This is a genomic window from Acinetobacter sp. ANC 3882 (assembly GCF_022549545.1).
GTDB lineage: Bacteria > Pseudomonadota > Gammaproteobacteria > Pseudomonadales > Moraxellaceae > Acinetobacter.
This window is the reverse complement of the sequence record NZ_JAKZGB010000003.1, coordinates 288,358-346,028: the sequence shown is the minus strand read 5'-3', so window position 1 is coordinate 346,028 and position 57,671 is coordinate 288,358. Positions and strand designations below refer to the sequence as shown.

51 protein-coding genes and 1 pseudogene (2 of these 52 only partly in view) are annotated in these 57,671 nt (G+C 42.3%); 14 read left to right on the top strand and 38 right to left on the bottom strand.

Annotated elements, in window-relative coordinates:
• The 12 genes in view from MMO42_RS09135 to MMO42_RS09080 are tightly spaced (at most 40 nt apart) and all read right to left on the bottom strand, a layout consistent with a single transcriptional unit that may run on beyond the window.
• Positions 1-362, bottom strand: the start of a protein-coding gene (locus MMO42_RS09135) for an aldehyde dehydrogenase (protein ID WP_241320229.1). It extends 1,105 nt beyond the left edge of the window; 362 of the gene's 1,467 nt are visible here — the first part of the coding sequence; the start codon lies at positions 360-362; its stop codon lies beyond the left edge, outside the window.
• Between the two features lie 12 nt (positions 363-374).
• On the bottom strand, positions 375-1,166 hold the full coding sequence (locus MMO42_RS09130) for an aspartate dehydrogenase (RefSeq protein ID WP_241320228.1): 792 nt from the start codon (positions 1,164-1,166) through the stop codon (positions 375-377).
• Between the two features lie 9 nt (positions 1,167-1,175).
• Positions 1,176-1,970: an SDR family oxidoreductase gene (locus tag MMO42_RS09125; protein ID WP_005202798.1), complete on the bottom strand. Its 795-nt coding sequence runs from the start codon at positions 1,968-1,970 to the stop codon at positions 1,176-1,178.
• A 22-nt stretch (positions 1,971-1,992) separates the two neighbouring features.
• Positions 1,993-2,808 carry an alpha/beta hydrolase gene (locus tag MMO42_RS09120; protein ID WP_241320226.1) on the bottom strand — a complete coding sequence of 272 codons (816 nt, stop codon included), beginning with the start codon at positions 2,806-2,808 and terminating at the stop codon, positions 1,993-1,995.
• A gap of 33 nt (positions 2,809-2,841) precedes the next feature.
• Positions 2,842-3,363 carry a cupin domain-containing protein gene (locus tag MMO42_RS09115; RefSeq protein ID WP_004652930.1) on the bottom strand — a complete coding sequence of 174 codons (522 nt, stop codon included), beginning with the start codon at positions 3,361-3,363 and terminating at the stop codon, positions 2,842-2,844.
• A gap of 34 nt (positions 3,364-3,397) precedes the next feature.
• Positions 3,398-4,621: an MFS transporter gene (locus tag MMO42_RS09110; protein ID WP_005295303.1), complete on the bottom strand. Its 1,224-nt coding sequence runs from the start codon at positions 4,619-4,621 to the stop codon at positions 3,398-3,400.
• Positions 4,622-4,661: 40 nt separating this feature from the next.
• A complete protein-coding gene (locus MMO42_RS09105) occupies positions 4,662-5,873 on the bottom strand; it encodes an FAD-dependent oxidoreductase (RefSeq protein WP_241320224.1) in 1,212 nt (403 codons plus the stop codon).
• 27 nt (positions 5,874-5,900) lie between these two features.
• On the bottom strand, positions 5,901-6,833 hold the full coding sequence (locus MMO42_RS09100) for a VOC family protein (RefSeq protein ID WP_005295307.1): 933 nt from the start codon (positions 6,831-6,833) through the stop codon (positions 5,901-5,903).
• Between the two features lie 11 nt (positions 6,834-6,844).
• Positions 6,845-7,609, bottom strand: coding sequence for an SDR family oxidoreductase (locus MMO42_RS09095; RefSeq protein WP_241320223.1), 765 nt, complete (start codon positions 7,607-7,609; stop codon positions 6,845-6,847).
• Positions 7,602-8,669, bottom strand: coding sequence for an aromatic ring-hydroxylating dioxygenase subunit alpha (locus MMO42_RS09090; protein WP_005295314.1), 1,068 nt, complete (start codon positions 8,667-8,669; stop codon positions 7,602-7,604). The genes MMO42_RS09095 and MMO42_RS09090 overlap by 8 nt, the downstream gene beginning before the upstream one ends.
• Before the next feature lie 17 nt (positions 8,670-8,686).
• On the bottom strand, positions 8,687-8,986 hold the full coding sequence (locus MMO42_RS09085) for a recombinase-like helix-turn-helix domain-containing protein (RefSeq protein WP_005295316.1): 300 nt from the start codon (positions 8,984-8,986) through the stop codon (positions 8,687-8,689).
• Between the two features lie 25 nt (positions 8,987-9,011).
• Entirely contained in the window at positions 9,012-9,317 is a 306-nt protein-coding gene (locus tag MMO42_RS09080) for a non-heme iron oxygenase ferredoxin subunit (RefSeq protein ID WP_005295318.1), read from the bottom strand.
• A 268-nt stretch (positions 9,318-9,585) separates the two neighbouring features.
• Here MMO42_RS09080 and MMO42_RS09075 point away from each other — a divergent pair, with 268 nt between their 5' ends.
• Positions 9,586-10,398, top strand: a complete 813-nt coding sequence (locus MMO42_RS09075; protein WP_005295320.1) for an IclR family transcriptional regulator — start codon at positions 9,586-9,588, stop codon at positions 10,396-10,398.
• 51 nt (positions 10,399-10,449) lie between these two features.
• Here MMO42_RS09075 and MMO42_RS09070 read toward each other — a convergent pair whose 3' ends face one another.
• From MMO42_RS09070 to MMO42_RS09050, 5 genes are all read right to left on the bottom strand, one after another.
• Positions 10,450-11,259 (bottom strand): SDR family NAD(P)-dependent oxidoreductase, encoded by an 810-nt coding sequence (locus MMO42_RS09070; protein ID WP_241320221.1) that lies wholly within the window; start codon positions 11,257-11,259, stop codon positions 10,450-10,452.
• 112 nt (positions 11,260-11,371) lie between these two features.
• On the bottom strand, positions 11,372-11,827 hold the full coding sequence (locus tag MMO42_RS09065; protein WP_241320218.1) for an SRPBCC family protein: 456 nt from the start codon (positions 11,825-11,827) through the stop codon (positions 11,372-11,374).
• Positions 11,828-12,069: 242 nt separating this feature from the next.
• Positions 12,070-12,342 carry a hypothetical protein gene (locus tag MMO42_RS09060; protein ID WP_241320216.1) on the bottom strand — a complete coding sequence of 91 codons (273 nt, stop codon included), beginning with the start codon at positions 12,340-12,342 and terminating at the stop codon, positions 12,070-12,072.
• Between the two features lie 756 nt (positions 12,343-13,098).
• The gene (locus MMO42_RS09055; protein ID WP_241320215.1) at positions 13,099-14,547 is read right to left on the bottom strand and encodes an NAD-dependent succinate-semialdehyde dehydrogenase; all 1,449 of its coding nucleotides are present in this window, start codon (positions 14,545-14,547) and stop codon (positions 13,099-13,101) included.
• Positions 14,544-15,854 (bottom strand): 4-aminobutyrate--2-oxoglutarate transaminase, encoded by a 1,311-nt coding sequence (locus MMO42_RS09050; RefSeq protein WP_241320214.1) that lies wholly within the window; start codon positions 15,852-15,854, stop codon positions 14,544-14,546. The genes MMO42_RS09055 and MMO42_RS09050 overlap by 4 nt, the downstream gene beginning before the upstream one ends.
• 162 nt (positions 15,855-16,016) lie before the next feature.
• Between MMO42_RS09050 and MMO42_RS09045 the strand changes: the two genes are divergently transcribed.
• Positions 16,017-17,525 carry a PLP-dependent aminotransferase family protein gene (locus MMO42_RS09045; RefSeq protein ID WP_241320212.1) on the top strand — a complete coding sequence of 503 codons (1,509 nt, stop codon included), beginning with the start codon at positions 16,017-16,019 and terminating at the stop codon, positions 17,523-17,525.
• Between the two features lie 70 nt (positions 17,526-17,595).
• On the opposite strand, the gene MMO42_RS09040 is transcribed toward MMO42_RS09045, so the two are convergent.
• Entirely contained in the window at positions 17,596-18,063 is a 468-nt protein-coding gene (locus tag MMO42_RS09040; protein ID WP_241320210.1) for an Lrp/AsnC family transcriptional regulator, read from the bottom strand.
• A 120-nt stretch (positions 18,064-18,183) separates the two neighbouring features.
• Here MMO42_RS09040 and MMO42_RS09035 point away from each other — a divergent pair, with 120 nt between their 5' ends.
• Positions 18,184-19,062 carry an EamA family transporter gene (locus MMO42_RS09035; RefSeq protein ID WP_241320288.1) on the top strand — a complete coding sequence of 293 codons (879 nt, stop codon included), beginning with the start codon at positions 18,184-18,186 and terminating at the stop codon, positions 19,060-19,062.
• Positions 19,063-19,080: 18 nt separating this feature from the next.
• Here MMO42_RS09035 and MMO42_RS09030 read toward each other — a convergent pair whose 3' ends face one another.
• From MMO42_RS09030 to MMO42_RS09020, 3 genes are all read right to left on the bottom strand, one after another.
• On the bottom strand, positions 19,081-20,472 hold the full coding sequence (locus tag MMO42_RS09030; RefSeq protein ID WP_241320209.1) for an amino acid permease: 1,392 nt from the start codon (positions 20,470-20,472) through the stop codon (positions 19,081-19,083).
• A 99-nt stretch (positions 20,473-20,571) separates the two neighbouring features.
• Positions 20,572-22,137, bottom strand: a complete 1,566-nt coding sequence (locus tag MMO42_RS09025) for a CoA-acylating methylmalonate-semialdehyde dehydrogenase (RefSeq protein ID WP_241320208.1) — start codon at positions 22,135-22,137, stop codon at positions 20,572-20,574.
• 59 nt (positions 22,138-22,196) lie between these two features.
• A complete protein-coding gene (locus MMO42_RS09020) occupies positions 22,197-23,579 on the bottom strand; it encodes an aspartate aminotransferase family protein (RefSeq protein WP_241320207.1) in 1,383 nt (460 codons plus the stop codon).
• Positions 23,580-23,675: 96 nt separating this feature from the next.
• Here MMO42_RS09020 and MMO42_RS09015 point away from each other — a divergent pair, with 96 nt between their 5' ends.
• Complete coding sequence (locus MMO42_RS09015; RefSeq protein WP_241320205.1) at positions 23,676-24,605, top strand: LysR family transcriptional regulator; 930 nt, start codon at positions 23,676-23,678, stop codon at positions 24,603-24,605.
• 58 nt (positions 24,606-24,663) lie between these two features.
• Here the strand turns inward: MMO42_RS09015 and MMO42_RS09010 are convergent, their stop codons facing one another.
• The 6 genes from MMO42_RS09010 to MMO42_RS08985 form a co-directional block, all read right to left on the bottom strand.
• Complete coding sequence (locus MMO42_RS09010; RefSeq protein WP_241320204.1) at positions 24,664-26,031, bottom strand: MFS transporter; 1,368 nt, start codon at positions 26,029-26,031, stop codon at positions 24,664-24,666.
• Between the two features lie 84 nt (positions 26,032-26,115).
• Positions 26,116-27,402: a DcaP family trimeric outer membrane transporter gene (locus MMO42_RS09005; protein WP_241320202.1), complete on the bottom strand. Its 1,287-nt coding sequence runs from the start codon at positions 27,400-27,402 to the stop codon at positions 26,116-26,118.
• Positions 27,403-27,650: 248 nt separating this feature from the next.
• Positions 27,651-28,403 carry a class I SAM-dependent methyltransferase gene (locus MMO42_RS09000; RefSeq protein WP_241320200.1) on the bottom strand — a complete coding sequence of 251 codons (753 nt, stop codon included), beginning with the start codon at positions 28,401-28,403 and terminating at the stop codon, positions 27,651-27,653.
• A 24-nt stretch (positions 28,404-28,427) separates the two neighbouring features.
• Entirely contained in the window at positions 28,428-29,420 is a 993-nt protein-coding gene (gene bioB, locus MMO42_RS08995; RefSeq protein ID WP_241320199.1) for a biotin synthase BioB, read from the bottom strand.
• Positions 29,421-29,507: 87 nt separating this feature from the next.
• Positions 29,508-31,202 carry an AMP-binding protein gene (locus MMO42_RS08990; protein WP_241320198.1) on the bottom strand — a complete coding sequence of 565 codons (1,695 nt, stop codon included), beginning with the start codon at positions 31,200-31,202 and terminating at the stop codon, positions 29,508-29,510.
• 113 nt (positions 31,203-31,315) lie between these two features.
• Entirely contained in the window at positions 31,316-31,933 is a 618-nt protein-coding gene (locus tag MMO42_RS08985) for a TetR/AcrR family transcriptional regulator (protein WP_241320196.1), read from the bottom strand.
• 148 nt (positions 31,934-32,081) lie between these two features.
• On the opposite strand from MMO42_RS08985, the gene MMO42_RS08980 reads away from it, so the two are divergent.
• Genes MMO42_RS08980 through MMO42_RS08960 form a run of 5 tightly spaced genes read left to right on the top strand, consistent with a single transcriptional unit; the run spans position 32,082 to position 38,595 of the window.
• Positions 32,082-33,254, top strand: coding sequence for an isovaleryl-CoA dehydrogenase (locus tag MMO42_RS08980; protein ID WP_159724688.1), 1,173 nt, complete (start codon positions 32,082-32,084; stop codon positions 33,252-33,254).
• Between the two features lie 24 nt (positions 33,255-33,278).
• Positions 33,279-34,880, top strand: coding sequence for a carboxyl transferase domain-containing protein (locus MMO42_RS08975; protein ID WP_241320195.1), 1,602 nt, complete (start codon positions 33,279-33,281; stop codon positions 34,878-34,880).
• Positions 34,881-34,889: 9 nt separating this feature from the next.
• Positions 34,890-35,693 (top strand): enoyl-CoA hydratase/isomerase family protein, encoded by an 804-nt coding sequence (locus tag MMO42_RS08970; RefSeq protein ID WP_241320194.1) that lies wholly within the window; start codon positions 34,890-34,892, stop codon positions 35,691-35,693.
• A gap of 11 nt (positions 35,694-35,704) precedes the next feature.
• The gene (locus MMO42_RS08965; protein ID WP_241320192.1) at positions 35,705-37,696 is read left to right on the top strand and encodes an acetyl/propionyl/methylcrotonyl-CoA carboxylase subunit alpha; all 1,992 of its coding nucleotides are present in this window, start codon (positions 35,705-35,707) and stop codon (positions 37,694-37,696) included.
• A complete protein-coding gene (locus MMO42_RS08960; protein WP_241320191.1) occupies positions 37,693-38,595 on the top strand; it encodes a hydroxymethylglutaryl-CoA lyase in 903 nt (300 codons plus the stop codon). Before MMO42_RS08965 ends, MMO42_RS08960 begins: the two co-directional genes overlap by 4 nt.
• Positions 38,596-39,032: 437 nt before the next feature.
• Here the strand turns inward: MMO42_RS08960 and MMO42_RS08955 are convergent, their stop codons facing one another.
• A complete protein-coding gene (locus MMO42_RS08955) occupies positions 39,033-39,971 on the bottom strand; it encodes a LysR family transcriptional regulator (protein ID WP_032863155.1) in 939 nt (312 codons plus the stop codon).
• Between the two features lie 203 nt (positions 39,972-40,174).
• Between MMO42_RS08955 and MMO42_RS08950 the strand changes: the two genes are divergently transcribed.
• Positions 40,175-43,642, top strand: a complete 3,468-nt coding sequence (locus MMO42_RS08950) for an indolepyruvate ferredoxin oxidoreductase family protein (protein WP_241320189.1) — start codon at positions 40,175-40,177, stop codon at positions 43,640-43,642.
• Between the two features lie 119 nt (positions 43,643-43,761).
• Here MMO42_RS08950 and MMO42_RS08945 read toward each other — a convergent pair.
• The 4 genes and pseudogenes from MMO42_RS08945 to MMO42_RS08930 form a co-directional block, all read right to left on the bottom strand.
• Positions 43,762-44,685: pseudogene (locus MMO42_RS08945) on the bottom strand (glyoxylate/hydroxypyruvate reductase A).
• On the bottom strand, positions 44,682-45,437 hold the full coding sequence (locus MMO42_RS08940) for a class II aldolase/adducin family protein (RefSeq protein ID WP_241320188.1): 756 nt from the start codon (positions 45,435-45,437) through the stop codon (positions 44,682-44,684). Before MMO42_RS08940 ends, MMO42_RS08945 begins: the two are co-directional and overlap by 4 nt.
• A gap of 82 nt (positions 45,438-45,519) precedes the next feature.
• Positions 45,520-46,308, bottom strand: coding sequence for a 2-(1,2-epoxy-1,2-dihydrophenyl)acetyl-CoA isomerase PaaG (gene paaG, locus MMO42_RS08935; RefSeq protein ID WP_241320186.1), 789 nt, complete (start codon positions 46,306-46,308; stop codon positions 45,520-45,522).
• Positions 46,309-46,351: 43 nt separating this feature from the next.
• Positions 46,352-48,154 (bottom strand): acyl-CoA dehydrogenase C-terminal domain-containing protein, encoded by a 1,803-nt coding sequence (locus tag MMO42_RS08930; RefSeq protein WP_241320185.1) that lies wholly within the window; start codon positions 48,152-48,154, stop codon positions 46,352-46,354.
• 303 nt (positions 48,155-48,457) lie between these two features.
• Between MMO42_RS08930 and MMO42_RS08925 the strand changes: the two genes are divergently transcribed.
• Positions 48,458-48,910, top strand: coding sequence for a PaaI family thioesterase (locus MMO42_RS08925; protein ID WP_241320285.1), 453 nt, complete (start codon positions 48,458-48,460; stop codon positions 48,908-48,910).
• A 23-nt stretch (positions 48,911-48,933) separates the two neighbouring features.
• Here MMO42_RS08925 and MMO42_RS08920 read toward each other — a convergent pair whose 3' ends face one another.
• From MMO42_RS08920 to MMO42_RS08895, 6 genes are read right to left on the bottom strand one after another with little or no spacing between them, the layout of a single operon-like run.
• On the bottom strand, positions 48,934-50,151 hold the full coding sequence (locus tag MMO42_RS08920) for an MFS transporter (RefSeq protein ID WP_241320183.1): 1,218 nt from the start codon (positions 50,149-50,151) through the stop codon (positions 48,934-48,936).
• A gap of 17 nt (positions 50,152-50,168) precedes the next feature.
• Positions 50,169-51,485 (bottom strand): outer membrane trimeric porin-like protein DcaP, encoded by a 1,317-nt coding sequence (gene dcaP / locus MMO42_RS08915; protein ID WP_241320181.1) that lies wholly within the window; start codon positions 51,483-51,485, stop codon positions 50,169-50,171.
• Between the two features lie 34 nt (positions 51,486-51,519).
• Complete coding sequence (locus MMO42_RS08910; protein ID WP_241320180.1) at positions 51,520-52,179, bottom strand: 3-oxoacid CoA-transferase subunit B; 660 nt, start codon at positions 52,177-52,179, stop codon at positions 51,520-51,522.
• A complete protein-coding gene (locus tag MMO42_RS08905; protein WP_241320177.1) occupies positions 52,179-52,847 on the bottom strand; it encodes a 3-oxoacid CoA-transferase subunit A in 669 nt (222 codons plus the stop codon). Before MMO42_RS08905 ends, MMO42_RS08910 begins: the two co-directional genes overlap by 1 nt.
• A 47-nt stretch (positions 52,848-52,894) precedes the next feature.
• A complete protein-coding gene (locus MMO42_RS08900) occupies positions 52,895-54,178 on the bottom strand; it encodes an MFS transporter (RefSeq protein ID WP_241320283.1) in 1,284 nt (427 codons plus the stop codon).
• A 57-nt stretch (positions 54,179-54,235) separates the two neighbouring features.
• Positions 54,236-55,390, bottom strand: a complete 1,155-nt coding sequence (locus tag MMO42_RS08895) for an acyl-CoA dehydrogenase family protein (protein WP_241320175.1) — start codon at positions 55,388-55,390, stop codon at positions 54,236-54,238.
• Positions 55,391-55,703: 313 nt separating this feature from the next.
• Between MMO42_RS08895 and MMO42_RS08890 the strand changes: the two genes are divergently transcribed.
• From MMO42_RS08890 to MMO42_RS08880, 3 genes are all read left to right on the top strand, one after another.
• Complete coding sequence (locus MMO42_RS08890; RefSeq protein ID WP_241320174.1) at positions 55,704-56,492, top strand: enoyl-CoA hydratase; 789 nt, start codon at positions 55,704-55,706, stop codon at positions 56,490-56,492.
• 29 nt (positions 56,493-56,521) lie between these two features.
• Positions 56,522-57,283 carry an SDR family oxidoreductase gene (locus MMO42_RS08885; protein ID WP_241320172.1) on the top strand — a complete coding sequence of 254 codons (762 nt, stop codon included), beginning with the start codon at positions 56,522-56,524 and terminating at the stop codon, positions 57,281-57,283.
• Positions 57,284-57,344: 61 nt separating this feature from the next.
• Positions 57,345-57,671, top strand: partial view of a 3-hydroxyacyl-CoA dehydrogenase gene (locus MMO42_RS08880; RefSeq protein ID WP_241320170.1) — the 5' portion only. It continues 1,197 nt past the right edge of the window; the window shows 327 of its 1,524 coding nt (coding positions 1-327); it begins with the start codon at positions 57,345-57,347; its stop codon lies off the right edge, out of view.

Here is a 57,671-nt window from a genome sequence, read left to right as displayed (position 1 = left end):
TCGTTCAAGGTTTCGCAGGCTGCTGCCACATAACGCGCAGTTGCTGCCGCACTCATCGTCAAGGCACGGGTTTCAGCCAAGGGCTTGCCATTATCACGGGTTTGCAACTTTGAAAGCTCATCCACACGCGCTTCAATAATGTCGGCCACTTTATATAAAATACGGGCACGTTCATGCGGCATGCTGTTACGCCACTCGGCTTTACGCCAAGCCGCATCTGCCTTTTCAATGGCTTCATTGACATCATCCAAACTCGCCGTTGAGATTTCAGCATTCACCGATTGATCTGCTGGAAATAAACTTTGAATCGTAGCGCCTTTACCTAATCGCCATTCACCAGCGATATAAATTTCCTTTACCATGATCAAATCCTTTTAAATCTGAATTGCTTCAACACTATTGCGGCAAGCGCGAATCACGCTTAATGCAGCCAAGGTTGAGGTTTTTGGATTACTCGCCAATGGCACACCGACCAATTCAATGGTCATTTCACCGAATACACCTTCTGCCACAATGGTGTGCTTGTTTTTGTTGATACTCGGATCAACCGTCAGCTCAACCATGGTCTCATCCATACCCAGTCCTGCCAGTGCAATCGTGGCTGCCACATTGGCATTGGCTGGAAACCTCAAGGCTGCTTCTCTGGCTGTACCACGGAAAAAAACTGTTGCTTCACTGACCTGATCGAGGTCAACCAATTGTTCCGCATAGCTACCACGCCAGCTTTTTGGACTTTTACAGCCCTTATAGGTGACCTTTTCCAAACCACCTTCTTTGGCTGCTGAGATACCATCGATCCCAGCAATGGCACCTGCCAATAAATGTAGGTGCGCATCATGTTGTTCAGCGGTTGTTTTGAGCTGAATTAAAAATTCGTTATCCGCCAAAGTGCCCACTGAAATCAGGCCAATGGTCCAGCCTTTTTCCAAGACTTTTTGCGCGTGTTCTTTCACCGCAGCTTGGCCTGCCACTTCAATCACATAATCAGGTGTCCCCTGACACTGTTCGATTGAGCTAATCACTTGTACTCCAGCAGCAACCTGCGCCTGTACTTTTTCTACACTGCGTGCAGGGACCACAATCCATTTAAGTTGCAGGTCTTGTGGCATGTGGGCATACACTTCTGCCGCCATCGCTCCAAAACCGATCATCATCAACTGTTTCATGTGAACACCTTATAAATGTTTATTAAATCCACCAGAGACATCCAGTGTCGAACCTGTGGTATACGATGCCAAAGGCGATGCTAAAAACACCAAGGCACGTGCTGGCTCTTCTGGCTTGCCTAAACGTTGCATTGGAATGCCACGGTTTTTGGCAATATTGCCTGTCCACTGTTCCCATGTTGCATTTGGGTCTGAACGGGTTTCAAAACGGCGTTTCCACTGTGCTGATTCCACCATGCCCAACAGGATTGAATTGACACGAACACCGTACTGGGTAAATTCATGTGCCAGTGAATGGGTTAGATTCAGCAATGCTGCACGTGCAGATGAAGTCGCAATCATGTGCGGTTCAGGTTGCAGTGCCAGCAAAGAATTCACATTGGTAATCGACCCGCATGCCGAATGTTTTAAATCATTTAAAAAAGCACGTACTGGATGTAATACACTGAAATACTTCAGTTCAATTTCTTTCATCCAGTCTTCGTCTTGGGTATTTTCAAAATTAGATACGCGCCCCTGACCTGCGTTATTGATCAGCATGTCGACATTGCCCAGATTCTGATTGACCTGTTGTGCAAAGCGTTTTACATCTTCTTTATCCAAAACATTGCAAATACTGGTGAAGATGTTGGCATGCGGATATTTTTCTAAAATATACAGTTTTGATGCTGCCAAACGCTGCTCATCTCGACCACACCACGCCACCTTGGCACCTTCAGCAACTAAAATTTCGACTGCAGCCAAACCAATGCCTGACGAGCCACCTGTTACAACTGCTACTTTTCCTTCAACTTGGAAGCTCATATCCATATCTCTCGTTTAAGTCTTAATGTGCCGATAGAACAATGTCGTTAAACTGTTCAGGTTGATCGACATAACTCAGATGACCTGCATCTGTAATGAGATGACATCGGCTCAATTGCATTTCTACAGCAAGTTCCTTGATTGCTTGTGCAGGCGTAATTCCATCCTTGTCGCCCGCAATCACCACACAAGGAACAGTAAGTTTGGTTAAATAATTTCGAATTTCGTCATACGCCAACAAATAGGATGCTCGGGTAAAACCATCTAATGTCAGTTGCCCCATCACCTCACTGACCAAAGCCAGTGCCTGAGGTTCCTGTTTATAGATCAAATGCGGTCCACGACTGGCAGCCATGCCTGCATTGCCCAAGCTTTTCAACATATTCGGGCGTTTTTGATAGACCTGTGCTTTGGTTTCTTCATCGGAACGTTGATAACCTTGTGCTGCATTGGCAATCACTAAAGTCTGTACCCGTTCAGGATGAAGGTGGGCAAAAGCACTGGCCTGTAATGCGCCCAATGAATGACCAATTAAAATAGCTTTTGAAATGTTCAACGCATCCATCAAGCCCAGTACACGTTCCGCATAATCGGTTGCCTTGGGTTGATCTGTGGTTAAGCCATCCGATAAGCCATAACCTGGTGCATCCCAGGCAATGACATGAAAATGTTGACTGAGTGTCTCTAACTGATTGATCCAAGAGGCTGAACCTGAACTAATTCCATGTAGCAAAATCAAGGGCTGACCTTGGCCTGCCTCACGATAGGCTTGCAGGTAACCATTTACAGCAACGGTTTTGACTGGATATTGGGCTAAGGTCTCAATCAGTGTCATCATGTCATTCCTTCAACGTTTATAAGATCAATCGGATTAACGTTTGATTTGAGACAACGGATGCTCAGGTGGATAATTCGGAATGGTTGGTTTACCCGCGCCCAACATCACACACATCAAGGCATCTTCCTGACCAGGATTGAACAGACCACGATAAATACCCGGTGGAATTGAAATCAGGTCACGTTCTTTCAGTCTGGTCTCGAATTTTTCACCGTTATGTTCAATGAACAGGTCAATCTCGCCACGTAACATGAAAAATACTTCTTCAACATCGTGATGAATATGCAAAGGCCCTTCACATTGCGCAGGTAAAACCATGGTTGAGAAGGTAAAGTTTTCAGCTGGAACCGTATTGCCATCATTGACCACACCTGTTGCGCCAGTGCCCATATAGCGCATTTGTGCACGACGATATTTCGGGTCGTAGTCCGCTTGGAACTTCAAAGCATCAAAATCATATTTACGTGTTTCAAAGCGTGCGATACGTGTATTCAACCAATCTTGTAAATTTGTACCTTCAGGTTGTGTCCATGATTCGAATTGTTGAGTAGTCATGTTTTAACTCCTAGGTTTTTGATAAATAGTTGGATTAATAACGTTTCAATAAAGGAAGCAAGAAGAACGATCCGATTACAGCGACGGCTGCCAAGAAGGTTATTCCTAAATTAAAACTGTGTGTTTGCATCACGATATAACCGATCAGAACAGGTGCAATTGCACTGGCAAAATTCCCCATCCCATTGAAAATTCCACCCGCAGTTGCCCCAACATCAGCAGTTGTTACACGGGCAAGTAACGCGAATACTGCTGCGACACCGAAGCCCCAAGCCATTGCACTTAAAGACATCGCTGCGATCACGAGAATCGGATCAGTCATAATGACCATGACATACATGAAGATGCCTGCCACCAATAAACCGCTAAAGACTTGAATGGCACGGCGACCTAACTTGTCCGAAAGGAATGCGCCAATCACTTCACCAATCAACATGGCAATAAATGGAAAGCTTGAATAAACGCCAAACTCTTTTAGGTTAAAACCTTTATCTTGAATCAGATAAGAAGGCACCCAACTGTTTAAGCCCCATAGATAGGTCATCAATGCAATATTGAAGATACAGACCAACCAGAAAGCACGATTCTGTAATAGCACTTTGGTGTTATGAATATGACCTTTGAAATTGACACGTTTGCTGGTCGATTCCAGTTCAATGGTTTTCTTAAGTTGTAAATTGCGCAAGCCAAAAGCAATCGCAAGCAATGCAATTACGGTCAAACCTGCCATTACAAAGAATGTGGTGTGCCAATCATGCTTTGCTAAGACTGCAGCAGTAATTGGAAAACCCAAGAATGCACCAATCGGTGTTCCTAATAAAAACATGGTCGAAGCACGTGCTTGCTGATGATCAGTATAAGTTTGTTTCACGATGGCATAAGCCAATGCAAACAATGGTCCCTCAGCCAAGCCAAGCAAAACTCGCAAGATCAACATGCCTGTATAATTTGTGGTAAATCCCATACAGAACATGAGCAAACCCCATGATGCGACGCTCCAAAACAGCATTTTCTTCGGATTAAAAATATCGCCCAAAAAGCTTAAAAACACCGAGGAGAATCCATAAGCCAACAAGAAGCTGGTCATGAGCCATCCGAGTTTTGCCTTGTCTTCTGCAATTCCCATCGCACCTTGAAAGTGCGGGTCAGCAAATAAAACCGCGATACTAATTTTGTCGAAAAATGCCAGAACGACACATACCATCAGGACAAAAGCAGGAACCCAATGCTTTAATCCACTTTTCTCTTCATTACTCATACTTCATTCCTTCGATTGAGTCATGAACCGGATCTAATGTTTATGGTTTTAATTTCATGACATTAAATTCAGGGTCTGCTAATAATTTTGGGTCTAACTCGGTATTGGACTGCATCCAACGCTTTGCCAGCTTGACCAGTTTAGAATCATTAATCGCAATCATGTTCAGCAAATGGTTTTGATCATCTAAATACAAATAACTGCATTGATCATCTGCGCTTTTGCGAACCACAATCTGCTCGGTTTTTTCCGGTTGATAAGTGCCTAATATCTGAATATTGAAGTGATACTGATCTGACCATAACCATGGAATATCGGTATATTCAGTCTCTATTCCCAGCATTGATTTTGCTGCGGCAATCGCCTGATTCTGTGCATTGGCCCATGACTGGATGCAATAACCCAAACCTGGATGAATGGCAACATCACCGGCAGCATAAATATCTTGGTCAGAGGTTTGACCAAAGCCATTCACCACAATGCCATCTTTTACATCTAGGCCAGCATTGACACCAAGCTCTTTGGCAATATCAGCACCTGCGCCGACAACAACACAATCAAACAACTCGCTCGCATTGGGATGATTCACCACTTCAACTTTTTGCTGACCCGCTTCAATCAAATGCAAATTTTTACTGTCTAAATGAATCTGTGTCCCTTGTTGCTCATGCATGCTTTTTAGAAAAGCAGATACATCAGGGCTAACACTACGAGCACAAAGACGATCGCCATATTCAAAAATATGAACTTCTTTGCCTTGTTTACGCGCTGTCGCTGCAATTTCAAGACCGATCCAGCCACCACCAATCACCGCTAACTTTTGCGAATGCTGCAAGATCTCGGCTAAACGCTCGCAATCTTGAACATTACGTAAAGTCACGACATTGGGAATAAACTGCCAGGTATTCACAGGAACACGGGCACGACTACCTGTTGCGATCAACAATTTGTCGTAAGGTAAAACCTGACCGCTTTCCAGAACCACATGCTTCTGCTGGCGATCAACCTGAGTGGCAACCGCTGGCTTATGCCACTGAATGTTAAAGTCCTGTACCTGCTCTGGAGAAAACAGATGCAAGCTTTCATAAGTGGCTTCTTTTGAAAGCACCTGTTTTGACAATGGTGGGCGTTCGTAAAACACACGGTCTTCATTTGAGACCACATGAATTTCACCTGAATATCCATTTTGACGCAAAGTACTAACTGCCCAACCTGCGGCTTGTCCTGCACCCACGATTACGATTCTTTCCATAGCTTAATCTCCCTGCTAAATCTGTACTTATGCAGGTTTGACTTGACGACGAGTATGATCATCCAAACCGCCTTCAATCGCCCACTCCGTAAAGAGTTCTAGACGATGTTCTTCGATACGTGGCTGCCATTCTTCTGTCAAAAAGTCATCATTGGTATAGTATTCAAATGCGCCACCAAGTGGTGAGTTGACATACCAAAAATAGGCTGAAGAAATTGGATGACGTCCTGGACCAATAAAGGTTGACCAATCAGAACGGTTCATGTGCAATCCACCGCCAATTACTTCATGAATATCACGAACCACGAATGCCACGTGATTGAGACCTGCTGGTTTATTCGGAACAGAAAGTAAGAATAAATCATGGTGGAAACCTTGGCCTCGACAGCGTAAGAATGCACCACGGTTACGATAAGCGTCTGACAGATGAAAACTGAGCTTCTCACGATAGAAATTTTCAGTTGTTTCTAAGTCTGGGGTAAAAAACACCACATGACCAATCGCAACAGGTTGTCCTTTTTCATACACAGGACTTGCTGCATTGACACGTTGCACATTGCCATACTGGTTAATACCTTCTGTTTTTAATGCAGGCAACTCTTGAGTAAAGCTTTTCTGGAAGCGAATGGTCATGCCATTCGGATCTATGCATTGCACCATATCAGCACTGGCTTGATAACCCTCTACATCATTTAAGCGAAGTGCAAGCTGAGCCAAATCATGGGCTGCATCATCCAAACCCCAAGTCACTTCACGTAGGGTTGAACCTGATTCAATTGCTTTAGGTAAGCGAATATCATCACAATCAAATAAATAGATCTTGCTACCATTTTGGGTTTGGTAAAGATCTGCCCCTTCAATATCTGACTGGCTTTGCTTTAGACCGAAATCTGCCAAAAACTTATTCGAAGCAGCTCTGTCCTCAACGCCAAATTTTAAAATCTCAATCCCTGTAATCATGAGATTACTCCTTAATTAAAGACAAAACCGCCATTTACTGGAATATTCTGTCCTGTCACAAATGAGGACAAATCCGACAATAAATAAAGGGCTGTTCCGTTCAAATCCTGTGGTAATTGCTGACGTTGAATCGCACGACCATTGACATATAAATCGTGACGTTCTTGCGGCACATAGGCTGTTGCTTCAACCAGAGTCAACCCTGGTGAAAGCGTATTGATACAGATATTGAATGGTCCAAGTTCTCTTGCCATCGAACGCGTCATTGCAGTCAAGGCACCTTTGCTTGCCACATAGGCCATCAAATTCGGCGCACCCCATAAAGCAGTATCTGATGCCACATTAATGATTTTGCCTGCATGCGACTGTTTAAGGTAAGGCACCGCAGCCTTAGTCACTAGCCAAGTACCTTTCACATTAATATTCATGACACGATCCCAAAGATCCGCGTCATAGTCCATCATGCTCTTACCACCCACATTGGTTGCAAGCGCAGCACAATTGACCAATCCATCAATACCGTCCATGTTTTCAGCTGCTTGCTGTACCGCTTGCTGGATCGAGTCAGAATTTGCCAAGTCAATGCTCACCGCATCAACCTTTAAACCTTGTGTTCGCAAAGCTGTTGCTTCGCTTTGCACAAGATCGGTTAGGATATCAGCCATGACCACATGAGCACCTGCTTCAGCAATGGCCTGAGCAAAGTCCCGTCCTAAGCCTCTCGCTGCACCTGTGACAAAGACTTTCTTGTCCTGCAACAATGCGACGTTAACCATGAACTTCTTCCTGCATTTCAATACGGTTTGACGTATTTAATGCGGCAATTTTCTTTAACTGCTTTTCCGCTTCTTTTTTCATGAGGCGGCGTAAACGAGATAAACCGACATCATGTTGATAGAGAAATTCATGGCGACGTGCATTGGGTGCAAGATTTTCTAAAATAATGCGATCCTGCTCCAATACATCCCAGTGCAATTTTTCTAAATGATTACGGTAAAGGAAACGCCAAACATTACGTTGCCAACCACCGACTTTACGACAGCGCCAGAAGAACACACGGGTATTTTTTTCATCAATTGGTGTTGCATAGCCAACAATCCAAAACTCACCACCTGGCCCAAAATCTTTACGATATGGAATCGAAAGACGTAACCAGCTTGCGCCTGTATTGGCATATTCAACCCAGTCAAAATTCACTCCGACTTGACCTTCTTTTTCAAAAATAAAACCATGTTCAGTCGAACGATGTTTCATTTCCGCAGTACGATCACCCTCAGCCATCGAATGTGAAGTGCAATGCAAGTAGCTGCCATGCATTGGGTCCATCACATTATCAATTGCATATTGATGATTCACTTCCCAATCTGCCTGACATAGGAATGAACTCCATTCCTCACTCGCCAACTGCTCTGGAAAATCCAGTGGCTTCGGCGCTTCTTTGGCATCGATGCCAAACCACATGAAAATTGCACCATGTTGTTCAATCACAGGATAACTTTTTACACAGGTCGTACCTTTCATTGGGCAATCATGTACCGCAGGCACATCCTCTACCACACCATCATGGCGAACTTCGACACCGTGATACCAGCAAGCAACTCGATTACCCAGATTCCAACCTAGAGAAAGACGTGCGCCACGATGCGGGCAGCGATCTTCCAAAGCATGAATTTGACCTTCGGCATCACGCCATACCACGATGTTTTCGCCCAAACGAGTGATCCCGACAGGATTCGCTGCAACTTCCCAACTTGCTAAAACGGGGTGCCACTGATCACGCAAACCCAGATCCAAATACTCTTCTACAGTTGGCGTAACTGATACTGCTGCGTTCATAACTGTTCTTCCTTGAATCAATAACCCAAACGTTGCATTTCTTCTGAAAATGCTTCAGAAGTCCATAGCTCACCAGACTCGCAACGGAAGCCCTGCTGATTTAAAGATTGAACTAAATCACCAAGCTCTGTTACACCTGTCGAAAAGGCCTTGATTAAGTGCTGAACAAAATCCTGTTCGTAGACTGTTGGCTCTTTATAACGCGTCTGCCAAACCAGAAGTTCTGACTGTCCTGGTATTTGAATATTGTTAATCCCTGCTTCGGTCGCTGGCGTGGCATGAATCCAATTCGCTAGCTTCTCATTAAAAGTTTTCATGAGATTCCATCCTTATAAATAAGACTTATAGTTGAATTTGAACGTCCTGCCCTTCAACACGTACGGGATAAGTGCATAAATCACGACATCCCGGACCACTTTTTAGCTCACCCGTTTGAATATCAAAAATTGCCTCATGTAATGGGCATTCCACTGTTTGATCTTCAATAAAACCTTCTGTTAATAAGGCAAAAGCATGTGGGCAAACATTCTCGATGGCAAAATAATGATCATCGATGAAAAAAACGCCTATTTTCTTACCGTCGACTTCAATGGCTTTCGGCTCATCTTCGGTGATGTCGTCTTGCTGACAAACTGAGATCCAACTCATCCTTGCATCCTCATTTGTTTTATATATAAAACAATATTTGATATAACAAACTTTAATAAAGAATACTCCTATGCAGTTTTTCCTGTCAAATTAAATATATCTTTAAAATTCAGCATCTTGATTTTTATTACACATTATTTTACGTTTTACTGAAAAAATTTTGTTTTATATATAAAAATATATTTTATAAATCTATTTGCAGTTACAATACAAACCGAAGAAAACGAAATGTACAAATTTGTGCTTTTTTGATAGGAAAATTAACTCAATGAATTCGAAAGTTGAAACAGACTCCCAAGAATCTGATGCAATAAAAAATGATGAGCGTTATTTAGTCCCTGGCTTAGTTCGTGGCTTGGCAATCCTGCAAGCCTTTAATCAACAAACCCAAGAAATGACCATCACAGAAATTGCCGAGATTTTAGATGTAAACCGTTCTAGTGCATTTCGACTGATCTATACCTTGGAATCTTGTGGTTTTCTGAGAAAGGCATCGCAAAAAACCTATGCACTAGATTCAAAAGTCATGGAGCTTGGCTTTAATAGTCTATCTAGACAGTCCCTATTAGATTTAGCGACACCGCTCATGAAAGAGCTTCGCGATCAAACCCAGCTTGCTGTCCACCTTTCTATATTGGAAGGGACACATATCGTCTTTATTAACAACATTCAATCCAATGGAACATTTACCAGTAATATTGGGTTAGGTACACGTTGGCCTGCCCATGCGACTGTCATTGGGCAAATGCTGTTGGCCGATTTACCTGAAACTGAGATCAGGGATCGTTATAAAGGTTTTAGTCAGTGGGACACTTTTTCTGAACTAACACCTAAAAACCTCAAAGAATTACTACAGCGTCTTAGCTATGTAAAAACACAGCACTCCATGGTGAGTTGGGGTCATTACAACCATGATATGGCAGCCTGTGCTGCACCGATTTATAAACAATCAACCAATAAAATGGCTGCTGTTCTCTCTGTGAGCTGTCCATTAGGCAGTTATGATGAGCATCATTTTAGAAATGAAATTGCTGAGACGGTGATCCAAACGGCAGATAAAATCTCTAAATTCATCTATTAATCTATAAAAAAAGCAGCTTCAGCTGCTTTTTTTAATCGATAAACCAATCAATCATGCTTCATCAGTCTTTAGTTTCTTCTTTAAGCGTTGATCCATTAATTGGAACAGTGGCCGTGAAAGATTCATTGCCCAAGTCGGTGCAGTATTTAGTAAGGCATTTGCAACAAGGCCCGTTTTACTACTGACACGATAAGATTTTTTCTCAATGGCTTTCACAATCCATCCCGCTGCTGCAGGTGTATCCAACATCTTCATATGTTTATATATTGCTGTTTTAGAAGACATTGGTGTTCTGACCATTGGAAAATAAACAATACTGACATCAATTCCTTTTCCTTTTAACTCCATCGAAAGCGAACGAGAAAAAGACTCAAGTGCCGATTTACTGGCCAGATAGGCTGAAAATAAAGGAATTGGAACCTGCGTTGACATGGTTGAAATATTGACGATATGACCCGAAGCATTGGCTAGAAAATGAGGTAATAAATGCAGTGTCATATTCACTGCGGCAAAATAATTGATCTGCATGGTGCGTTCATAATCGTGTAAGCGATCAAGTGATTCCAAGATCGGACGCCTGATAGAGCGCGCTGCATTATTCACTAACACATCAATCTTTTGATGTTCAGACAATATTTTATCTAAACACGCTTTGAGCTGCTCAGCATCAGTGATATCTGCTGGATAAATAGAGACTTGCCCCGCTTGAGCTTGAATCGTAGCCTGAACCTTCAGTAATTCATCAGCACGACGTGCAATCAGACAAACCGTTGCTCCGGCTTGAGCAAGTTGAATCGCTGCCTCTGCGCCAATTCCACTTGAAGCACCTGTAATAATGATCGTCTTTTTGCTTAAATTCATTATGCTTCCTTAAATACAATATTGCTGAAATTTTGATGTAGAACATCTAACAGCAGTGACTGCAGATCAATATTGGTGTCCATTTTTTATTAAAATGCCATGTAGTAAAAAGTTACAGCGCTTTAATCTTAAATTGATTCATTTGAATTGCAATTTTTTTCAAACCATATGTAGCCGAAGACTTAAGCTGCATAAGCGCAATGTTTGTCACCAAAGGAATCTTGCTATCCAACCAAATGCTATAGGTTAAATTTGTACATTCACCAACCTGCTCAAATTCCAATCGGCCTAAATGATAAGAAAACAGACTATTTTTTAACATTTTATATTCAATCAGCTGGTTGGATATGCTTTGGGTAATTTCTTCTTGGATTGGTTTTAACGGGCCGATTCCCATTTTTCGAATTGAACCGATCCCATCAGTATTATGAGCATCATTAGAAGTTTTTATCACTACGGATTGCAGCGGCCACAACACGGTATTGAATGTTCGGTGTTTAGAAAAAAGTAGAAAAATAAAGTCGATAGGTGCATTAAAAGTTTGCTTCATGACTACACATTTAGGCATCGGATCTATTCCTTTTCAAAACATGCTCCATACACGGTTTCTTTAACCATGAAATTGATGTAATGCTCCTTAGTATTGGATAAAACTTATCGATTCAAGTTTAACCATGGATTTTTACATCTAAATTTTGGAACTATTTAGATTTTTAAGTATAAAGCCCTTGCCTGATATAACTTGACACTTTGCTTAATTCTTTGACTTTGCGTGCCATTTTCAATATATAAAATATAAGAAGTTTCGTGTTACTTGGTTGGGCACTTACACGCACCAAACATGTTGTATACAAAATACACAGGAGCATCTTCGGGGTAAACATCAATGTCTTTGACCATACATAAAAGTCCCTCACTGAGGATAATCAAAATATCCTTGTTTCGACTAACAACCACTCCTTTCTTAATTGTTTTATTCATATTATCGACATGATGTATAAAAAAGACCTTTCGACCTGATTTAATATGACTTGGAATAATCTTTTTGTACAAACCACAACTTTTACAAATCCATTTCTTCACTCTTAAATCTCAAAAGACAAAAGAGTCATCATATTAAAAATAAAGAAAGATGAATAAACATTAAAAACACTAAAAATTAACATCAATATCTTTTTTTTGCACTCAAAAAAGCACTAAAACATATAAACACATATGAGTCATAAAACAAAAACAAATTGGGACAAAATTTTGAATAAACAACAACTCTCCCACAAAAAACCATGATCATACAATAAAAAATATAGAGATTAATTTTGTTTCTAAAATTGAGAACATATCTATATTTATGGTAAAACGATTAAAATATCTCTCAGCAAAAAAGATAAACTATCATGAAACAGAGCAATACTTTACCAATGACTTTCATTACATAAGTAAAGATCAAAACATTAGCTCAAATACGATCTATCATTTTTTGTAAAACTTGAATAGTAATGAATGTAGATATGAAGTCCAAAAAATTAAAATATTATCAAAAAACATTTATTTAATTCACTTAAATTGCATTAATAATAGAATAAAAAAAATTTACCACAACACTATTCTTATTCACGGCGTGTCGATTTTAATCATAAAAAGAATTGAGAATCGATATCTTATCTCAGATGCAATTGAATTTAATAATGAGCAAAGTTCTCCAATTTACTCAGTCTTAAAAAAATTCAGTTAAATTTATATCAAGAAAATTCTATTTACCCTTTTCTTAATCAATAGCTTAAATAATAAAAAAGACCTAAAGCGTGGGTCCTACGCATTTAGGTCTTTAACTTTTGTCATTTATGAAATATCAACGCACATATATTTAAGCTCTAAATATTCCTCAATGCCGAATTGAGAGCCTTCACGGCCTAGACCTGATTGCTTGATTCCACCAAAAGGCGCAACTTCATTTGAAATCAATCCCGTGTTCACACCTACCATCCCATATTGCAGGGCTTCACCGACACGCCATTGACGTGCCACATCTTTGGTGAAGATATAACTGGCCAAGCCGAACTCGGTATCATTGGCCATCGCGATGGCTTCAGCTTCTTCATTGAAACGGAATAAAGGAGCCAATGGGCCAAAGGTTTCTTCCTTGGCAACCTTCATCTCCTGTGTCACGTCTCTTAAGATGGTCGGTTCAAAGAACGTTTTACCCAATGCATGTGGTTGACCACCGACAACAATTGAAGCGCCTTTACTGCATGCATCGGCAATATGTGATTGCACTTTTTCGACTGCATCTTGATCAATCAATGGGCCTTGGGTCGTACCATCTTCACGCCCATCACCAACACGGAGTTGCTGCTCAACCGCAACTTTCAAGCGCTCACAAATCGCCTCATAAATCCCTGCTTGAACATAAATACGGTTGGCACAAACACAAGTCTGTCCACTGTTACGGAATTTGCTGACCATAATGCCTTGCACTGCACGCTCGACATCCGCATCATCAAAAATAATCACAGGGGCATTGCCACCCAGTTCTAGTGAAAGTTTTTTAATGGTTGGCGCACATTGTTTCATTAAGATACGACCAACATCGGTAGAGCCTGTAAAACTGAGTTTACGTACCGTATCGCTTGCGCATAGGGTTTGTCCGACTGCTACCGCATCGCCACTAATCAGAATAAATAAATCCGTAGGTAAACCTGCCTGTTCAGCAAGAACAGCTAAAGCATAGGCAGTTAATGGTGTTTGTTCTGCGGGTTTAACCAACATCGAACAACCCGCAGCCAAAGCAGGTGCAATTTTTCGGGTGATCATGGCTGCTGGAAAATTCCACGGGGTAATTGCTGCAGTCACCCCAATCGCTTGCTTAAGTACAATCAAACGCTGTTGAGATTGAACTGGGGTTAACACAGAACCATCAACACGGCGTGCCTGTTCTGCAAACCAGCGAATAAATGAAGCGGCATAACCAATTTCACCACGTGCCTCGGCTAAGGATTTGCCTTGCTCTGCTGTCAGAATCTGCGCCAAAGCTTCACGATGTTGCAAAATCAACTGATACCAAGCCAATAGAATGTCGGCGCGGACCAAAGCAGTTTGCTGCTGCCATTGTGCTTGAGCGATGGCTGAACGAGCAATAGCGGCTTCCACATCAGCTTGTTCAGATCTCTTCACCCAAGCCAAAGCCTGCCCTGTTGCAGCATCATCCACTACAAAGTATTTTTCTGTCGAAGCTGAATCAAAGCGAATATCTGGATGCTTTAATAAAGCCTGTAAACCAAAATCAATCATGCTTCAGCTCCAACAAGCTTTTGCGATGCAGGTTGTTGTGCAGCAATAGCATCTTGAATAATCACCAATGCTTGATTGAACTGAATTTCAGGAATGGTCAATGGATACAAGAAACGAATCACATTGCCATGCTTACCACAGGTTAAAAGCAATAAGCCCTGCTCCATTGCATATTGCTGAATGGCTTTCGCCACTTCTGGTTTCGGTTGGCCCGTTGCATGATCACCAAACTCAACCGCAACCATCGAACCCAAAGCGCGAATATCAATGATATCTTTGGCATGTTTCTGTGCTGCTGTGAGCATCGCCACTAATTCTGAACCTAAAGTATTGGCACGCTGACATAGCTGTTCATCTTCAATCACGTCAATCACGGCATTGGCTGCTGCAATCGCCAGTGGATTACCTGCATAAGTACCGCCTAAACCACCTGGATTTGGTGCATCCATCACTTCGGCACGACCGACAACACCCGACAGTGGAAAACCACCACCTAAGCTTTTTGCCATCGTAATCAAATCAGCTTTGACGGGATAATGTTGCATGGCAAACAATTCACCTGTACGTGCAAAACCCGTTTGGACCTCATCGGCAATTAAAAGAATACCGTGTTCATCACAAATCTTGCGTAATTGCTGCATGAATTCTACAGGTGCGACATTAAAACCACCTTCACCTTGTACAGGTTCGAGCACAATGGCTGCCACATCGTGTGCTGCAATATCCTCACTAAAAATTTCTTCTAAACTAATCAAGGCATCTTTAACCGTAATGCCTTTTGAAGCAACAGGATAGCGTGCATGAAACACTCCAGCCGTCATCACCCCAAAATCACGTTTATAAGGTGCTGTTTTTCCCGTCATGGCCATGGTCATAAAAGTACGACCATGAAAACCACCGCCAAATGTAATAATACCGTGACGACCTGTCGCAGCACGTGCAATTTTCACTGCATTTTCAACCGCTTCTGCACCTGTGGTAAAAAATGCTGTTTTTGCAGGCCCCTCAATAGGCGCTCGTGCATTGATGCGCTCAGCCAGTGCTACATAACTTTCATACGGTACAATCTGGTAAGCCGTATGCGTAAATTTATTCAATTGCTCAGCCACAGCTGCAATCACTTTCGGATGACAATGTCCTGTATTTAAAACTGCAATTCCACCTGCAAAATCGATATATTCATTGCCTTCCATGTCCCATAAAGTCGCATTGCTCGCACGTTCAGCATACCATTGGCACATGACGCCAACACCACGTGGTGTTGCTTGCTGTTTACGAGCATTTATTGCAATATGCTTTGCATCCATTTTTTACCTCTACACGACTAAACAATAATCTTTTGGAGCATTTAAACGGCTTCATCGAAAAAAAACTTGCTGAAACAACGTTAAAATGCGCTATAGGTACCTAATGTGTACCTTTTATAGGGAATAGACGAGAGCCATTTTTGGACTAAAGGAGAGAGCCAATTGCGTACCTTGTTAGGCGACTACCTGTTACAGCACTTACAGCAGATCAGTGAAGGGACCTTACCTGCTCGGGTTTTTCATTGTCTAAGAGAGGCCATTTTAGAAGGGGTTCTTGCACCCAATACTCGTCTGCCCGCTTCCCGTGATTTGGCCAATGAACTACATGTTTCACGTAATACAGTACTCAATGCCTATGAACAGTTACGGGCTGAAGGTTATATTCAGGCACATACAGGTCGAGGCACTTGGGTTTCAGAAAACCTGCCTGAAAGCTATACTCAAGTTGGTACAGCAACCATTCATACTGCAACAACTAAAATCGATCCAAATGGCACACTCTCCAAACGCGGCGCAAGTTTACTTCAACATGCAGCAGCCTCCCCTTATCAATGGGGAGCTTTTGTGCCTGGTGCACCTGATGTCACAGAATTTCCACATGCCGAATTTAATCGAATTAAGTCCCGTCTAAGCCGCCAGCCTGAAATTGCCAATTTGATTTATAGCAATGCTGGAGGATGTACTGAATTACGTCAGGCACTGGCGGACTATCTGCGGATTGCCCGCTCAGTCAATTGTGAAACCGACCAGATCATTATTACTGAAGGCATCCATCAGGCGGTTGATCTGGTATCGCGTGCTTTGTGTGACTTGGATGATCATGTCTGGATTGAAAACCCTGGCTATTGGGGTGCCAAGAATATTCTGCGTATCAATGGCTTAAATATTATTCCTATGCCAGTTGATGCGGAAGGAATTATGCCTGAAGAGCAACCTTCAACCCCGCCTCGTCTAATTTTTGTCACCCCTTCACATCAGTATCCTTTGGGTTCACACCTCAGTTTGCCTAGACGTAGGAAATTGCTTGATCTGGCTAAACAGTGTAACAGTTGGATCATTGAAGATGATTATGATAGTGAATTCCGTTTTTCGGGTCAGCCCTATCCATCTTTACAGGGTTTGGAAGATAATCCACCCGTAATCTATATTGGTACTTTTAGTAAAACGATTTATCCCGCCTTACGTATTGGTTATATGGTTGTTCCCAAACAATTGGTGCAGCCTCTACGTACCATTTCGGCTGAGCTTTATCGTGGCGGCCATCTATTGACTCAACGGGCCTTGGCCGAATTCATTCGTGAAGGACACTATGCAGCACATATCAGACGAATGCGTCTGCTCTACAGCAAAAGACGTAAATTCTTGATTGAATTGATTCACCGCTATCTGGGTGATGTGTTTTTACATGAATTTAATCATGATGCTGGCTTGCATTTAGTGCTGAAGTTACCAGAACATGCCAATGATATTGAAGTCTCGGCACTGGCACTTTCTCGTGGCGTCAATGTTCGTCCACTCTCTCAATATTACTCTGGTACGGATACGCCAGTTCAACCCGGTTTATTGCTTGGATTTGCCTGTGTTCAAGAACAAGATATGACGTTTGCTTTTAGTATCTTGCGTCAATGCTTAATCGAAAATGGCATTGAACTTTTTCCACAGAACCGTTGATCACACAAAATCATGCTGGGTTGAGGAATGATGCCAACTCAACCAAGTGAAGCCTACCCATCAATTCAATTTAAAAGCATAAATCCAAACTGACTTTGACCCGATCTAAAACAATTAAGGTTCGATAGGTCTTGACGTCATTATTGTCTGCAAAATGCCTTCTAACCAAAGTTTCAAAATGCGATAAATTATTGGAGATCATAATGATGATAAAAGAAACACCGCCATTAACGAAATAGCATTGTTGAATTTCATCGACTGCCGCAAAGTACTGCTTTGCCCGATCCATAACCACTGAACGATCTTCAGCGAGACGGACTTCAATAATAGAAGTGACCTTCTCACCAAACTTTTTAGGACTCAATACCGCACAATTTTTTTCGATAATGGATTCTTGTTCCATTCGGACAATACGTCGTTGTACCGATGCTTGGGAAAGACCGATTTGATCTGAAATCTGTCGATGTGAGGTTTTATTATCCTGCTGTAATATTCTCAAAATTGCATAATCGAAATGATCAAGTGAAATCTCAGCCATGAATTAATTCCTCATCTTTTGCTAATAATAGAGTGAATAACTCATTCACTTCAATGAATAAGCAGATTTTAATCACGGGTCTAGAACTAAAATCTCATGATCCATCTCTTAGTCATCGACATGATTTCTTCTGCTCACCCTAAACAAGAACTGGCTTTGGCCGCAGCCTGCTTATCCCTGATCTCTGTTCAGATTGGTGCTGCGATTGCAAAAACGTTGTTTCCAATCTTCGGAGCAGAAGGCGTTGCGGTCATTCGCTTAAGTTTCTCCGCTATTTTGTTATGGATTATATTTAAACCATGGCGTACTTTTCATGCCGACCTGCCTTGGAAAAACCTTTTTATTTATGGACTCGTGCTCAGCTGTATGAATCTTTTAATTTATAGAGCATTTGCCCATTTATCTATTGGTATTGCCATTTCAATTGAAGTTTTAGGCCCTTTAACTGTCGCGATATTCATGTCAAAGCAGAAACAGGATTTAATTTGGGGTGGTCTCTCATTGATCGGCTTAATACTTTTGCCTTTAGGGGGGAGTCATCAAAATTTTAGCTATCTAGGCATGGGGTACGCACTCGCGGCAGCATGCTGTTGGAGACTTTATATTGTCTATGGCGCCAAAGTTGCAAAAGGTGGCGGAAATACCGTCGCAATTGGAATGCTGGTTGCCAGCTTATTTGCACTCCCTTTTGGCATTACCGATATAAGTAATATTCTGCATTCATACTGGATACTATTGCTCTGCATTTTAGTTTCGCTACTTTCCAGCACGATTCCATTCTTATTGGATATTTTTGCAATGAAAAAACTAGAGCCCAAAGTCTTTGGAATATTATTGAGTGCTTCGCCTGCGGTCAGTGCCATTGCGGCTTGGTTAATTCTGGGAGAGCAGCTCAATCTTTATCAGATTCTTGGTATTGCGATTATTATGACTGCTTGTGCAGGTTGCTCATATTTCGCCTATAAAAAATCAGGCCTCAGCATTCAAACAGAGACCTGATGCTTTTTTAAATTTGAACTAATCTACACGTACTGCGACTGGCCTATTACTTTTCTGCTTACGCGTCACAATCAAACCGCAGATCACGACACCTATGGTTACACTCAAGGACAATGTTGTTTCATGACTATATTGCGGTGATAAGAACATATATCCCAACACGCTCATAATCACGATAATTACAAACCATGTCAGCCAAGGAAATAGCCACATTTTAAAAGGAACAGTTGCCCCCTTTTTTTCTAACTTGCTTCTTAAGCGTAACTGAGAAAATGCGATCACCAGATAAACCAATAGTGCAATTGAACCCGTGGTTGAGAGCAAGAAACCAAAGACTTGACCTGGAAACAGATAATTGACAGCGCAACAGATGACACCAACAAAAGTCGATGCAAATACAGCAATGGTGGGTACACCTGCTCCATTGATTTTAGTGACAAGTTTAGGTGCTTCATGACGTGCACCCAACGCAAACAACATTCGGGAGGAGGTATATACAGCTGCATTCATACAACTTGCAACAGCGATAAATACCACGGTGTCCATAATCAGCTTGGTTTGTGGAACATTGAGACTGACCAACACATACTGAAATGTCCCTAATTTCTGTAAGTCTGGCGAACGCCAATCGACCAAGGCAACGGCAAGAAAAATAGACACCACAAAGAATAAAATAATGCGATAAAGCACCAAGTTGGTGGCTCGTTTAATCTTTTCTTCTGGATTTTTAGATTCTGCTGCCGCGATCGACAAAATTTCAATACCAAAAAATGAAAATGCCGAAATTAAGATGGCTGATAAAACCCCACCCATGCCATGTGGCATAAAGCCGCCATTTGAAAATAGATGACCAACACCACTAACATCTTTAGCTAGAGGCCAAAACCCAAAGACTGCCGTGACACCAATCAAAATAAATACAATAATTGCAATCACTTTGATTAAAGCAAACCAGAATTCAAACTCACCAAAACTTTTGGTGCTAAAGAAATTCGCCAAACTCAGCAGAATAATAAACGCGAAAGCATAAATTGCACTGGAAACCTGTGGAAACCAAGCATGTAAAATTTCAGCACCCGCAATCGCTTCGATTGGAATCACTAAAACCCAAAACCACCAATATAACCATCCAATAGTAAAACCAGCCCAAGGGCCAATTGCTTTACGTGCATAGGTGGAAAATGAACCTGTATCTGGTTGTGCAACGGCCATTTCACCGAGCATACGCATGACCAGAAAAACCAGAATACTGGTAATGATATAAGCCAATACCGCAGCGGGCCCTGCTTTGGCAATTGCAGCGGATGAACCGACAAATAAACCTGCACCAATAACTCCACCAATACTGATCATCGTGATATGGCGGTTGGAGAGTCCTTCACCTAATTTTGTTGTTTTCGTACTATTCATATTTTATTCCTTAAAAATACGTATCAAGCCGTTAATTACATTTTTCAATTCCTACAAAAAATAAAAAAGGGAAAACCGGTTGTTTTCCCTAAGTGCAAATTAATTTAAAGTTGGCATGGCAAATTGTTTTGCCTCACGAATTTGTGTCGATGGCCAACGTTGTGTAATCGTTTTACGGCGCGTATAAAAGCGTACACCATCTGGACCATAGGCATACAAATCACCGAATAATGAACGTTTCCAGCCCCCGAAACTATGATAAGCAACAGGAACTGGTAGCGGCACATTTATACCGACCATTCCCACTTGAATATTGTTGCTAAAATAACGTGCTGCTTCACCATCACGGGTATAAATACAGGTGCCATTACCATATTCATGATCATTGATCAGTTGCATGGCTTGTTGCATGGTTTCAACACGAATCACTTGTAATACAGGTCCAAAAATTTCTTGCTGATAACTGGTCATTTCTGGAGAAATTTGATCAATCAAAGTCGGTCCAACAAAAAAACCATTTTCATAACCAATAGGTTTAGCATCACGGCCATCGACCACAATTTTAGCACCTTGTTGCTCTGCACTTTGAATATACGCTTGTACCTTATCTTTATGTGCTTGCGTAATGAGTGGGCCAAAGTCATTACTTGCATCGGCATAATGTCCAAACTTCAATTGCTGCATTTCTTGCTTGAGCTTTGCGATCACCACATCGGCAACTTCATCACCGATAGCAACGGCAACCGATAACGCCATACAACGTTCCCCCGATGAACCAAAGGCGGCACCCAGTAATGAGGTCACTACATTATCAATATCAGCATCAGGCATGATAATGGCGTGATTTTTTGCACCCCCCAGTGCCTGACAGCGTTTCCCGGTCGACGTCGCCGTACGATAGATATATTCGGCAATCGGCGTTGAACCGACGAAACTAATCGCTTGAATCTTTGGATGATGGAGTAAAGCATCTACCGCTTCTTTGTCACCGTTCACCACATTGAATACGCCATCAGGTAATCCTGCCTGCTTAAGCAATTCAGCCAGATATAATGCGGCTGAAGGGGCCTTTTCAGAGGGTTTTAAAATAAAGCAATTGCCACAAACAATGGCCATCGGGAACATCCACAACGGCACCATCGCAGGGAAATTAAAAGGTGTAATTCCTGCAACTACTCCTAAAGGCTGAAATTCACTCCAAGAATCAATATCTGGACCAACATTTTTTGAATATTCACCTTTTAAAAACTCAGGTGCAGCACAGGCATATTCCACATTTTCAATGCCACGCTGTAATTCACCTTGGGCATCATGACAAATCTTGCCGTGTTCCTGTCCGATCAGCTCACACAGCTTCTCAGCATTTTCTTCCAGTAATTGTTTAAACTTAAACATTACCCGTGCACGTTTAATCACAGGCGTATCACGCCATGCAGGGAATGCCTGCTCTGCAATCTGTACCACCTGATTGACCAATTGTGTATCTGCCAAGGCAACCTTTTTGCTGATTTCACCTGTTGCAGGATTATAAACCGCTTGTTTTCTGTCGGACTCCGTGACCAGACCACCTTGAATGAAATGCCCAAGCATTTGAGTTGCTGATGATGCTTGAGTTGAATCTGCATTGCTGAACTGATCAGCATCAAAATGTTCTAAATTATTCATTTGTATTCCTTCTCTCTGTATTATTTTCCATGTACTTCGAACTGTGTTACAGCCCAGCCTTATTTCACTTGATATAGGGTCTCACCCACGGCGTTCATCAACCGTGATAATTGAGTTTCAGTACTATTAAACATTGGACCAAATTGAATGGTGTCTCCACCAAAACGTACATAGAAACCTGCTTTCCACAGTTTCATACCAATTTCAAATCCACGAATGGTGGCATCGCCATCTCGTGGTGCCAGTTGTAAGGCACCGATCAAGCCACAATTGCGAATATCAATCACATTCGGTGCGCCTTTTAATTCATGCAGCAACTTTTCAAAACTTGGCGCTAAGGCCGCAGATTGAGTAATTAAGTTCTGTTTTTCCAGTACATCTAATGTGGCTAAAGCAGCAGCGCAAGCGACTGGATGCCCTGAATAGGTATAACCGTGGGTAAATTCAACTGCATGTTCAGGCAAGTCTTGTTGCATAAAAGTGTTGTAAATTTCACCACTTGCCACCACGCCACCCAATGGAATGGCACCATTGGTAATTTGTTTGGCGAAAGTAAGTAGATCAGGGGTAACATCAAAATATTCAGCCGCAGTCCATGTGCCCATACGGCCAAAGCCAGTAATCACTTCGTCAAAAATCAGCAGAATATTATGTTGATCGCAAATTTCTCTCAGGCGTTTTAAATAGCCTGTGGGTGGCACAATACAGCCTGCTGAGCCTGAAACTGGTTCAACAATCACAGCGGCAATATTTGATGCATCATGTAGCTCAATCAGTTTAAGCATCTCATCGGCCAGTTCAATGCCTCCCGTTTCGGCACAGCCTTTGGTAAAGCTTAGATGTGGCTGCAAGGTATGCGGTAAATGATCAACATCCATCAATTGACCGAACATTTTACGGTTGCCACCAATCCCGCCTAGGCTTGTGCCTGCCACGTTAACGCCATGATAGCCGCGAGCGCGCCCAATCAGCTTGGTTTTGCTCGGTTGACCTTTAATACGCCAATAAGCCCGTGCCATTTTGACGGCAGTATCTGCAGACTCAGAACCCGAATCGGTAAAGAAAACATGCTGTAGTTTTTCTGGCATGTGCTGCACAATTTTTTCAGCCAACTGAAAAGCTAAAGGATGTCCAAACTGGAATGCGGGGGAATAATCTAGTTTTGCCAATTGTGAACTGACAGCTTTTTGAATTTCAGGCAAGCTATGCCCTGCACCACAGGTCCATAAGCCTGACAAAGAGTCATAGATCTCACGTCCGGCACTATCAACCAAGTGTGCTCCTTTTGCAGCTACAATAATGCGTGGGTCTTTGTGAAAATTACGATTGGCAGAAAATGGCATCCAATGCGCTTGATAATTTAAGCTCATTTGAATATCTGACGGATTCGCTTCCATTGCCTCATCTCGGTCATTTGAGGTATCGATATCAAACATAATCACTCTTCTTGTTTTGGGGTTATGCTTGGAGTGTACAGAGCGATATAGTTTTGATAAATTCAAATTATCTTGAGTTTAGATATAAAAAAGCAAAACTAAATGAAACCGAAAAAATTAAATCAAGTGACTGATTTTGATATAAAATTACTAAAAATATTTAAAACAGTGTGTGACTGCCACAGCTTTAGCTCTGCTGAAAGCATCCTTGGAATCAGCCGCTCTGCGATTAGTCTGCATATGAGTGATCTGGAAAATCGGCTTGGTATCCGCCTGTGTCAACGAGGTCGAGCAGGCTTTGCTTTAACAGATGAGGGTCGGGAAATTCTGGAATATATCGAAGTGCTTAGTGCTTCGATTGAAGACTTTCGTGCCAAAATCAATCAAATGCACAATCAGCTCAAAGGTGAGTTTAATATCGGGATTATCAACAATTTGGTGACTATGCCCAGCGCTTATATTACCAATACCCTTGCTGTATTGGCGGAAGAAAACAAAGAAGTTGTGATTAATATCAGCATGAGCACCTTGTCTGATATTGAATGTCGTGTTTTAGACAATCGCTTACATGCCGGTGCGATTCCTTTGGTTACACCTCTATCTGGGCTGAATTATTTTGATTTATATCGTGAAAAATCTTTTCTGTATTGCGGCAAGAACCATCCGCTATTTCAACATTTAGGTGAAATCAATACAGCGGATTTAAAAAACTGGCAGGCTGTTTTACCTAACTATGCGATTACTGCTGAAGCAACCCAATTACACCAATTACTAGACTGTTCAGCCACCGCAACTGACCGTGAAGGCATTGCCTTTCTGATCTTAACAGGGAAATTTCTTGGTTTTTTACCCGATCATTATGCCAAGAAATGGGCGGAAGATGGTTTGATGCAGCCTATTTTACAGGATGTGATGCATTACAGTACCCCGATTTGCCTGATCACCCACAAAGGCAAAAACTACAATATGATTTTAAAAACCTTTATGAACATTTTAAAAACCAGAATCATGCCCTTGACTTCGTCAAGCTAAGGAATACAAAGTCGATGAACTGAGCCCATCGACTTTCTTGTATAAATAATGATGATGACTATGCTTCACCAGTCTCGGCAATGTTCGATGCTGAATTCACCGTGCTTTTACTGCCGTTATCAGATTCATGCTGCTTCAGCATCAGTACCGCAAAAATTGCAATGATGGCTGGTATGGCAATCATCACAAAATTTAGTTTATGTGGTAAGCCTAAAGTCAGTAGCATGCCAGTTAAGATCGGCCCAACGATAGCGCCAATCCGCCCAACCGCAGAAGCACAGCCGATCCCTGTCGAGCGTACACTTAAGGGATAGTATTGTGCTACATAACTGTACAGCAGGATTGAAGTCCCAATGGTTGCAGCACCTGCAATCGTCACCAAGCCATATAAAATGTAGGCTGGAGAGTTATAGCCGAGTCCAACCAGTGCAAATACCCCTGCTACAAACATAGTTAAAATTACGGGTTTTAAATGGAATTTATCGGAGAGGATTCCACCTAGGATTGCCCCAATCATAGCACCGACATTTAATGCCAGTAGGAATAAAATACTTTTTCCTAATGAATAACCCGCTGCCAACATCAGTTTTGGTAGCCAACTGCTCAATGCATAAACCATCAGCAAACACATAAAGAATAATAGCCAAAACATCAAGGTACTCAAAGCACGGCCATGCTGAAATAAGGCTTTTGCAGAACTGCCTGTACTCAGATTATCGTCATTCAAACATAAGCGTGTATCAGTACTTAATGCCTGATCTGGTGAGATTTTTTGGATAATGGCATAGGCTTGTTCAGTCTTGCCACTTTTTACTAAAAAGGTCAGTGACTCAGGTAAGAATTTCCATAAAATCGGTAACAGCAATAATGGGATGCCAGCAATCAAGAACATGATTTGCCAACCTTGGCTTTCCACCAGATAGCTTCCTAACAGCGCTGAAATAATCCCGCCAATGGCATAACCGCTAAACATACTCCCCACCAAAGTACTGCGCATCCGCTTTGGCGCATATTCAGAGGTTAAAGCCACAAGGTTTGGCATAACGCCGCCAATCCCCAAACCTGCTAAAAAGCGTAAAAGACCGAACTCAAACGGAGTAGAGGCAAATGCACCCCAAAAGGTAAAACCACTAAAGAAAGTCACACAAATCAAGATCACATTTTTGCGACCAATTTTATCTGCCAAAGCCCCGAATAGCATGGCACCAAACATCATTCCACATAAGGCTGTACTGGCCAGCATACCCGCCTGTACTGCTGTGAGTGACCACTCCTGCATCAATACGGGTAAAACCACACCGTAAATGACCAGATCATAACCGTCAAAAATAATAATGAGTAAGCACCAAAGCAGAATGCTCCAGTGAAAAGGGGTAAATTTTGCTTGGTCAATAATTGCATTGACATTCAACGTCGATGTTGCCATTTAATCATCTCCTCTATGAGATAAATTCTTGTTTAAAACGACATACTGCACCCTAAAGAAAAAACAGATTATTCAAGGTCTCAATTAAAAGTCGTAACTCGCCATCATATTGAAGCGGTTATCAATTCCTTTACGCCCCTCAAAAGTTTCACGCTCGCCATAGACGTATTCCACGCCCAAAGTAATGGGTTTATACGGGTTGTACATAGCATTGATCCAACCTTGCCAAAGCTCTTTATTTTGAGTCAGGTTAGTTTTTTGGATTTGGGCAAAAGTATTGTCATCTTTAGCTTTCATATAGCCATAACCCAAGGTTGAGCGAAGCTGTGAATTAAATTGATGAGTCAGACCTGCTGAAATGGTATCGAATTCATTGCTCTGAATATGGTTCTTATCATCAATCACATAACTGTTATTGGTCCATAATAGAAAACGACCATCACCTTTGACATGGTAATAGTCCGCTTTTAAGAAGGTTTGTGGCGTTAACTGATATTTACCCCCTAGCCCCACACCCCATGCCCATTCTTCGTCATTACTGGTTTTTTTCTCAGCCATAAAGGTTCGGCCAGACAACAAGGAACCATTCTCAAATTTATGATTCAATCGGCCCACCAAAGCAGGCAAACGCATTTCATTATCAGGGTCTGAAGTTGCGGTATATTTTGGATCCTCAATCGCCACAGCAAAACTGGTATTGGCTGATAGATTGTCGCTATAACGAACCAATGGTGAGCGTTGTAATGCGCCACCAACATAAGTCCCAGCATCAATCGTTTCTGGATAATATTCAGGGGCAATAAAAGTGGACCAAGTCTGACCAATCAACCATTTATCAAAGGTTAAATATGCATGGCGAATACGGAATTGATCGCGTGTGCTGCCACCAAAGAAATCCATTTCCAACTTGCCACCCACATCGCCAGCGGCTGTCGGCGTTTTAAAATTCAAACCTAAACGGGTGACGTTAACCGTTGAATGCAAACGATCTTTTTGTTGAGCTTCCTCGGCAGTATGTTCCAATGGTACGCCACTGATATTGTTATACATGGTCGATGCACCTTTGGCCTGATAAGAAGCATCGGCACGGATATAGCCATATAAACTAACTTCTGCTCCCGCTTTACTGATATTCAGTTTTGGCGCCTGTGTTTCAGCCACTTGCGGCGTAGCAGCTACGGTGACTGGAGCCATAGACTGGGCCGGAACAGGCTGCTTTACATACTGTTGCAGCATCGCTCGCAACTCTTGAACCTCCTGTCGGAGCTGGGCAATTTCAGCACTTTCAGTTCCCGAATAAGCAGAGGACATGGCCGTTAAAACACCCACAGCCAACATGCTTTTTTGTACCGTTAAAATAAAATTTTTCATTCAAATCAATTTCCTTTTCAACTGATCTTAAATACCGTTTTAAGATCATTCTTTGTTTGTGTTTTATCCTTTGTCGTACAGAAGTACCACATCACATTTTTTATTCTAAAAACTTCAAACCATTGATTTATTTAATCTTCACCTCCTATTTTCAATCTACTTTCGTTCACTTTGACTTTTTTTCAAGACAGCGAAGCCTAGCAGCAGCGATATGGGCCACTGTTAAAAAACGTTTTTTAAACTAAATATTAAATTGGTATTTTCTGTTGAATTCCTTGTTGAGTAAGCACCGCATTATCAAAATCTGGCAAGCTCAATACTTCATCCTGCTTTTTCTGGGCAATCAGTCCTTGATACGTTAACACTTGGCTAAAACAATGTACCTGTTCAAAACCTGTACGCTGAAGCAGTTGCTGATAATCGTCAAAAGAGAGCGTAAAAAAGTCTTGTCCTAAACGCTCCATCATGGCTTGGCTCTGTTCTACACTTAAGCCATTGCTTTGACATAGCAGTGGCAAGGCTTTAAATTGTTGAGGATTTTCAACTGCCATTAGATCGTAAGTAATTAGAAGTCCTTTGGCTCTTAAGCGCTTTGAAATCTCTGCAAAAAAATCTGATTTCAGCTCGTGTGGAACAAAATGCGCAACCAAGATCGACAGTGCCGCATCAAATTTTGGCTGTGTCGGCAATGCTGCTGTTTCTCCATGAATGAATTGCACACGCTCTGACTGTCCAAGCTGCTGAATCAGTGCTTGTGCTTTCTGCAACATGCCTAAAGAAGGATCAACAGCCTTAAATGTCCAAGTCGGATGCCTATTCAATAAATATTCAAGTTCATAGCCTGTGCCACAACCGACAATTAAAATCTGTGCATCAGAACTTAGAACCGACTGTAAAAGAGCATCGACTTGTTGATGCATCAGCTCATAACCTGGAATCAGTCGGCGGATATGATCATCATAGCGTTCCACCACTTTCTGACTATTAAAATCTTTCGCCATTTGATCCTCTACTTTTAAAAAGCTTTAAACGGTTAGCATCGCATCAACTGATAACTGCTTTATAGAAGGTTTGCTTGCTTCTATTTTTAAGCCTAGTTTTTGAAATAAAGCTTGGTCACGACTTTCACCGGCATTGGCAGTGGTTAACAGTTTTTCACCTGAAAAAATAGAATTAGCACCGGCCATAAATGCCAAGGCTTGATCGGAATCGGTTAATGCTTCGCGCCCAGCCGAAAGTCGAATGTAACTTTGCGGCATAAGCAATCGTGCTACAGCAATGGTCCGAATCCATTCCGTTACATCCAGTTTCTCCACCTGAGCCAAAGGTGTCCCTTCGATCGGGACCAGCATATTAATTGGTACAGACTCAGGATGTAGTGGCAAAGTTGCCAGTTCATGTAAAAGACCAATCCGATCCTCACGACTTTCACCTAAACCGACAATACCACCGCTACAGACTTTCAACCCTGCCTGACGAACATGCTCTAGTGTATCCAGTCGATCATCAAAGGTTCTGGTGCTGATAATATGGGAATAATATTCCCGCGAAGTATCCAGATTATGGTTGTAATAATCCAGACCAGCCTCTTTTAAACGCTCCGCCTGAGAAGCATTCAACATGCCCAAGGTCATACAGGTTTCCAGTCCTAAAGCTTTGACCTCACGCACCATGTCCAATACATAAGGCATATCGCGCTCATGCGGATTGCGCCATGCGGCACCCATACAAAAACGAGATGCGCCTGAAGCCTTGGATTTTTGTGCCTCTTGAATGACTTTCTCCACTGCAACGCGTTTTTCTGCTTCCAGTTTTGAATCATAACGCGCTGATTGCGAACAATACTTGCAATCTTCGGGGCATTTGCCAGTCTTAATAGAGAGCAAAGTACTGACCTGAATACTATTCGCAGCAAAATATTGTCGGTGTAACTGTTGTGCCTGAAACAGCAAATCTAAAAAAGGCTGCTCATACACAGCCTGTATTTCCGCACGTGACCAATCATTTCTAATCTTCATTTCTTGATCCTGACATCCTATGTTTAGATAACAACCACGACATCAAAGCTCCTCCTCAATCTCAATGTACAAAGGAGGAATACGTTTTTAATCAAAAATTTCAGCAGTCAAATTCAGCTCTGCCCGCATGATTTCCTGCAATTTAAATTTCTGTGCTTTGCCTGATGCGGTCATCGGGAACTCAGCAAAAAATTTAACGTAACGTGGCACTTTATTATGTGAAATATGCTCTTTGCAGAAACTTCGGATACTGTCTTCATTGCTTTGATGATGCTCGTGTAAAATGATGCAGGCACAGAGCTCTTCACCATAACGCATGTCGGGCAAACCAATCACTTGCACATCGCAGACATCGGGATGGGTATATAAAAAGTCTTCGATTTCTTTTGGAAACAGATTTTCTCCCCCGCGAATGACCACATCTTTAATTCGGCCTTTGATTTTGACAAAGCCTTCAGCGTCCATTTCAGCAATATCACCCGTGTGCATCCAGCCTGCTGCGTCGATGACTTCTTTGGTTTTTTCAGGCTCATCCCAATACCCAGCCATGACTGAATAGCCACGTACACAAAGTTCACCGAGTGTCCCTAGCGGAACGATTTCACCCTCTAAATCAACAATTTTAACTTCCAAATGTGGATGAACATGCCCCACCGTGCTGACTCGTTTATCAATTGAATCATCAATATAACTTTGCACACTGACTGGAGAGGTTTCGGTCATGCCATAACAGATGGTAATTTCTGACATATGCATGCGGTCAATCACACGCTGCATGATTTCTCTCGGACATGGGCTGCCTGCCATGATACCGGTACGCAAACTGCTCAAATCAAATTCGGCAAATTGCTCATGTTCCAAAATGGCAATAAACATGGTCGGCACACCATAAGCCGCCGTACATTTTTCCTGCTCAATGGTTTTTAAGCTTTCCAAGGGATTAAACACGGACGCAGGATAAACCATGGTAGCACCATGGGTAATACAGGCCAGATTGCCCATCACCATGCCGAAACAATGGAATAATGGCACTGAGATACAGACGCGATCTTGGGGCGTTAAGCCAATCCCTTCACCGACAAAATAACCATTATTCAGGATGTTATGGTGGGTCAACATGGTTCCTTTCGGATTGCCTGTTGTGCCTGAAGTAAATTGAATATTGATAGTTTCATCAAACTGCAACTGCTTGGCTAAGCGCTGTAACTCATCAAGCTGAGATTGATTCGGCGTTTCGAGTAAATCACGAAAACGATGGATACCGGTATGTTGCTGCTCATCAATTTTGATCACATATTTTAAATGTGGTAAACGGGCTGAATGGAGCACTTTATCGGAACTAGATGTCAGCTCAGGTGCAATCTTAGTGAGTAATTCTTGATAATCTGTAGTCTTGAACTGTGAGGCAATGATCAAGCCTTTGCAGGAGACTTTATTGAGTACATATTCCAGTTCATGACTTTTATAGGCGGTATTCAGATTCACCAAAATAATGCCAGCTTTAAACGCGGCAAATTGGGTCACGGTCCATTCCACACAATTCGGCGACCAGATCGCCAAGCGATCCCCTTTTTTCAAACCGAGCTTGAGCAGACTACAGGCAAACGCATTCACTTCATGCTGTAGCGCTTTATAGCTTAAGCGTCGGTTCTGATGTGAACTGACAATCGCCTCTTGCTCAGCATATTGCTGGCAGGCTTGATCAAATTTATCTCCAATCGTCATCCCCAACAGGGGCTGTGAGCTGGTTCCAGAGGCATAGCTTAACCGTACGTGTTGCATTGAATCATTCTCCTTGATTCTTTTTTAATTCTGTTCTTACCTGATCTAATTGTTGTGACTGCAACTACTCTTCAAACTGCCTATTGTTGTGATGTTAAACCGTTCTGTCTGCCCTACTTTTTCTGTACTGCATCCACACAAAAGTCAGCAATCTGTTTAGAAAAATAGTCTTTGTGCGTCTGATCAAACTTGGTATTTTGAGCAGGGTCTAAAGGTTCAACCACCACATAGGTCATTGCCCCAACCACACACATGGCGGTTATGTTTAAGTCATCCAAAACAAACTCGCCACTTGCATTTCCATCTGCAAGGATTTTTTTAATACTTTGTTTCATCAGCTGCTTTACCCGAAAACGCTCATGTTCCACACTTGAATCCACAGGTTCAAACATCAGTGAATAGGCCAACTGCGGGCTGTTGAGTGCCCGTTTGACAAAGGTTGCAACTGCTTTATGCAACTTCTGTTGCGCGGTCAGATCACTTTCTGTAATGGCATCAATCACCAACAACTCGGTGTTGATGGCTTCTGACAAGACTTCAATCAGTACCTGACTTTTATTGTCAAAGTAGCGATAAACCAAACCACTTGAGACTCCTGCTTGCTCAGCAATGGTTTGTATCTGTGCGTCTTTGAATCCTCCTTCTGAAATTAATTTTCTGGCTGAACTCAAAATCGATTTGCGATTTTGTTCCATCCGCTCCTGCATTAAAGTTGATCGTTTATAGCTCATAAATTTTATTCTCTAACAAATAAAGTGAATTGTAAATCATTTTATGAATCTCTATTCACTTTTTTAAAAATTCATTGTAAGGTAGTTCATAAGCACATACAACAACGCTTAATGGAACAACAAATATAACCAATGGGATGACAACACAATGAACCTACGTAGCTTGAATTTTGGTCTGGATGAAACGTTAATTGCTCTACAAGATTCAGTTGCTGCATTTTGTGCCAAAGAAATTGCACCAATTGCTCAGCAAGTTGATCAAGACAATATATTCCCAGCCCATCTCTGGAAGAAATTTGGTGACATGGGACTCATGGGCTTAACTGTTTCTGAAGAATATGGCGGCACCAATCTCGGCTATTTGGCGCATATCATTGTGCTACAAGAAATTTCACGCGCATCCGCCTCTATTGGTCTTTCTTACGGTGCACATTCTAACTTGTGTATTAACCAGATTAACCGCAATGGCAGTGAGCAACAAAAACAGAAATATTTACCCAAGCTGATTTCAGGCGACTTTGTTGGTGCTTTGGCAATGTCTGAACCGAATGCAGGTTCTGATGTCGTGAGTATGAAGCTGCGTGCTGAACAAAAAGGCGATCACTTTGTTTTAAATGGTTCAAAAATGTGGATCACCAATGGTGGTGATGCTGATGTATTGGTGGTTTATGCCAAAACCGATCCACATGCAGGTGCCAAAGGCATGACGGCCTTCCTGATCGAAAAAGACATGCCAGGCTTTAGTCATGGCAAGCATTTAGACAAGCTTGGTATGCGTGGTTCCAACACTTATCCGCTATTTTTTGACAATGTTGAAGTCCCTGCTGAAAACGTACTCGGTGGTGTTGGCAACGGCGCCAAAGTACTGATGAGTGGTCTGGATTATGAACGCGCGGTCCTAAGTGCAGGTCCTTTGGGCATTATGGATGCTTGCCTAGATGTGGTGATTCCCTACTTACATGAACGTGAACAATTCGGTCAGGCCTTGGGTGAATTCCAATTGATGCAAGGCAAACTGGCAGATATGTATTCCACTTGGCTCGCTTGTAAAGCCTTGGTTTATGCGGTTGGCGCAGCCTGTGACAAAGCTGACCATGACCGCAGCTTACGTAAAGATGCAGCCAGTGCCATTTTATATGCCGCAGAAAAAGCCACATGGATGGCAGGAGAAACCATTCAAACCCTCGGTGGTAATGGTTATATCAATGAATTCTCGGCAGGTCGCTTATGGCGCGATGCCAAACTTTATGAAATTGGTGCAGGAACTTCAGAAATTCGCCGCATGCTGATTGGCCGCGAACTGTTTAATGAAACCAAATAATAACCATAAATCAGGATGCAGCTTATGAACCAATTACACAGCAAAATTAATGTGCGAAGTGAAGACTTCAAAACCAATCAACACGCCATGCAAACATTGGTCAGCGATCTGAAACAAGTGGCTCAAAAAGTAGCGTTAGGTGGCGGAGAAAATGCCCGACAAAAACACTTAGCCCGAGGCAAATTATTACCACGTGATCGTATTGATCAACTAATTGATGTCGGCACAGCTTTTTTAGAAATTGGACAATTGGCTGCTTATAAGGTTTATGAAGATGATATTCCTGCTGCGGGTGTGATTGCTGGCATCGGCCAAGTCAATGGTGTGACCTGCATGATCGTCGCCAATGATGCAACCGTCAAAGGTGGCACCTATTATCCGCTCACAGTGAAAAAGCATTTACGTGCACAGGAAATTGCCGAGCAAAATCACTTGCCGTGTATTTATCTGGTGGATTCAGGGGGTGCTTTTTTACCGATGCAAGATGAGGTATTCCCTGATCGAGATCATTTCGGGCGTATTTTCTATAATCAGGCGCGGATGTCGAGCCAAGGGATTGCCCAAATTGCGGTGGTGATGGGTAGTTGTACCGCTGGCGGTGCTTACGTCCCTGCCATGTCAGATGAAACCATTATTGTGCGTAATCAAGGTACGATTTTTCTGGGTGGCCCTCCCTTGGTAAAAGCAGCCACTGGCGAAGTGGTCACCAGTGAAGATTTAGGGGGGGGTGATGTCCATACCCGTCTTTCAGGGGTTGCGGATCATTTGGCTGAAAATGATGAACATGCGCTAGCAATTGCACGTAACATCGTTGCCAATCTGAATAAAAAACCAACCGCATTAAATAAGCAAATCGATGAGCCGCTATTTGATGCATCGGAACTTTATGGCGTTGTTCCAAGTGATGCACGTAAACCTTTCGATGTACGTGAAGTCATTGCACGTATTGTCGATGGTTCACGCTTTGATGAGTTTAAAGCCCGTTTTGGCTCAACCCTCATTACTGGTTTTGCTTCGCTTTACGGTATGCCCGTCGGCATCATTGCCAATAACGGGATTCTCTTTTCCGAGTCTGCACAAAAAGGGGCACATTTTATTGAGCTGTGTACCCAACGCAATATTCCATTGTTATTTATCCAAAACATCACTGGCTTTATGGTGGGTCGTCAATACGAAAATGAAGGCATTGCAAAAAATGGTGCCAAATTGGTGATGGCGGTTGCGACAGCCAATGTACCTAAACTGACCCTGATTATTGGTGGTTCGTTTGGTGCAGGTAACTATGGCATGTGTGGCCGCGCTTACTCGCCACGCTTTTTATGGACATGGCCAAACTCCCGTATTTCAGTGATGGGTGGTGAACAGGCTGCTAGTGTCCTTTCAACTTTAAAACGTGATCAGATTGAGCAAAAAGGTGCACAGTGGTCAGCACAGGAAGAAGATCAATTTAAACAACCGATCCGTGAACAATATGAGCATCAAGGCCATCCGTATTATGCCTCTTCCCGTCTTTGGGATGACGGTGTCATTGACCCTGCTCAAACCCGTCATGTGCTTGGTCTGAGCCTTGCTGCAGCGCTCAATGCACCCATTCAGCCAACCAAATTTGGCGTGTTCCGCATGTAAGAGGTGTCTATGAGCTATCAATTTTTACAACTGGAACAACAAGGTCAAGTTGCCTATGTTTGGCTGAATCGCCCAGAACTGCACAATGCCTTTAATACCACAGTGATTGAAGAATTACATACTTGCTTTAACAGCTTAAATACGCGTGATGATATCCGTGTGGTGGTCTTGGCTGGACGAGGTAAAAGCTTCTCGGCAGGTGCTGATCTGAACTGGATGAAACAGGCAGGTCAAGCTTCCTCAGCAGAAAATGAAGCCGATGCTTTAAAACTTGCACAAATGCTGAATGCACTCGCGACCTTAAAGCAACCGACGCTTGCTCGTGTGCATGGCATTGCCTTTGGTGGTGGCATGGGTTTGGCATCGGCCTGTGATATTTGTATTGCCAGTACCGATGCTAAATTTGCAACGTCTGAGGTCCGTTTAGGTCTTGCCCCTTCGACTATCAGTCCCTATGTAATTGGTGCGATTGGAGCACGACAGGCTTCGCGCTACTTCTTAACCGCAGAACGGATTTCTGCGCGTGAAGCCAAATCTATTGGCTTGGCACATGAAGTGGCAGATGCAGAAGACTTAGACCAGAAAGTTCAAGAAATTATTGATGCCCTGTTACTTGGTGGCCCGCAGGCTCAGGCGGCATCAAAACAACTGATTCAAATGGTGAGCAACCAGACCATGAGCAATGACTTGCTGCAACAGACGGCACAACATATTGCTCAAGTTCGTCAGGGCAGCGAAGCCAAAGAAGGACTGAATGCCTTTTTAAATAAACAACAGCCTGCATGGGTTTCTCACTCGAATAACAACAATTAAGGACGATCATCATGTTTGAAAAGATTTTAATTGCGAACCGTGGCGAGATTGCCTGCCGCGTGATTCGTACCGCAAAAAAACTCGGTATTGCAACGGTTGCGGTATATTCTGATGCAGACGCCAATGCACAACACGTCAAACTTGCAGATGAAGCCATTTATATTGGTCAGTCCCCTGCCACGCAAAGTTATTTACAGGTAGAGCGTATTATTCAGGCGGCGATTGATACAGGCAGCCAAGCGATTCACCCAGGCTATGGTTTTCTTTCAGAAAATGATCAATTTGCACTCGCTTGCCAACAACACAACATTTGCTTTATTGGCCCACCCGTCGATGCGATTTTAGCGATGGGCTTAAAAGCCACCTCTAAAGCCTTGATGGAAAAAGCAGGTGTGCCATTAACCCCTGGCTATCACGGGACCAATCAAGAGGCCGACTTTTTAAAGCAACAGGCAGACCAAATTGGCTACCCTGTTTTAATTAAAGCCAGTGCTGGTGGTGGTGGTAAAGGCATGAGTCTGGTTGAGCGTAGTGAAGATTTCCTGCATGCCTTAGCCTCATGTAAACGTGAAGCCAAATCGAGCTTTGGTAATGACGATGTGTTGATTGAACGCTATGTAATTCAACCGCGACATATTGAAGTGCAAGTGTTTGGCGATACACATGGTAACTATGTGCATTTATTTGAACGTGATTGTTCGGTACAACGCCGCCACCAAAAAGTACTCGAAGAAGCCCCTGCACCACAAATGCCAAGCGAAAAACTGGATGCCATGCGCCAAGCAGCGATTGATGCTGCCCGTGCGGTGGACTATGTCGGCGCGGGTACGGTTGAGTTTATTGTGGAGCAAGATGGAACCGCGTATTTCATGGAAATGAATACCCGTCTGCAAGTCGAACATCCTGTTACTGAAATGATTACAGGTGAAGACCTTGTAGAATGGCAACTACGCGTCGCAGATGGTGAACCTTTACCGAAACTGCAACATCAATTACAGATTCATGGTCATGCGCTCGAAGCACGTATTTATGCAGAAGAACCCGAAAAGGGCTTTTTACCTGCCATCGGCAAAATTGACTATTTACATTACCCAACGCAAAACCAATTCGTCCGTGTCGACAGTGGTATCGTTGAAGGTGATGAAATCACCACCTACTACGATCCAATGATTGCCAAACTGATCGTTTGGGGTAAAAACCGTGAAGCGGCTTTGATTCAAATGCAACATGCACTCAGTCAATTCCACGTCGATGGTCTAGGTAATAACATTGCCTTTTTGGAAAAAATTGTTAGTAGCGACTCATTCAAACAAGCCAAATTAGATACCAACCTAATCCAACGTGAACAAGATTTTCTGTTCCATCCAGAACAGATTAAGCCTGAGTTGGTGGTTAGCACAGCCTTTATCGAATTCCTGAGCAAACTTAACAACAATCGTTCTAGCCAAAAACAATTATGGCAAGCACAACCGTTATGGCGTTTAAATATTGCTTTCCAACAAATCATTAAACTGAACTATTTAGATCAGAGCATTCAAATCAAAATTAGCTCGGCTGAACAAGGCTTTAATGCTGAATATAATGGGAAGAGCTACCCTATTTCAGGACAATTGCTAGATGCGCATACAGCTGAGATCCATATCAATGGCACACAACAAAAACTAGCCTTCAACCAAAGCACGCAAGGCATCACGCTGTTCCATAGCGGACAAAGTCATAAATTTGCTTATATTCGCCAAGATTATAATCAAGTGGATAGCCAAGCGGATCAAGGTCATCTTAAAGCACCGATGCCAGGTGTGGTGACCCAAGTGCTGGTCAGTGCAAATCATAACGTCAAGAAAGACGATATCTTAATGACGCTTGAAGCCATGAAAATGGAATACACCATTCGCGCACCACAAGATGGTGTGATTGTGGATTCCTATTTCCAAGTGGGTGATCAGGTCAAAGCTGGCGATGAACTGGTGGAATTTCAACCTGCGCAGGAGGAAGTTGCATGAGTGAATTTGTCAAAATCGTGGAGGTCGGTCCGCGTGATGGCCTGCAAAATGAAAAACAGGCTTTGACCGTCCAACAACGTTTAAACTTTATTCACGATTTGGTTAATGCTGGCTTGAAATCGATTGAAGTCGGCTCCTGTGTATCTGCAAAATGGGTACCGCAAATGGCGCAGAGTGATGAGCTATTTAAACAATTACCCCAAACGACCGTTGTGCAATTTAGTCTGCTTACCCCCAATATCAAAGGTTTTGAAACTGCTCAAGCTGTAGGATGCAAAGAGGTTGCGGTATTTACTGCAGCTTCTGAAAGCTTTACCCGTAAAAATATTAATTGCTCGATTGATGAAAGTTTTGAAAAATTTAGCGATGTGATGACCGCAGCCAAAGCGCAGAACATCCGTGTCCGTGGTTATGTTTCTTGTATTGTCGATTGCCCTTATGAAGGTGCGATTGCACCTGAGCAAGTGCTGAAAGTGGTTAAACGGCTCTATGACATGGGTTGTTATGAAGTATCTTTGGGTGAAACCATTGGTACAGCCACACCAGATCGTGTCGCAAAAGTCTGGCAAGCTTGTCTGGCTGAACTCGACAGTAAGGTTTTGGCAGGACATTTTCATAATACTTATGGCATGGCGATTGCCAATATTCATCAATCTTTACAGCAAGGCATTCGTGTATTTGATTCTTCGCTGGCTGGTTTGGGTGGATGCCCTTACGCCAAAGGGGCTTCAGGTAATGTAGCCACCGAAGATCTGTTCTATTTGCTCTCGCATATGGGCTTTGAGACAGGAATCAATTTAGAAAAACTGATGCAAGCCAGCCAAAATATCAGTCATGTACTTAACCGAAAAAGCTTATCGAATTATGCCAATGCGTATTGGCAAAGCCGTTGTATCTAAACAACTCAAATATAACTCTTAACTGTAATCTGGTGAATCAAAGATCACTTTTAAACTCACAAAACTGATCACCAGACATTTTTCTCTTGTTTCATTGTTTATTTGAACAACACAGGTTTGTTGTAGTTATATGATACTCGGAGACGTCATCTACAACCTGCGTGATATCTGTAAGATTCTGTTTTTGCAATCCATCTATTTAATTGAAAGAAATGAACAGGTTTTGTAGATGACAATGCCTTTGCTTACTTTGGGCGAAACCAAAGTAAGGCGAACCTGAACGAGGGTGAAATATATTTCAACTGAAGTGCAAGACGTAGTGGTTATTTCTAAAAATAGGATGAGAGCACTACATGACTCTGGCATAATTATTTATTCTTAATAGTTTAAAAATAAACATAATTAAATTCAGATAAATAATATATTCAACAACCAATTTATAAAAAATAATCCGTATCTTGCTGTATTTTTGGAGAAATATGCTGCTCGACCCACTCCAGCCATGCTCTTGTTTTTGCATCCACAAAATGACGTGATGGCAATAAAGTATAAACCCCAATATCAGGTGACCGCCAAGCAGGTAAAATACGGCGTAATCGCCCTGCCCGAATCGCATCAATCGATGAGAAGGTCGGCAATAAAGCAATGCCCATATCCTGCTGTACCACATCCAGCAGCAATTCAGGTGTATCTGCAATCAACGGTCCATTGATATCAATCTGATAAGAACAGCTGTTTTCACTGACCAGATGCCATTGTGGGGTAATCGATGGATTGACTAAACGTAAGCAGGCATGCGTTTGTAAATCATCCAGTGATTGAGGTTCACCATGTTTTTCCAGATAGGCAGGCGAAGCGCATAACACCGAAAAAATCGTCCCAATTCGGCGCGCGACAAATCTTGAATCTGCCAAGGACTCAGTCAAATACAAGCTGACATCAATACCTTTACCTAAAAGATCAGGTACGTTTTGCGAGGTTCGGTATTCAACCGTAAGTTCAGGATAAGTTTGACAAAATTCCGCCATCATCGGCGCCAAATAATGATGCCCGAAACTGGCCATACTCAGTACACGTAACCGCCCTTGTGGTCTGGTTGCCATCCCCATGGCCTGTGCTTCGGATTCCTCTACCATCGCCAGCACTTGGCGACACTGCTCTGCATAGTTTGCACCAATTTCAGTCAAGGCATGTTGGCGAGTTGATCGTTGTAGTAGTTTTGTACCTAACCGCCCTTCTAATTCGCTAATTAATCGCGAAACTTGCGCAGTTGTCAGTTCCATCTGCTCCGCGGCAGCCGTAAAACTGCCGCTATCAATGACTTTCAGGAAGGCATGCATCGCATGTAACAATCCACCATCAAGATTTTTGCGCATAACGTAAATATCTTTTTCTAAATTACGCATTGTTGCACCAGTCTGGATCAACCACAATGACAAATATGTACATACATTGAGCAGCTTTTTTTAAGTTATACAGCCACTCAATCTTTTTCTTTAGATGTACTTACTCCAAATATTCAACCGGATGTTGAAAAAAGAAAGTAGTCAAAACTACATACAATTCTAAGGAGACATAAATGAATATAGCGACAAAAGTTACTCCAAAAATGATCGCTACTATGGATGTATCACTGGACGACAAATATATCAGTGATGACGGTTCGGCCTATATGAGCGGTATTCAGGCACTGGTTCGGTTACCTCTAGCACAAACACGCCGTGATGAACAGAATGGGTATCATACCGCTGGTTTTATTTCAGGCTATCGTGGTTCCCCTGTCGGTAACTATGATAATTTCCTTTGGCAAATTGGAGGCATACTTAAAGATCACAATGTCGTGTTTCAACCCGGTATTAATGAAGACCTCGCGGCAACGGCCATTTGGGGCACGCAGCAGGCGAACCTTGCAGGTCAAGGAAAATATGATGGCGTCACTGCATGGTGGTATGGTAAAGGTCCTGGTGTAGATCGTTCAGGCGATGTATTGCGTCATGCCAACCTCGCAGGAACCGCCGAACAGAGTGGCGTAGTTGCTTTATTTGGTGATGACCATTCCTGTAAATCTTCGACTGTTCCACATCAATCCGAACACGTGATGATGGGTTGCGGTATTCCAATTTTCTATCCAACTTCGGTGCAACACATTCTCGATTTAGGTGTACATGCAGTTGCCATGTCACGCTTTGCTGGTGTTTGGACCTCGATGAAACTGGTCAGTGAAATTGTTGAAACCTCTGCTTCAGTCAATGTTGATCTAGATCGTGTCACGCCTGTTTTGCCAGAAGTTGATTTACCTGCCGATGGTTTACATATCCGTTGGCCTGATCATGGTATCCAACAAGAACAACGCCTGTATCAATACCGTTTACCTGCAGTATTGGCCTATGCACGCGCCAATCAACTCAATCAGACCACGTGGCCATGTGATAATGCCCAGATTGGGATTGTTGCCAGTGGCAAAGGCTATCTCGATACCATTGAAGCCTTACGCATTTTAGGCATTGAGAATGAAACAGCACAACTGCTTGGGCTACGTGTTTACCAAGTTGGCTTGATCTGGCCTTTAGAACCTCAAGGTATTCGCGAATTTGCTGAGGGTTTGCAAGAGCTAATCGTGGTTGAAGAGAAACGCCCTATTCTTGAATCACAAATCAAGGATGAACTGTATTCCCTGCCTGATGAGCAACGTCCACATGTGATCGGCAAAGCACCGCATGGGAAAGGTGAATGGAGTACCTCCATCGAGGAAGCACCGCTAATTGGTCATTACGAGTTCCAACCAGAACCGATTGCCAAAATGCTGGCGGCACGTTTTCTACAACTCGATTTACCTGGGAATTTAAGACAACAAATTCAGAATCGCATCGATTTATTGCAAAAAGCAGAACAAGAGTCACGACGCGTGCTGGATCTGGCAGAGCGTAAACCTTATTTCTGTAGTGGTTGTCCGCATAATACCTCCACAGTCGTTCCAGAAGGCAGTCGCGCCTTAGGTGGCATCGGTTGCCACTATATTGCGGTATCACTGGATCGTGGCACAGAAACTTTCTCGCAAATGGGCGGTGAAGGTGTCAGTTGGGCGGGTGCATCGCACTTTACCAATGAAAAACATATTTTTGCCAATCTCGGAGATGGAACCTACTTCCATTCAGGCTATTTGGCAATTCGACAAGCCATCGCAGCCAATATCAATATCACTTATAAAATTCTGTACAACGATGCCGTTGCCATGACCGGTGGTCAGCATGTGGATGGACATTTGAGTGTGGCGCAACTGACCCGTCAGCTTGATGCAGAAGGGATTAAAAAACAGGTCATTGTGACTGATGAACCTGAATTAATTCATGCTGAAGAACATCTTGCACCCAATGTAGAAATCCGACATAGAAATGATTTAGACACCGTGCAACGTGAATTGCGTGATATTTCAGGCGTCACCGCTTTAATCTATGTTCAAACCTGTGCCAGCGAAAAGCGTCGCCGTCGTAAACGCGATATGTATCCAGACCCAGCTGAACGTCTATACATCAATAGCGATATCTGTGAAGGTTGTGGCGATTGTTCAAAAAAATCAAATTGTCTGTCGATTGAACCAGTAGAAACGACATTGGGCACCAAGCGTCAAATTAACCAAAGTAGTTGTAATAAAGATTTCACCTGTGTAGAAGGTTTCTGCCCAAGCTTTGTCACTGTGCATACACGCGATATGAAACGTCCCGCCAAGTTTGAAGGTTTTGCTACGGGTTGGCCTGAACGACCAATAATTCCACAACTTGGCGATACACCAAGTCGTATTATGGTCGGCGGTGTGGGTGGAACAGGTGTGGTCACTGTCGGGGCTTTATTGGGTATGGCAGCTCATTTAGAAGGAAAAGCGACCCGTGTCATGGATATGGCAGGACTAGCACAAAAAGGCGGTACGGTTTATTCCTATATTCAAGTTGCGACTGACGATAGTCAAATTTCTTCCACCAAAATTCCTGAACATCAATGTGACCTATTGATTGGTGTAGATGCAATTGTGGCAGGCAGTCATGCAGCGCTATCACGCTTAAAACAAGATGCGATGGTGCTCGTCAATGAAGATAGTGCACCTACATCTGACTTTATCAATAAGCGTGACTGGTTTGCCCCAGTTACGGACTTGATCAATCGTCTTCGTGGTCGTGTCGAGCAAGGGAAACTGGTCTCCTTACCTGCCGCACGGATTGCCACAGAAGTCTTAGGCGATGCCATTTTTGCCAATCAGCTCTTGCTAGGGATGGCATGGCAATCAGGTCAAATTCCATTATTGCGCGAGAGTATTGAAAAAGCCATTCAACTGAATGGTACGGCGGTTGAAAAGAATCTGGAAGCTTTTCGCGTAGGCTGCCATCTTGCAAACGATCCAGATCTGGCGAAGCGCCTACTCGACAGTTTGCCAAAACAGAATGCACCACAGACATTGCCTGAACTCATCAATGATCGGACTTCACGCTTGCAAGACTATTGGAATGAAAGCTATGCTAATCAATACCGTATGCTATTAGAACAGGTATCGAAATTACTACCTGAGGCATTGGCAATCACGATAGCGACGCAACTCTATCGTGTGATGGCATATAAAGATGAGTATGAAGTGGCACGTTTGCTCACTGGTACAAACTTTAAAAAATCAATCGAGTCACAATTTGGACGTGGTGTGCGCCTTTCCTACCACCTTGCACCACCAACACTTGGCACCAATGTCCGCAAACGTATCTTTGGTTACTGGATGCGTTTCCCAATGATGTTGCTTGCTCGATTACAATGGCTTCGCGAAAGCTTCCTTGATCCATTTGCACGTCAACAAGAACGCCAACATGAGCACGCATGGCGAGACCGCTATATCGCCTTCGTTGAAACTCTCATTTCATCACCCAATAGCTATAACCTGTCTATTGCAGAACAAATTGCCGAGCTTCCTGCTGAAGTACGCGGATTTGGTCATATCAAAATGCAAGCGATGCAAAGCGCAAATCAACGTTGGGATGAGCTATCAAAAGAGCTCAGTAATAAAGACTAAAATCTTCAAATAAACCACTGACTGGGCATGTTAAATAACAAAAGATATGTTCAGTCAGCGGATTAACAATTAAAAGTCGGTATGACTGAATGATAGCTTGAACTGAGGATATTCAGACACTAATACCCCTTCAAAGTGTCCACTTGATTTAACAATGCTTGCCCTTGAATAACACGCTGATCATTTTCTAAAATTTGGTTCACCACAACCGACCATGGTGCATGTGAAGCAACATGTGGCGTGATCACCACTTTTTCATGTTGCCAAAGTGGATGATTTTCAACTAAGGGTTCTTTTGCAAAGACATCCAAAATTGCACCACGTAAACGTCCAGAATCCAGATAATTTAATAAATCCTGCTCAACCAGATGCTGACCACGACCACAATTGATAATACAGGCCTGTTCAGGAAGCTGATCAAATAAAGATTTTGATAAAATACCTTGGTTACTTTCCGTGAGTGGCAATAAATTAATCAGAATTTCAGCCTGCCCCAAAAACGTGTCAAAGTCTTCATCACCTGCATAACTGCTCACATGTGCAATATTTTTCGGGCTACGAGACCAACCAAATACTTGATAACCGAGCGCAGCAAATTGCTTGGCCATATATCCGCCCATTTGCCCCAAGCCCATAATTCCAATTTTCAATTCAGCATGTTCTCGCTGTGGATACTGCCGCCAACGTTGTTGCCGCTTTTGTACAAAGGCCTGATCAAAAAAACGTTGGTAATACAAAACACCCCATTGCAAATAGTCAAACATCCCCTTTTGATGAAGCTAATCAACCACCCGACACACTTTATATTGTGTGCCAATTCGATCTAGATTGAGGTGTTCAACGCCCGCAGCCATTGAATGAATCAATTTTAATTCAGGCAATTTTTCTAAATGATCAAGATCTGGAAACCACGATACAGCAGTTGTTGCATGCCTAGCCTGTTCGCTGTCGGCTAGGCAATACGAACCTTGTGGTGCGTATTGTAAAAATGCATCTTCAAGCCATTTTTGAACTTTTGGTACAGTGGTCGCAATCACAATCATGCGCAGTATTCCTCACGCTGCTGTTCAATTAAAGACAAGGCTGCATTCCAGGCATTTAAAATAATCTGTTCCACACCTTTTGATTCGAACTGCTTGGTTGTATGTTCACAAACCAGTTCGGAAGGAAAATGCAATTCCGCCCCACCGGCAAGTGCCTTAATTTGTGCCTGACATGCTCGTTCTAAAAAATAAATTTCATGAAATGCACGCTGTACACTATCGCCTGTTGCCAACAATCCATGGTTTCTTAAAATCATGACACGATGATTACCCAGATCCTGCACCAGTCGTGCCCTCTCTTCGGTCGATAGTGCGACCCCTTCATATGCGTGATAACTGACTTTTTTATAAAATTTTAGTGCGTGTTGTGATATTGGCAACAAACCATGCTTCTGAGCTGCAACTGCAATTCCATCTGCGGTATGGGTATGAATCACACAGTGAATGTCGGGACGAGCTGCATGCAATGCTGAATGAATAACAAAACCAGCAACATTAACCGTTTTACCTGCATCATAATGCTCTACGATATTGCCTTCACCATCAATTTTAACCAAATCAGAGGCTTTCATTTTTTCGAATGGAATACCGTAGTGATTAATCAGAAAATGTCCCTTATCATCTGGTACACGTAGACTGATATGGGTATCAATAAGATCTGTCATCCGATAGTAAGCAATTAACCGATATAAGGCTGCTAACTGACAGCGAGCATCCCATTCATTTGTCGATACAATCTCTTTTAGACTCATGTTATATCCCTATTTGAAGTACTTCCGACTTAATGTACTGTTTTCATTTTCCAGAACTAAATATTATTAATATCTAATACTTCTAGCTAAAGTCTGGTTTTCTCTTTTCCATAAAGGCAGTCACTCCTTCTTTATAGTTATCTGATTGTCCTGCGATACGTTGAAATTCACGCTCCAGCTGCAATTGCTCAACAAAGCTGTTGTCTGTTGCGCAGTTTAAAGCTTTTTTAATCAATGCAATCGAACTACTGGGCTGCTCAGCTAACTGTTCAGCCAATGTGGTAACACTCGCTTCGAAAAGTTCATCTTCGTAAACCTCCCAAATCAATCCCCAATTCAAGGCTTTTTGAGCAGATAACTTATCACCCAACATAGTGAGCCCTTTTGCACGGGCCAAACCGATCAAATGCGGTAAATTCCATGTGCCACCTGCATCAGGAATTAAACCAACTTTGCAAAAAGACTGTATAAATGAAGCAGATTGTTTCGCCACCACCAAATCACAGGCTAAAGCCAAATTCGCACCAGCACCAGCAGCCACACCATTCACCGCAGCGATTACAGGTTTGGTCACATCTGTAATTTTAAGTACCAGCGGATTATAGAATTTTTCTAAAGCCGCGCCTGCATCATAATCTGGTGCAGCAATGACATCATGACTTCTTGATCTTAAATCCTGTCCAGCACAGAAACCTTTGCCTGCGCCAGAAATCACAATAACTTTTACTTCCTTAGAAACCGCCCACAGGTCTAAAACTGCCGCAATTTCAAGGTGCATTTGTTCATTGAAACTATTCAGCACTTCTGGGCGATTAAGCGTCAAATAACCGACACGGTTGTGTTGACGAATCAAAATATGTTCAAAATCCATTTCTCGCTACTCTCTGAAAAAATTTACAATCCGTGGAGCAGACTCAGAATGAAAAAGCATCTTCATCAAGTTCCATCACTGACTCTGCTCCAGAAGCAATAGAAGCTGCATGTGCTTGTGTACGATGTAATAGCTTCTGAAAGAAGAACTTCGCTGTGCTGAGTTTGGCCTGATAGAATTTTTGTTCTTGCGTGCCTTCAGCCAGTTTTTCATGGGCAACTTGTGCCATACGTGCCCAGAGATAGGCGAATACCACATAGCTAGAAAAATACAGATAATCGACTGAAGCAGCACCAATTTCTTCAGGATTTTGCTTGGCTTTTTGTGCAACGTCTTCGGTGATAGATAACCACTGCTGCTTCAATTCAGCCAGTTTTTCCGTATAAGCAGACAATGCTGTATTTGCTTGATTCGTCACAATAAACTGCTCAATTAAATCGGTCATGTTTTTTAGCAGTTTTCTATCAGACTTCAATACTTTACGCGCCAGTAAATCTAAAGACTGAATTTCGGTCGTGCCTTCATATAAGGTGGATATCCTTGCATCACGTACAATTTGCTCCATCCCATGTTCAACAATAAACCCATGCCCACCAAAGACCTGTACCCCATGCTTAGCTGATTCATTCCCCGATTCAGTTAAAAACGCTTTGGCAATTGGAGTTAAAAAGGCCAATAACTCATCCGACATTTTCCGCTGCTCGGGATCATCTGAAGTCTCAACAATATCGACATGCTGAGCCAGAAAATAGGCTAATGCACGTCCACCTTCTGAAAATGCTTTTTGAGTCATTAACATGGAACGTACAGCAGGATGAACAATAATGGGGTCTGCATTTTTATCAGGACATTTTGCTCCAGATAAAGAACGCATTGCCAAGCGATCTTTCGCATAAGCTAAAGCACCTTGAAATGAAATCTCAGAGGCAGCTAGACCTTGTACAGCAGTCCCAATACGGGCGGTGTTCATAAAGGTAAACATACAGTTAAGCCCACGGTTTTCAGGGCCAATTAGATAACCTTTTGCAGCATCAAAATTTAAAACACAGGTTGCGTTACCATGAATCCCCATCTTATGTTCAATCGCGCTACACCCTACATGATTGCGCTCTTGCACATTCCCTTGATCATCGACATTAAATTTCGGCACAATAAACAGAGAAATCCCTTTAGTGCCTGTCGGCGCATCTGGTAAGCGAGCCAACACAATGTGGATAATATTTTCTGAAAGATCATGTTCCCCTGCGGAAATAAAAATCTTTTCTCCGGTTATGGCATAACTTCCATCTGAATTCGGCTCAGCCTTGGTACGAATCAAGCCTAAGTCTGAACCAGCATGAGATTCCGTTAAGCACATGGTTCCTGTCCAGACACCACGAATCAGCTGAGTTAAAAATGCCTTTTTTTGCTGCTCAGTGCCGTGATGTTCAATGGTTCGCATCGCACCGTGCGACAAACCAGGATACATTGCCCATGCCCAGTTCGAACCACAAAGCATCTCTGAAATCGCAATACGGAGCAGTGTAGGTAAGCCTTGCCCGCCATATTCTGGATCAGCTGTTAGTGAGGTAAAACCAAGCTCCACATATTTATCATAAGCTTCTTTAAACCCCTTCGGGGTGGTCACAATACCTTGATCTAAATGACAACCTTCTTGATCACCATTTTGATTAATTGGAGCCAATTCATTTTCACAAAAATCTGCTGCTGCTTCCAAATATTGATCCACGAGTTCACGACTGACGACATCCTGATATTTAGATAATTTTTGGTAGTTTTGTTCAGTTTGAAGCAATTCATGTAGTACAAATTGCATATCGCGTTGAGGAGCTTTATATAAAGGCATGATTTTTTCCTTGCATTTCTTCCCTTAAGAGACAGCACTGCTCTTGAGAGAATTTTTATTTTTCCTGATCTCAAAAATAGCAAATAAATTTCTTATTGCAAAATTTATTTTCATTTTAATAATGTTTATTTTGTAAAAAACACCAGTACATTTCCACCATAAAACATAGTTTATTGTATTTTAATAACTATTTAAATTAAAAATGAGTAACAACAATAATTAAAGATAATTTAAAAATTTTGTTTTGCGAAATAATATTCCGTAAAAAATTAATTTATAGTATTGTGATGAGATTGCTTAAACATCCAAGGACGATTTATGGATAACCCGAAATACACTGGTCTTGAATTTTTAACGGCTTTAAAAAATGGAGAGGTGTCTGCTTCTCCTATGGCTCACACACTTCCTATGGAACTCATTGAGGTTTCAAAAGGAAAAGCAACCTATAAAGTGATGCCTGGACAGGAACATCGAAATATACAAGGCGGTGTGCATGGCGGTTTTTGTGCAACAGCTCTGGATACCGTTACAGGCAGCGCAGCGCATACCTTATTGGAACATGGGGTTGGTTATGGCACCATCGACCTAAATGTAAAAATGATTCGTCCCATGCAAGTTGATACTCCTTATTATGCACAAGCTGAATTGATTAATGCTGGACGGAATATCATTACCACAGAAGGCAAAATCGTAGATGAGAGCGGCAAGGTCTATGCTTTTGCTTCTGCAACCTTAATGATCATTCGCAAAACATAGCAAGAGGAATATCAAACTCCTCTTTATAGTGCTTTTTTCTGCGCCTCTGCGTTATTCATTGCATGAAAATCTAGGCGATCAATCATAAAACTGATGATTGCCATCATTATTCCAAGTATCACACATGCCATCCACCCCCAATGTTTCCATGCATATACGGCAATAAAGGAACCTAGAGCCGCTCCGCCAAAATACAATGTCATATAAATCGAATTAATACGAGAACGCGCTTCCGCCGAAATTCGATAGACTAGATTTTGATTTAAAACATGCAATGCCGATAAGCCAAAATAAGCGAGAATAACGCCTATGGCATAGGCAAATAACGAGTGCTGAGCAAAACACAGCGGTATCCAGGCAATCATCAGTAACCACATACAGATCAGCGCAACCTTATTTTCCCCACCAGCTGCGATTTGTCGACCTGCCCAAGGCGTTGCAAAAACACCTGCCAAACCCACGATTCCAAATAAACCAATCTGGAAATCGTTAAAGTGATAAGGTTCATTCGCCAAAATAAAAGTCATCGTGGTAAAAATCAGTGCCAAAATACCAAAGCCAATACCGCCCGCCAAACCACGGCGCAGTAAATGTGGTTGATGAACTGCCAGAGAAAATAAAGAACGATAAATTTGTAGAATCGTTAATTGATGCGATTTTCGGGCATCAGGTAACTTAAACCACATCACCACGGCAAATACTAAAATCAGCAGACCACTCAACAAATAGACTGCATGCCACGACCAGATTGTGGATAACAAGCCTGCAATCGATCTTGCCAACAAAATTCCAAGAAATAACCCGCTCATGAGCGTACCCACAATTTGTGGACTTTTTTCAGGACTTGCCAATCCTGCAGCAAAAGGAACCAAGACTTGTGTTGCAATTGAAAAAAAAGTTGCTAAAAAAGTAAAACCATACAGTATGGGTAGAGACTGACTCAGTGATAAGCCTACTTGGGCAAAGCCAGTACAGCACATCAACAAACAGATATATCGCCGCTTTTCAAAAAAGTCACCTAATGGAACCAAAATAAAAAGACCAACTGCATAAGACAGTTGGCCAATGACAATGGTTAAAGCAACCTGCTCCGCATTCACCTGTAATGCATCTGCTATTGAATAAATCAACGGCTGGTTATAATAGTTTGACCCTGCACAAATACCACATGTCATTGCCATGATAAAGATAAAACTTTTTGACAGGAGATGTGCTGTATCAGGACGAGCTATTTTATCCATGTTCCATTGCCTTATTGTTAAAACTTATACATCGACACGAAGTTCAAACGCGATACATCCGCCGTTCTGCCATCAAATACCTCTCGTTTTCCTTGATGATATTCCATACCAATATCGATTTGCTCCGCAGGTGAATAGAAGACATTGACGGCGTAATCGGTTAAGCGTTTGTTGGCATCCTGATTTAGCTTGGCATATTCAGTGTTATCATCATATTCAAATAGCGAAGCTGATACATTGGCACGCCATTGATCATTGAATTTATACGAATAACCGAGATTAAAACTATTCAGCTTATTCATGAGTAAATCGGTTTTATCCTGATCTAAAGAGAAATCCCCCGCTGCATTCAGTGCCGTAGCATTCGCTAATCCACTTTGGGTGGTATAAGGCATGAACTTCTGATCACCTACAATATATTGATAGTTCGCCTGAACAGATTGTTGTGGATCAAGTTGATATTTGAGACCCGCACCCGCACCCCAACTCACTTTTTTAACCGTATCTTTTGCCACATCCACAGATTTCTCATTCACAAAGCCTTGAGCTAATGCCATTAACGGTCCTTGCTTGAAGGTATATCGACCAGTCAATGTTGGAAAAGCTGAAACACGTGACCCCGTATATTCAAATGCCACTTTCAAATCATGATTCTGATCAATTTTCCAGTCATAACGAACTTGAGGGGTACGTGTATACGACGTACCAATAAACTGAGTGTAATCGACCGATTCCGTTCGGGTTTCCATATTAGACATCAGTGACCAAGTTTGACCAAAGGTCCAGTCTTTATAGGTAAAATAAGCATGTCGAATACGGAACTTACCATCACCAGTCCCCATATTGGAACTATCAAAGAAATCAGCCTCCACATTTCCTTTAATCGCCTTGTCTGGACTGTTGAAATAGACGCCGATTCGGCTGGCATTTATGCTTGCATCCGAACGGGAATGGTTTGAGCGTTGCGCACTTTCAAATGGAGTCCGATAGATACTGCTGGTGGTTCTGCCACCTGAATCTGGAGAAGACTTAAAATCAACTGCTGCATCCAGTCGGGCAATTCCATAGACTTTAACATTATCCGTCCATGTCACCCATGAAGGCGCGATCGGCTTAGCCGTCTCGGGAATAATATTTTTTCCTACGTTTTCTTCAATTTTTGCCTGTTTAACCTGCAAGCTATTTTGAGTGAGCTTTTGTGCTTCAAGCTCTGCCTTTAATTTTTGTAATTCGGTTTCTAACAAATTAATTCTTTGTTCTGTCGTTATTGGCGAATTGGCAAAAATAGTCCCTGAAGCCACAGCGCAAGCTGTAGCTAAAATTAATTTTTTCATCTTTTAATCCTTTAAGAAGCTTTTTTCCGTGGGGTTAAGGTTGAGCAACTCTCGCGTCAATCAATGGACAAGCTGTTAGCGCCTGTAATTCATCAAAACTTAAACCCGATACCATTTCCTTGACATAGGCGTTCTGATCTTTGAGCTCAATAATGCATAAATCAGTATAAATACGGTCTACGCACTGTTCTCCTGTCATTGGATATGTGAGTACATCAACAATTTTTGCCTCACCATTTTTAGTCACGTGTTCCATATAGACATATATACTTTTTGCACCCACAGCTAGATCCATTGCACCACCTACCGCAGGGATATCATCAGCTTTCCCAGTGTGCCAGTTCGCTAAATCTCCATTGACAGCCACCTGAAAAGCACCAATCACACAAATATCCAAATGCCCGCCGCGCATAATGTCAAACGAGTCACCATGATGCATAAAGCATCCGCCATCCAATAAGGTTACTAACTCCTTACCAGCATTGACCAAATCCTCATCTTCTTGCCCTGGTTGTGGTGGGGGCCCAAAAGCCAGAACGCCATTTTCAGAATGTAAAAAGATTTCTTTATCCTTAGGCAAGTACTTGGCCACATTGGTCGGCAAACCAATGCCCAAATTGACATATGAACCTTCAGGAATATCCTGCGCAATCAACATGGCAATCTCTTCACGCGAGCGTTTTTGAACTGACATTAGATATCTCCTAATTTCACAACATGTTGCACAAAGATTCCTGGTGTAATAATGCATTCAGGATCAAGTGTTCCAATCTCAACCGTATCGTTGACCTGAACAATTGTGGTTTTTGCAGCTTTGGCCATAATTGGACCAAAGTTTCGTGCGGCTTTGCGATAGGTTAAATTGCCCCAACGATCAGCTTTATCGGCATAGATCAATGCGAAATCAGCATCAATCGGATATTCAAGTACATAGTTTTTACCATTAATGGTTCGGGTTTCTTTGCCTTCAGCAATTTTGGTTCCGTAACCTGTCGGCGTAAAAACTGCACCCAATCCTGCACCAGCAGCCTGAATACGGCATGCCAGATTACCTTGAGGTACCAGTTCTAGCTCGATTTTTCCAGCGCGGTATAAATCCTGAAATACAGTTGAACCTGCTGACTTTGGAAATGAACTGATCATCTTCTTGACACAACCAGCAATAATCAACTTGGTCAAACCCCGATCACCTGAAGCCGCATTGTTATTCACAATGGTCAGCTCTTTTTTCCCCAGATCAATTAAGGCTTCGATTAATTCAGCTGGCTGGCCTGTAACACCAAAACCACTGGTCATGATGGTGGCGCCATCAGGAATCGCCTTTAAAATCGGTTCAATATTGCTGGTGATTTTATTTATCATCTCACTTATCCCTTTTCATCCTTAAATTGAATTGACAGATCAAACCGTCACTCTGCTTTTTGCGGGTTAAATAACCGGTCTTTAATAAATAGCAATGGAATTAAACCGCAGATAAAATAAGCACCCGCCATCACTAATAGCCCTAAACCAATCGAACCGTTTTGTGATAGATAACCAATGGTTAATGGAGAGAAAATAGAAAGTACTTTGCCAATGTTATAAGCACCGCCCACTGCCGAACCGCGAATGGAAGTTGGAAAGCTTTCCGTCATATAAGTGGCGTTGATTGCGTATGGAATACCGTAAAGAAAACCGAAGAACAGCATCATCCATAAAATATTGGTTGGTGTATTTAAATAAACAATAACTGGAATAAATAAAGCAGTCCCAATGGTTCCAAAAGCAAATACAGCACGGCGTCCTAACTTATCCGCAATAATCCCTGCAATCACTTTGGCAAACATCATAATTAAGAAAGTACCGACCATATACATGGCCATTTCTTTAAACTTGATGCCTAAATCAGACTCTAAATAAGCAGGTAACCAGTTACTGACACCGTAATAGCCAAACTGTAAAGCACCTGTACTTAAAATCCATAGCACAAACATGGTGCCATGCTTTTTATCTTTTAATATCTCAAGATAAGGATTTTGACGTTTAACAGGTTGAGCTGTTTGGGTAATTTCTAAAGCTTTTAATTGACGTGCTTTTTTCCACGATTCAGGCTCTGGCACCATATAATGCATCAGTAAAGATAAAACAATCGGTGTAATTGCAATCCAGTACAGGAAACGCCAACCATGTTCAGGGATAATATGACCAGCCAATAAAGTGGCCAGTAAAGATCCCAGTGTGTAGCCAGTCATCAAGGTTGCCAATACCGTGGAACGATGTCTGGTCGGCACCATTTCTGACATCAAAATATTACAGGCAATATAAAGTGCCCCTAACCCCATTGCGCCTACAGTTCTTAAAAGTGCAAATTGCAGATAAGAATGGGTGAAGCCCAGCGCACAAGTCAGCACTGAAGAGAAAGCAATAAAGAATACAATGATGCGTACTCGACCAAAGCGGTCACAAGCCCAGCCGCCAATTAATCCACCAATCGCTGATCCCAAAAGTGTTAAGCTGCCTAAGGTACCCGCCTGTACACCCGTTAAATGAAACTCTGTTTTTAAACTTGTTAGGCTTAATGCCAAAAATCCCAGGTCAGCCCCATCACATAACAAGGTAAAAAATGCAAATATAAATGCCGTAATCCAAATCTTTTTAGGCGTTTGGATCGCTTCCCCGCGATCCACTTCTTGTGTAGCTGCTTCTGTCGTCATGTCCATATCCTCAGCAAGAATATGAGGCATCCCCTGCCTCATGGCACTTGATTTTTATTAGTTTGTCACTTCCCGAATCATATTTTTAGCAATGATCAATTGTTGAACCTGAGTAGTTCCTTCATATAAACGGAACAGGCGGACATCGCGGTAAAAACGTTCGATGGCATATTCGCCGATATAACCCGCACCGCCATGAATTTGCACACAACGATCTGCGACCCGACCACACATTTCAGTAGCAAACATTTTTGCACATGACGCTTCTGTACTAATATTTTCACCATGATCACGGCGGCGGGCTGCATCAAGCACCATACATTTGGCCGCATAAATCTCTGCCTTGGAATCAGCTAACATGGCTTGAATGAGTTGAAAATGGGCAATCGGTTGACCAAATTGCTTGCGCTCAATCGCATAAAGCAATGCATCGTTCAACATCCGTTCTGCAACGCCAACACTATATGCACCGATATGCAGACGGCCTTTATCCAGAACTTTCATGGCTGTTTTAAAACCAACACCTTCTACACCACCAATCAATGCAGATGTAGGAACTCGGCAATTTTCAAAAATCACATCACAGGTATGAGAGCCTTTTTGTCCCATTTTCTGATCGATTTTGCCGAGACTAATCCCAGGTGTATTGGCTTCGACTAAAAAAGCAGAGATACCACCTGCACCTTTTATTTCAGGATTGGTACGTGCCATAACTGTAAAAGTTGCAGCATGAGGGGCATTGGTAATAAAGCGTTTGGTGCCATTTAGAATATAAAAGTCACCTTCTTTGACTGCACTGGTTTTTAAAGAAGCAGCATCCGAGCCAGCTTCAGGTTCGGTCAAACAGAATGAACCAATAATTTCACCACTAGCGTAACGTGGAAGATATTTGTTTTTTTGTTCTTCAGTACCGTCAATGAGAATCGCACTTGAACCAATCCCATTATTGGTGCCAATCAAAGAGCGGAATGCAGGCGAAGTCTGTCCAAGTTCAAATGCAACATTGACCTCTTCTTCCATGGTAATGCCTAAACCACCATATTGTTCTGGAATTGTGAGTCCGAATAAACCAAGTTCACGCATTTGACGCACAATATCATCAGGAATCTTGTCCTGCTCAGCAACTTCATGCTCTCGTGGAATCAACTCATTTTTTACAAAGTCGCGAATTGTACTAAGCAACTGCTGCAACATCCCTTCGTCACGGATCATCTGTGATCTCCCTTTTTATCTACGTTCATCGTATTCCTCAGCCGCTTCCAGCTTGGATCTGGATACGATGTTTTAAATCTTGTTTACTGTGGATGTGTTTCATAGTACGAGAATAAAAACACAAATTTCAAGTTTTTTTGAAAATTAATTTCGTTAAACGAAATTTTAAAAACCATCAATATTAAATATCAAATACTTAGCTAATAAATCTATTTTTAACCGTGTAATACTCACAAAAATCGCTTGAAATAAATTTCAAAATAAGCATGATTAAAAGAATAAAGTTTTGATCTGCGAAACAAGGAATTCAAAAATGAGCAAAACAATAGGGACTAGTTTCATAGAAGTGGACTGTTCCAACCCTAAAGTAGCCATTGTCAAAATTAATCGTCCTGAAGCCAAAAATGCATTAAATACAGAAGTTCGCAAGCAACTGGCTCAGGCTTTCACAGCATTAAGTTTTAATGATGAAGTTAATGCCATTGTGCTCACTGGTGGTGAAGAGGTTTTTGCCGCAGGTGCCGACTTAAAAGAAATGGCAACAGCTACCTCTACAGAAATGCTACTTCGCCATACAGAGCGCTATTGGAATGCGATTGCTCAGTGTCCAAAACCCGTTATTGCAGCTGTGAATGGTTATGCACTGGGTGGTGGATGTGAACTGGCAATGCATGCCGATATTATTATTGCAGGTAAAAGCGCAACCTTTGGTCAACCAGAAATTAAAGTCGGGTTAATGCCGGGTGCTGGTGGTACACAACGTTTGTTCCGTGCTGTGGGGAAATTTCATGCCATGCGTATGATCATGACAGGTGCCATGGTGAAAGCCGAAGAAGCTTATATCATCGGTCTTGTTTCACAAGTCACAGAAGACGACCAAACCATTGCAACGGCAATTCAAATGGCACAAAGTCTCGCCAAAATGCCTCCTATTGCCCTGCAACAAATTAAAGAAGTTGCCTTGATGAGTGAAGATATTCCATTAAATGCAGGTTTGGCATTAGAGCGAAAATCCTTTCAGCTGTTATTTTCTACAGAAGATAAAAACGAAGGTGTTCAAGCTTTTATTGAAAAGCGGAAGCCTGAATATCAAGGTAAATAATTTAAAAAGATAATAACAAAGGAATGGAAATGGCCAGAAAAGTATTGATTAGTGCAGGTGGTTCAGGGATTGGACGATGCATTGCCGAGGCATTTTTAAACAATCATGATGAAGTTTTTGTTTGTGATATTAGTGCTAAAAGCCTAGAACAGTTTCAACAAGATTATCCAAAGCTGCATATACATACGTGTGATTTGGCTGATCATGAGCAAATTAAACTCATGTTTAATGAAGCAGTTCAGAAACTTGATGGTATTGATATTTTAGTCAATAACACGGGCATCTCAGGTCCTACGGTTGCAGCAGATGAATTGAGTTTTGAGGATTGGAATAAGGTCATTAACCTGAATCTGAACAGTACTTTTTTAGTGACTCAACTCGCAATCCCATCCCTGAAACTGTCTAAGGCAGGCGTAATTATCAATATGTCATCGATTGCTGGACGTTTAGGCTATCCGTATCGTTTGGCTTATTCAACGTCAAAATGGGGGTTGATCGGTTTTACTAAAACCCTGTCCATGGAACTCGGGGCAGACAATATCCGAGTCAATGCCATTCTTCCCGGTGCCGTGGCTGGAGACCGAGTGCAACGGGTATTACAAGCGCGTGCTGACATTGCGCACTGCTCTCTCGAACAAGTCACTCAAAATGCACTCAAAAATCAGTCACTCAAACACTTTGTAGACCCAAAACATATTGCAGATTTATGTTTGTTTTTGGCTTCAGATAGCGGGCAATCCATTTCAGGTCAAATTCTCCCCATCGATGGTGATAAACAATGCTTGAGCTAATTCACCTAACCCTATTTTTCCATTTAATTTCAAATTTAGATTAATCATCAGGATGATCAACATGACTTATGATATTAAAAGCATGGCTGTGATTGGTGTCGGTATTATGGGTAGTGGTATTGCTCAGATTGCAGCACAATCGGGCCATACCACTTATTTATACGATGCTAAAGCAGGTGCCGCAGAACAGGCGAAAGCGCAACTTGCCGCTACATTTCAAAAGTTGGTCGAAAAAAATAAAATTACCCCTGAGCAAGCAGCTACAGCAAATAGTCATTTAATCGTTGCTCAGCAAATTGAAGATTTAAAAAATTGTGATCTGATTGTAGAGGCAATTGTTGAACGTCTGGATATCAAGCAAAGTTTGATGCAACAGCTTGAAGAGGTT

Excerpts from the sequence above, each read along its gene's own strand:
- MMO42_RS09130 (WP_241320228.1), bottom strand. The coding sequence starts at position 1,166 with ATGAAACAGTTGATGATGATCGGTTTTGGAGCGATGGCGGCAGAAGTG.
- MMO42_RS09125 (WP_005202798.1), bottom strand. The coding sequence starts at position 1,970 with ATGAGCTTCCAAGTTGAAGGAAAAGTAGCAGTTGTAACAGGTGGCTCG.
- MMO42_RS09120 (WP_241320226.1), bottom strand. The coding sequence starts at position 2,808 with ATGATGACACTGATTGAGACCTTAGCCCAATATCCAGTCAAAACCGTT.
- MMO42_RS09115 (WP_004652930.1), bottom strand. The coding sequence starts at position 3,363 with ATGACTACTCAACAATTCGAATCATGGACACAACCTGAAGGTACAAAT.
- MMO42_RS09110 (WP_005295303.1), bottom strand. The coding sequence starts at position 4,621 with ATGAGTAATGAAGAGAAAAGTGGATTAAAGCATTGGGTTCCTGCTTTT.
- MMO42_RS09105 (WP_241320224.1), bottom strand. The coding sequence starts at position 5,873 with ATGGAAAGAATCGTAATCGTGGGTGCAGGACAAGCCGCAGGTTGGGCA.
- MMO42_RS09100 (WP_005295307.1), bottom strand. The coding sequence starts at position 6,833 with ATGATTACAGGGATTGAGATTTTAAAATTTGGCGTTGAGGACAGAGCT.
- MMO42_RS09095 (WP_241320223.1), bottom strand. The coding sequence starts at position 7,609 with ATGGTTAACGTCGCATTGTTGCAGGACAAGAAAGTCTTTGTCACAGGT.
- MMO42_RS09090 (WP_005295314.1), bottom strand. The coding sequence starts at position 8,669 with ATGAACGCAGCAGTATCAGTTACGCCAACTGTAGAAGAGTATTTGGAT.
- MMO42_RS09085 (WP_005295316.1), bottom strand. The coding sequence starts at position 8,986 with ATGAAAACTTTTAATGAGAAGCTAGCGAATTGGATTCATGCCACGCCA.
- MMO42_RS09080 (WP_005295318.1), bottom strand. The coding sequence starts at position 9,317 with ATGAGTTGGATCTCAGTTTGTCAGCAAGACGACATCACCGAAGATGAG.
- MMO42_RS09075 (WP_005295320.1), top strand. The coding sequence starts at position 9,586 with ATGAATTCGAAAGTTGAAACAGACTCCCAAGAATCTGATGCAATAAAA.
- MMO42_RS09070 (WP_241320221.1), bottom strand. The coding sequence starts at position 11,259 with ATGAATTTAAGCAAAAAGACGATCATTATTACAGGTGCTTCAAGTGGA.
- MMO42_RS09065 (WP_241320218.1), bottom strand. The coding sequence starts at position 11,827 with ATGCCTAAATGTGTAGTCATGAAGCAAACTTTTAATGCACCTATCGAC.
- MMO42_RS09055 (WP_241320215.1), bottom strand. The coding sequence starts at position 14,547 with ATGATTGATTTTGGTTTACAGGCTTTATTAAAGCATCCAGATATTCGC.
- MMO42_RS09050 (WP_241320214.1), bottom strand. The coding sequence starts at position 15,854 with ATGGATGCAAAGCATATTGCAATAAATGCTCGTAAACAGCAAGCAACA.
- MMO42_RS09040 (WP_241320210.1), bottom strand. The coding sequence starts at position 18,063 with ATGGCTGAGATTTCACTTGATCATTTCGATTATGCAATTTTGAGAATA.
- MMO42_RS09035 (WP_241320288.1), top strand. The coding sequence starts at position 18,184 with ATGATTTCTTCTGCTCACCCTAAACAAGAACTGGCTTTGGCCGCAGCC.
- MMO42_RS09030 (WP_241320209.1), bottom strand. The coding sequence starts at position 20,472 with ATGAATAGTACGAAAACAACAAAATTAGGTGAAGGACTCTCCAACCGC.
- MMO42_RS09025 (WP_241320208.1), bottom strand. The coding sequence starts at position 22,137 with ATGAATAATTTAGAACATTTTGATGCTGATCAGTTCAGCAATGCAGAT.
- MMO42_RS09015 (WP_241320205.1), top strand. The coding sequence starts at position 23,676 with ATGAAACCGAAAAAATTAAATCAAGTGACTGATTTTGATATAAAATTA.
- MMO42_RS09010 (WP_241320204.1), bottom strand. The coding sequence starts at position 26,031 with ATGGCAACATCGACGTTGAATGTCAATGCAATTATTGACCAAGCAAAA.
- MMO42_RS09005 (WP_241320202.1), bottom strand. The coding sequence starts at position 27,402 with ATGAAAAATTTTATTTTAACGGTACAAAAAAGCATGTTGGCTGTGGGT.
- MMO42_RS09000 (WP_241320200.1), bottom strand. The coding sequence starts at position 28,403 with ATGGCGAAAGATTTTAATAGTCAGAAAGTGGTGGAACGCTATGATGAT.
- bioB (WP_241320199.1), bottom strand. The coding sequence starts at position 29,420 with ATGAAGATTAGAAATGATTGGTCACGTGCGGAAATACAGGCTGTGTAT.
- MMO42_RS08990 (WP_241320198.1), bottom strand. The coding sequence starts at position 31,202 with ATGCAACACGTACGGTTAAGCTATGCCTCTGGAACCAGCTCACAGCCC.
- MMO42_RS08985 (WP_241320196.1), bottom strand. The coding sequence starts at position 31,933 with ATGAGCTATAAACGATCAACTTTAATGCAGGAGCGGATGGAACAAAAT.
- MMO42_RS08980 (WP_159724688.1), top strand. The coding sequence starts at position 32,082 with ATGAACCTACGTAGCTTGAATTTTGGTCTGGATGAAACGTTAATTGCT.
- MMO42_RS08975 (WP_241320195.1), top strand. The coding sequence starts at position 33,279 with ATGAACCAATTACACAGCAAAATTAATGTGCGAAGTGAAGACTTCAAA.
- MMO42_RS08970 (WP_241320194.1), top strand. The coding sequence starts at position 34,890 with ATGAGCTATCAATTTTTACAACTGGAACAACAAGGTCAAGTTGCCTAT.
- MMO42_RS08965 (WP_241320192.1), top strand. The coding sequence starts at position 35,705 with ATGTTTGAAAAGATTTTAATTGCGAACCGTGGCGAGATTGCCTGCCGC.
- MMO42_RS08960 (WP_241320191.1), top strand. The coding sequence starts at position 37,693 with ATGAGTGAATTTGTCAAAATCGTGGAGGTCGGTCCGCGTGATGGCCTG.
- MMO42_RS08955 (WP_032863155.1), bottom strand. The coding sequence starts at position 39,971 with ATGCGCAAAAATCTTGATGGTGGATTGTTACATGCGATGCATGCCTTC.
- MMO42_RS08950 (WP_241320189.1), top strand. The coding sequence starts at position 40,175 with ATGAATATAGCGACAAAAGTTACTCCAAAAATGATCGCTACTATGGAT.
- MMO42_RS08940 (WP_241320188.1), bottom strand. The coding sequence starts at position 45,437 with ATGAGTCTAAAAGAGATTGTATCGACAAATGAATGGGATGCTCGCTGT.
- paaG (WP_241320186.1), bottom strand. The coding sequence starts at position 46,308 with ATGGATTTTGAACATATTTTGATTCGTCAACACAACCGTGTCGGTTAT.
- MMO42_RS08930 (WP_241320185.1), bottom strand. The coding sequence starts at position 48,154 with ATGCCTTTATATAAAGCTCCTCAACGCGATATGCAATTTGTACTACAT.
- MMO42_RS08920 (WP_241320183.1), bottom strand. The coding sequence starts at position 50,151 with ATGGATAAAATAGCTCGTCCTGATACAGCACATCTCCTGTCAAAAAGT.
- dcaP (WP_241320181.1), bottom strand. The coding sequence starts at position 51,485 with ATGAAAAAATTAATTTTAGCTACAGCTTGCGCTGTGGCTTCAGGGACT.
- MMO42_RS08910 (WP_241320180.1), bottom strand. The coding sequence starts at position 52,179 with ATGTCAGTTCAAAAACGCTCGCGTGAAGAGATTGCCATGTTGATTGCG.
- MMO42_RS08905 (WP_241320177.1), bottom strand. The coding sequence starts at position 52,847 with ATGATAAATAAAATCACCAGCAATATTGAACCGATTTTAAAGGCGATT.
- MMO42_RS08900 (WP_241320283.1), bottom strand. The coding sequence starts at position 54,178 with ATGACGACAGAAGCAGCTACACAAGAAGTGGATCGCGGGGAAGCGATC.
- MMO42_RS08895 (WP_241320175.1), bottom strand. The coding sequence starts at position 55,390 with ATGATCCGTGACGAAGGGATGTTGCAGCAGTTGCTTAGTACAATTCGC.
- MMO42_RS08890 (WP_241320174.1), top strand. The coding sequence starts at position 55,704 with ATGAGCAAAACAATAGGGACTAGTTTCATAGAAGTGGACTGTTCCAAC.
- MMO42_RS08885 (WP_241320172.1), top strand. The coding sequence starts at position 56,522 with ATGGCCAGAAAAGTATTGATTAGTGCAGGTGGTTCAGGGATTGGACGA.